We start from the raw sequence: 57671 nt of genomic DNA on the forward strand, positions 1-57671 counted from the left end.
CCCCCGCCCGTAAGGGACTTTCACCCTATGGAATGAAAACTCAGATTCCACAGGGTAAACCCTCTGGAATAATTTCAAGCAACACTACCATTTAGCACAAAAAAGTTGTATTTTAAACATTTTCCCAGAGCTTTCAGTAGTGTGTGCACATGCTCATGCTGGGCACACACAATAAATATAGGTCATTTGGCGTGCAGTAGTAAATTTGTAATGAGTACAATTAATAAAAATTATAGCGGATTGATCGGTTGGTGCTTTGAAATGCCAAACGCCCCATATTCGAGCCGTTAGCGTTCATGCTGAAAATCAATTGAGAGTTTAATAATCTCGCTGATAATAAATGCAGAAAATGATTAGCTTGCAAAAATGAGAAACAGAATTTAATATGGATATAATGAAAGTTTTCAAAATTCTTTGCATAATATGTGCTACTGGTTTGACAATGTTAACCTTTTCGTGTAGTGAGAAAATTAAAAATATCGACCAAGAGATAATGGTTAAAGTACCAGAATCTAAACTTTATGTGAGAGTGCGCGGAAATCCTGAAAACCCCATGATTGTTAATTTGCATGGTGGACCTGGCGGATATTCCGGTATCGATATAAAATTAATGGGTTCAGGACTAGAAGATAAATTTATGGTTGCATATTTAGACCAGCGCGGATGTGGTAAATCTTTGGAATGCAAAGATAAAGACTTACTTACAGTACAGCAGTATGTTCAAGATTTGGACATTGTAATTGATTCCTTGCGTAAAAAATACGATAAAGAAAAAGTCTATATCATGGGAACTTCATGGGGTGGGATGTATGGCTTTTTATACCTTTTAACAGACCAAACCAAAGTATATTCTTATGCTTGCATTGATGGAAAAGTTAATAGCAATTACCAAAATCATTCACTCATCGATCTTGAAACTGATAGAGCAAATGAAATACTTCAAACCAATATTACTATAGAACGAAAAGTGGAGTTAGAGCATATCGTAACAGAATTGGAACGGATTAAAAATAGTAATTTTGCACAATTTCATACCGATGTAAACTGGATGAAACATGAGGTTCCTGCCAAACTCGGATTTAACGCATATTTCGCAGATACTTCTAAGATTATTTCATTTAAAGATGTAGTGCAGGATACTGCCTTAATGAGATTGATGAAATATTCAGAAGAGGAATACGCAGAAGTTGGAGAAAAAGCAGAAATTGTAAATACTGCTTTCCGAAACACTCCCTCGTACAACAATATCAATATTGAATCTGATTTAAAGCAAATAAATACACCCACAATTGTTATTCAGGGCGAACAAGATTACGTCGTTGGAACAGGACACGCTGAATTAATTTACAATGCATTAACCAATTTATCCAAGGACAAAAAAGAACTACACATTATTCCCAATGTTGGACATTGCCCTGCTATTGAAAGCCCCCAACTACTGTCTGATATATTAGTTGATTTTTTTCAAAAGGAAAGTTTGAACAATTAATAAATAAAAGCACGAAACGCTAATCGAGTAGACGGCTGACGGACTAATAGTCCGTCAGTGCGCCTCTCCCACCACCGTACGTCAGCGAGCTTCGCTCCTCCCTTTCGCTTTGCTAAGGAGCATATACGGCTTTTCGATACGTATCAGTACTATCGCTCTTTACACCAATAGCACCTTTGCCATACTTTAGAACAAAGCTAGAAGATTCGATCTTCTGACTTCCTTGTCGAATTTAGGACAACGTATCGTTCGGCCCTTCAGCTTATCGGTGAGTCCTCCGCGAGTACTCGAATTACGAGTAGCCTGCTTGTTCAGACACCCGATCTATTGGATGAAATTGACTATTGAAACAATAATATTATATTTGTCTATAAGCTAACCAACTTAACCACAAATCTAAACCTAAAAAAACCTATGAGAGAACGATCCTGCTACAGTTACCACCCCGACACAACCAGCGTTATAACCAACAAGAACAAATACAGATAAAGCCAATATACCCGCAGGACTGCGGGTATACAGATGTTAGGGCAAATTTATTCAGTTCACAAATATTGATAATATTATAGAAAACATGAAGAAGAACAAAAAAATAATTTCAACATTTTGGTTACCAGATAGATTTAGTCTACTTGCTGTCTTAATTTTTGCATGTTCTGTTTTAGGGCAGGCACAAGAAAAAGTGAGAATATGGAATGATACTCCACCCTTTTTCTGCCCCTTCGAGCAATCTGACGCATTCTCATCTATTGGCTTTACAGGTGATATCTGGGCGGGAGGTAATGCAGACACTTTCTATCCTTCCTGGGGTAAAGACGGAAACCTTTATTCATGCTTCACGGACGGCTCAGTAGATGGCGTAAGCGTTAGCTCACGAGGTAACCCACAAAGCAATGTTGCCTACCTGACTATACAAGGCAACAACCCCAAGAAACTAAAATTCACTGACCATGGAATAATAACACACACCACAACACCCTATATAGGTAGGTATCCCAGCGCATGTCTGGTGTATAACGACAACTGGTATATCGGAACTTATTCTCTGGATGATCTTCCGCATACTAATTATGGAACTTTGGGAGGATTTGTTGGTTTTCACGTCTCTACGGATCTTGGAAAGACCTGGGAGCAGTGCCCACACACACCAGACAATGCCCTTTTTGGAGAAACAGGGAAACGCGGTAACTCAGTCAAAATCGGGGCACCTCACTTTGTGGACTTTGGTAAAAATATGGAACACAGCCCCGATGGCAAGGCATATCTGGTGTCTCACGGCTCATCCCTTCCAGATACGCAGCCACGCTATGCTAATAACAGCTGGATCACAGGTGATCAAATATACCTCTGTCGCGTCAGTCCGCAACCCGACAAGGTCAATAATAGTTCAGCATACGAGTTCTTTGCAGGTAAAGACACTAGTGGAATGGACATCTGGAGCAAAGACTTCAATGAGATTAAACCCATTGCAGACTGGAACAACAACATGGGATGTGTAACCATAACCTACAATGCACCCTTGAAAAAGTATTTTATGTGCGTAACGGATGGTCAGACGACTTTGTCACGCTATAATTCCTACATCCTGGAATCGGACAAAATCACTGGGCCCTGGCGCATGGTTTCTTACATGAAGGACTTTGGAGAAATGGGATACTTTCTCAACATCCCTTCAAAGTTTATCAGCAAAGATGGCAAGACCATGTGGCTTTGTTACTCAGCCAACTGGATTAATATCTGGCAGAATCGCACCATTTATCAAGATGATCCCAAGGGTAGCAGTTACTCTATGACATTGGTGGAGATTAAACTTATTGATTAGGACAAAGCAATTGAAAGCGATACAGAACATCCGTACTGTCAATAATCGAAAATTATCTAAATGGTATTTCTAAAATAGTTGCAGAATAATAACAACTTGCCCTAATCGAGTGGGAAGCCGCTAGGCTAAAAGCCTATTGGAGAACCCCTCACACCACCCAGCGTACGGGTCTCGTACTGGGCGGTTCGTTAAGTCATAGGAAACAAAACCGTACTTGGTTTAACTTGATTATAGAATTCCTGTAAAGGAATGTAACCCCGCTTTTTCAATCGATCAATTGTAATTGTAGTCCCCAGAATCGGGCTTTGAGCAATACGCCAACCACCCATTCTCGACCGGCTCCATTGATAGGCTTGTCCCTGTCCAACCCCAATCGGATCAGGTTTTTCCTTTTCCGTTCCCATCCCTGCAAGCTGGCTCCTCCTTTAATTTGTCCACCGGACAAATTCTTAACAGTCGGCCCTGTGCTTGCTTATCCGACCTCATAGCCTCATATCAACCGCTTTACTCTTCTCTCATCAATGATCCACCGGATCATTGGTTTTCTACGAAAACTACATTCATTCACTGTTCGTCAGTACCGGGGTTTGTAGTGGTATTTGCTCTTTAATCAATCGCAAATAACCTTCACTGCTTGAGTCGCCCCAAACCAGCTCGCCACTTGCTAATGCTTCAAGACGTTACTCCTGCGCATAAGGGACTTAAACCCTATGGAATAATTTCATGCATCACACTACCATTTAACACTAAAAAGTTGTATTTTAAACATTTTTCCAAAGCTTTCAGTAGTGTGTGCACATGCTCATGCTGGGCACACACGCGATATAAAATATTGGGGTTTAGGTGGTTATTTAAACATTCTACCACGCATCAAGTTCGGTGTAACTGGACAGGAAAGTAGTCCGCAATCCCCAACGATTTCATACCGCCAAACGTTGGCACCAATAAATGAAAAGACATAATCTGCATAACTAAACAAAATATCATGAAAAAAATAGGATTATTATTAATCGGATTGACATTTGCAATTCTATTAAATGGACAGACTATAAAAATACAAGGAGGAACTTCGATTTCTAAACTTGATTGGCAAAATGCTAATCAACAAGATAACAAGAAACTTATAGGACATTCTGTTTTTGCAGGATTAGATTACTTTGAGAAGCAATATTTTAATCTTTCAAGTAATATCGGATTGATTAGAAAAGGTGGTGAGTATGATATTAATTTCGGTTCTGATGAGGTAGCTTCAGATAAACCAATCTTAGATTATTTATCAATTAATACAACTATTGATTTTAAGTATTCAATAAAGGAGAAATTCGCTCCACTTATCAGCATGGGGCCTCGTGTTGACTTTTTAGTTAATAGTAGGAATTTTTATGCTCTTGAGGGGCTTGGCGAACTAAAAGATACATCGTTTGGATTAATACTTGGCGGAGGACTAAGATACGATATTTCAAATCTTCAATTTGGATTACGAGCGGATTACTATTTAGATTTCACAAAAGTTGCGGACTGGACAATTGAAAGTACTGGAAATGGTGGAGAAGTTTCAGTAAATACTTTTACAATAAATTTGACAATTGGATTTAAACTAAATTGATTACTGGTGCCAATCGAGTAGACGGCTGACGGACTAATAGTCCGTCAGTGCGCCTCTCACACCACCGTACGTACGGGTCTCGTATACGGCGGTTCGTCAAGTTATAGGAAACAACGGTGATTTTGGTCTCACCTCGTTGTACAGATCCAGCAAAGGAACGTATCCCCGCATTTTCAAACGATCAACCGTGATAGTAGTCCCAAGAATCGGACTTTGAGCAATACGCCAACCACCCATTCTCGATCGGATCCATTGATAGGCTTGTCCCTGTTCAACCCCCAAACGAATCAGGTTTTTCCTTTTCCGTTCCCTGCCCTGCAAGCTGGCTCCTCCTTAAATTTGTCCACCGGACAAATTCTTAACAGTCGGCCCTGTGCTTGCTTATCCGACCTCATAGCCTCATATCAACCGCTTTGCTCTTCTCTCATCAATGCTCCACCGGATCATTGGTTTTCTACGAAAACTACATTCATTCACTGTTCGTCAGTACCGGGATTTGTAGTGGTATTTGCTCATTAATCAATCGCAAATAACCTTCACTGCTTGAGTCGCCCCAAACCAGCTCGCCACTTGCTAATGCTTCAAGACGTTACTCCTGCGCATAAGGGACTTACACCCTATGGAAATATTTCATGCATCACTTTATTGTTTAACACTAAAAATTTGTATTTTAAACATTTTCCCAGAGCTTTCAGTAGTGTGTGCACATGCTCATGCTGGGCACACACACGCGGTCATAAAACATAGCGCAGAAAGTGGTATATTTAAGCATAATAACTTTTAATCAACGGCAGCAACGGTTTGATAATTTAGTGCTTCGAAGTGCGCTACGTTTCATACCGCCAAACCGTTGTGCTTCATTAAGAAAAGAAATCGATGATAAAATTCTTTAGAAAAATTCGGCAAAAATTACTCTCTGAAAATAAATTCAGCAAGTACTTAATTTATGCAATTGGAGAAATTTTTTTGGTTGTCATTGGAATATTAATAGCAATACAACTCAATTCTGTTAAGGATGAAAGAGAAAAGCGGATTGAAGAAATTATTCAACTTGAAAACTTATTAGCTGATTTAAGACAAGACAAAACAGAGCTCGATCGGATTATTGAAAGAAGAATATCTAAATCCAATTCTTCAAAAATCCTTGAAAGTATTCAGAATATACAGGAGGTAAATAATATTAATGACTATTATTCTCATGTGATGAATGTGGTGTATTGGGATGCGCATAATCCAAGTTTATTAACTTTTAATGAGCTTATTAATTCAGGCAAGCTATCTTCATTATCAAATCAAAAAATTAAGGATTTACTACTTCAAATTGATTATAACTACAATGAATTATTTGAAGTAAGAAAGCATTTATATGAGGATCACTGGGAGTATTTTTATAGACCATTTGCTGATATTATTGATTATGAAAATGCAATTATAGCTTGGACGGAACCAAACAAAGATATTGAGTTGTCAAAAGAATTCGTTGAGATAGCCATTAAAAGTAAACGTATTAAAAACGGATTTACTCTATCAAACTTTAATAATAACTTGTTGAGAGAGAAGCTATCCGATATATTAACTAAAGTTGACTCAACTATTGTATTAATTGAGGAGGAAATAAATAAATAAATAAATAACGAAAGCACAATCGAGTAGACGGCTGACGGACTAATAGTCCGTCAGTGCGCCTCTCACACCACCGTACGTACGGGTCTCGTATACGGCGGTTCGTCAAGTTATAGGAAACAACGGTGATTTTGGTCTCACCTCGTTGTACAGATCCAGCAAAGGAACGTATCCCCGCATTTTCAAACGATCAACCGTGATAGTAGTCCCAAGAATCGGACTTTGAGCAATACGCCAACCACCCATTCTCGATCGGCTCCATTGATAGGCTTGTCCCTGTTCAACCCCCAAACGAATCAGGTTTTTCCTTTTCCGTTCCCTGCCCTGCAAGCTGGCTCCTCCTTAAATTTGTCCACCGGACAAATTCTTAACAGTCGGTCCTGTGCTTGCTTATCCGACCTCATAGCCTCATATCAACCGCTTTGCTCTTCTCTCATCAATGATCCACCGGATCATTGGTTTTCTACGAAAACTACATTCATTCACTGTTCGTCAGTACCGGGGTTTGTAGTGGTATTTGCTCATTAATCAATCGCAAATAACCTTCACTGCTTGAGTCGCCCCAAACCAGCTTGCCACTTGCTAATGCTTCAAGACGTTACTCCTGCGCATAAGGGACTTACACCCTATGGAATGAAAACTCAGATTCCACAAGGTAAACCCTATGGAATAATTTCATGCATCACACTACCATTTAACACTAAAAAGTTGTATTTTAAACATTTTCCCAGAGCTTTCAGTAGTGTGTGCACATGCTCATGCTGGGCACACACACTTTATAAATTCCATGGCGGCCTCAGTGGTTCGCCAACGGCGGATTCCCGCATCGCAGTTCCGTGTCCTTCGGACAGGAACGCTCTCCGAAATCCGCCCCGACAACATGCACCAACCGTTAGTTGCTATTCCACAAAAGCGGCAATATACGCTGGATTTATAATAAAAAAGTGAACGTTTGTTAAATGAAAGTGTACTGATTGGAAAATGATTTAGCCTAACAAAAAAATAATAAAAATGAAACAATATTTAATATTTGTGATTACTATTTTACTAATCCCAAATACTTTATCTGCACAAAACCCTGAAAGCCAGATTTCATTTGCTCAAGAATCCAAACCACATCCGTATTATGTTGAGCAAGCTGAATTATGGTGGAAAGAAATTGAAAAAGCTAAAACAAATGAACTGAATTGGTATAATTATTTTCGTGCAAACAGAAATGCACAAGGAACAGCTGCCTGGAGTAAAGAATTTGTAAAAGAATCTTCTTACCTAAAATTAGGACCTGAGATTGTGAAATTGATTGAAGAAAATGTGCCCAATACATTTACATATAATTATGTTGTTTGGACGGAGAGAGGATTTGACCCAACAAAAGGTGCATATCTTTTAAAAGCATATGAAATGAATCCTGATTTTGAAGGTATTCATGCAACAATGGTTACATACACGGATTGTGTCTTTGATTATAAAAAACGGAAAGAAGTTAATAATAAGTGGTTTGAACGAAATGAAATGTCCCCTGGTTTGTTGTATTATGGATATAATGTATTAATGTCCTTAGAACCAAACGCCATCATATTTACTCAACACGACAATGACACATATCCACTTTGGATGTTACAAGACGTTAAAAATATCAGGACTGATGTTACAGTATTAAGCTTTGATATGCTACTTGTGAAGAGTTATAGGGATAAAGTGTTTGAAAAACACAACATTATTGAACTTAAAAATGAGTTTTATGAATCGAACCCCTCCAATTTAGAGGCTGTTTTAACTCATATATTAGGGAATTATAAAGGTAACAGACCTATTTACGTTGGTTTTACAGCAAATTCTAATTATTACCAAACACACAAAGATAAAATGTATGTTTCTGGATTGGCATTAAGGTATTCTGAACATCCAGTTAATTTGTTGGATTTTAACATAAATCTGATAGAAAATATGTTTCTTCTCGATTACTTAAACATTCAGATGTCTAATGATAAAAACCAAAAGAACGTTAACAATCAGAATAGAAACTATTTGAATTGTTTTGAAATGGCTTTCAAGCTTTACAGAAAAGACGGACAAAGTAAGAAGGCTGAAAAAATAAGGGATATAGCAGTTTCCATATCAAAGAATTCGGGTGATATGAATTTGATTAATAAAGTGAAACAGGAATATGGTAAATAAAAACTTGCACTAATAATCAAAGAGCATATTACAAATACTCAATAAATTAAAAAAATATAGAAACATGAAAAAAATCATCTGTTTTATTGCCATCTCAATATTTTTTACACTTAGTTCAATTGGACAAAATCTAGGAGATTCTCCCCAAACAAAATTAGGATTCACAACAATAATAAAGTCTGAGATTCTTGAAGATAGTCTGGAAATATTTACTCATCTTCCATGGAATTATAAGAATGACAAAGAATATCCATTGATATTATTGCTTGATCCGCATGCTGCATTTAAAGCCTTCGCTGCAAGCACCGAATTATTGGCATATAATAGAAGTATCCCAACTTGTATTGTTGTGGGAGTTCCACAATACAAATATGTCAATTATGATTCCTTAAGTATAGAAGCTAATATGAATTTGTTTGCAAAATTCCTGGACGAAGAATTATTCCCATATCTTAAATCCAAATACAATTTTAGCAGAACAATAATCTGGGGTCCAGGTGGTCCAGGTATGATTAGCAGCTATTTTATGCTTGAACATCCGGATTTATTCGATGGATATATAGCAGATATTCCTGATTTTAAATTAATAACCCATAAAACCAATTCAAAAAATGCTTTTAATAAACTAAAAGATAAGAATGTGAAATACTATCTTTTTGGGAGTAAGTCAAAAGACATTTACAATGAAGCCTTCCTGAATAATTTAAAATCCAATGCTCCAAAAGGATTAAAATGGAATTATACTATTTCAGAAGAACCGAATAAGATAATATACCGTCTTACTAATTATTTGCATGCACTTGAATTATTTTTCAATGATACAGAAGAATGATTACAGCAACTAATCGAGTAGACGGCGGTTCGTTAAGTATCAATATCATGCTCTTTTCACCATGGAGTTGCTACATTTGATTGGACGGTAGGTTAAGTATTATTTTATTTACCTACATTATGAGTCCTATGAGAAAGAAGTTTGACAAAGAATTTAATAAAAAAGCCATAGAGCTATCCTATGCGAGAGGGAATGCCAGCGAGATTGCAGATGAACTGGGAATCGACCGAGCATTACTTTATCGGTGGCGTAAGGAATTTAGTCAATATAAAGACAATAGTTTTCCAGGTTACGGGAATCCAAAGATGACGGATTTGGAGCGAGAAAATGCCCGCTTACAGAAAGAGCTTCGAGAAGCCAGAATGGAACGCGATATCCTAAAAAAGGCAATCAGCATCTTCTCCGTGAACGATGGGAAATCTACCAATTTATAAGTGATCACCGCAACCGGTTTTCTACCCGGATGATGTGTAAAGTATTCAAAATAAGCAAAAGCGGTTATTACCACTGGCTTCAGAACGGAGAGTCAAACCGTTGGAATGAAAACCAAAAGTTATTGGTCGAAATTAAACGGATTTTTCAGGATAGTGGTCAAAGCTATGGAAGCCCGCGTATGAGCGAAGAACTCCGCGCCTTAGGACACAAGGTGTCACGTTCTCGCACGGCCCGAATTATGAACGCTGCAGGACTGCAAGCCAAGCGGAAACGAAAGTTCAAAGCGACAACCGACTCCAGACACAACTATCCGATCGCTCCCAACCTGTTAAACCAGAACTTTTCGGTTTCTGCCCCTGCCAAAGTTTGGGTTTCCGATATTACCTATATCAGAACCAACAAAGACTGGATGTACTTGACTGTCATTATTGATTTGTTTGATCGTAAAGTGATTGGCTGGGCGATGAGCAAAGGCATGCGTGCGGAAGAAACAACGATTCCTGCATGGAGAATGGCCGTAAAGAATCGTTTGATTACGACTGAACTAATCTTTCATTCAGACCGTGGCATCCAGTATGCCTGCAATGCTTTCACCAATCTATTGGAACGCGAGCAGCTGGTTGCCCGCAGTATGAGCCGTAAAGGTAACTGCTGGGACAATGCTGTGGCCGAAAGCTTCTTTAAAACGATAAAAGTGGAGTTGGTCTATCAACGGAACTTTCTCGATCAGGAACAAGCCCAATTATCCTTGTTTCGGTGGATCGAAACCTGGTACAACAAACGAAGAAGGCATTCGGCTTTAGGGTACAAAACAATAAACCAATTTGAACAACTAAATAATAATCAAAGAATAGCAGCGTAACTCTTAACTAGCCGTACAGTTTTTTGTTGCATATCCACTACACAATATCGCAATAAACAACACCCAAAATACAAGTTACAATACAGGTTTGGAAAAGTTTCATATTCTCTTTATTCTCATTTCAGGTTCAAAGCTTTCATCACAACCTTAAAGTCTTCACAATTTTCCTAAGCAGATTACAGTAAACCCCACGTTAGATTTCATACAACCGCAGACAGATTCTGCTATCCATTGAATCGTATTTAACATTAAAACATGTCATTTCTATTCAACACTGAACTTGTAAATGGTTGATGTATTATACTCCTCCCCCGGATTCAGTATAATTGATGGGAATAGTGCTTGATTGGGACTGTCTGGAAAGTGTTGAGTTTCCAATGCCATTGACTCCCGATAGTCAAATGATCTTCCATATTTCCCGATATCGGAACCATCCATAAAATTACCACCATAGAACTGCAAAGCGGGCTCTTGGGTAAAAATCTCCATTTTCCGCCCGCTTTCAGGTTCAACAACCGTTGCAGCCCAGCTTATTGTCCTTGCTTCCTTCTTGTTCAAAGCAAAATTATGATCGTATCCCAAACCATTTTTAAACTGTACATTTTCATCTTGCAGATGCAGGTCGGCGCCAATGGCCTTGGGGCTTCTGAAATCAAACGGAGTCCCGTCAACGGACACATTTTCACCCAACGGAATCAAGGTTGAATCAACCGCAGTAAACTTATCGGCATTAATGGTTAACAAATGCTTGTTGATGGTTCCGTTTGCCTCTCCTGCCAGATTAAAAAAGGCATGGTTGGTCAGATTTACAGGCGTACTTTTATCGGTTGTGGCCAGGTATTCAATCTTAAGTTCGTTGTTTTTACTCAAAGTGTATGTTACCACCACATTCAGGTTACCCGGATAACCCATTTCTCCGTCCTTCGACAAATATTCCAACACAATTGAAGTGTCGTTAACAGCTTTTACATCCCAAACCACATTATGAAAACCGCCGGGCCCTCCATGCAAATGATTTGGCTCGTTATTAATCGGCAAAGTGTATTCTTTCCCATTCAAGGTAAATTTTCCATGCGCAATACGGTTTCCGACCCTTCCGATTAAAGCTCCGTGAAATACTTCGTTGGCATTTAAATAATCATCAATGCTAGAAAAGCCCAAAACAACATCAGCGGTCTCTCCATTTCTACCAGGAGCACGCAAACTTACAATACGACCACCATAGTTTGTAATTGCAGTGGTAATATCACCGTTTTTAAGGACATACAGATTGGTCTGTTTCCCGTTAATAGTGGTTTTAAAATCCACAGTTTTTAAGGTACCGCAGTTCAACACTTTTGATGCATCCTGGTTACATCCTGAAAGCGTAGCAAAAGCTACACTCAGGATAAATGTCAAATATCTCAACTTCATTGTTCTTATTTTTTGATTGTCTTTTTTTTACCACATTCACTTCTTCCTGTCTGGTAACTGTTGTTCCAACTTAAAGTTATACAGTTTCTCAATTTCCTTTTGTAATAATACACAGCGTAAAAAATGAAGATGAAAATTTTTCACATTTTGCTTTCATTTGTCTTAATTACTTAGTCTTGAGTAACCATACTTCCCCACCAATTATTCCCGGGGTCAAAATCTTCCGACAAAAATTGCAACCGCTGTTTTTCCAAGCGTGGCAGCCATTCATTCACTACCCTCTGCAGGTATTCTATTTCTTTTTGCGGATCATACTCCGGATCTTTTTCCGGGAACCTGGCGCCCACTTCATGCAGGTAGGAAAATAATTTGTCGGACAGTTCCTTTACTTTTGTCGGATTTTTATCTGCCAGATCAATATTTTCTTCCACATCATTTTCCAGATTATACAACTCTTCGTGACCGTCTTCGTAATAATGAATCAATTTCCAATCGCCCAACCGGATGATGGAAGAGGGTTCCCCTCCCTGGTTTCCATAATGCGGATAATGCCAGATGAGCGGACGCTCAGGAATCGAACCTCCTTTTAGAAGTGGAACCAAACTAACTCCGTCGTTATGTTCCGCTGGTTTTAGAGGCACGCCTGCCAGTTCAAGAATAGTGGGATAAAAATCGGTGCCAATAACCGGAGTATTGTTTTTTTGTCCGTTTCCAACACCCGGAACACGGATGAAATAAGGCTCGCGAATACCACCCTCGAACTGATAGCCTTTCCCTCCACGTAGCGGTAAATTCGATGTGGAATAAGAATCGCCGGCAGCTACCCCACCATTGTCGGAGGTAAAAATTACTACCGTATTTTCTGCCAGCCCAAGTTCATCCAGCGAATTTAAAACTTCGCCCACGGCATCGTCCATGGTTTCAACCAATCCGGCATAAACAGGGTTGTCCTGCACCTGACGAATGGGTAAGAAGTGCCCCATTTTGTATCCACTTTCGGCAACACCCAGCTGCTTTGCCTTTTGAGCGTATTTTGCCCATTTCCCCTGCGAAGTTTGAATAGGGCCATGCACTGCATAAAAAGACAGGTAAGCAAAAAATGCCGTATCCTTGTTTTCTTCTAGAAATTGAACGGTCTCTTTTGCCAGCCGCATAGACAGGTTTTCTCCTGTCGGGCCGTCTTCCAGGTTTGGATTTTTATACGGAGCAAAATAACCCCCTTTGGGACCTCCGGAATCCCAGCCTCCTATATTGATGTCAAAACCATGATCTTCGGGCCACGAACCTTTGCTTCCCAAATGCCACTTGCCTGCAAAAAAAGTTTTGTATCCAGCTTCTTTCATTGCTTCGGGCAAAGTGATATAATCCAGTGAAAGTTTATGCTCATATTCCGGCGGGAGCAACTGATTAAAACGGCCTGCTCTCCGCCATTCTTCTCTTGTTGGCGCTCCAATCCAATCGGTAATTCCGTGGCGCGCAGGAAATTTACCGGAAATGATACTTGCCCGTGATGGACTACAAACCTGGCAGTCTGCATACCCTTCGGTAAAAATCATCCCTTCACTTGCAATCCGGTCGATATTTGGCGTTTCGTAAAATTTACTACCGTTGATACTTAAATCGTGGTAACCGTAGTCGTCGGCCAAAATAAACAGGAAATTCATTTTTTGTTTTTCTTCCTTTTTCTGCTGACACCCATTCAGAAAAAAAACAGAAACTAATAAAAACGGTATTAAATATGTTTTCATGATCAATAGTTTAAAATGGATGATCTCATCTTTATTTATTTTATATTTCCATCCGGGTAAATTCTCTCATAATCTTTCTGCCAAATCGCTTCCATTTCTTTTACTTTTTCAGGCATTTTTGTTGCCAGATTATTGGTTTCGGTGCGGTCTTCTGCCATGTTAAACAATTCCCATTCCTCATTTGTCAAGGCTGAAATTTTCCAGTCTCCAATGCGCAGAGCACGCCCCCCCATGTGTTCCCAGAAAAGTGTATTGTGGGTAGTTGCTATTTCTTCTTTCAGTAATGGAAGAATCGATTTTCCTTCTACCGGAGTGGTTTTTAAGCCGTTTACTTCCGAAGGATACTTACCACCTGCCAACTCCAGACAAGTTGGCAAGATATCGATAACATGTCCCACTCCCCCGTTGATGGTGTTTTCTTTTCCTTTTAAGCCGGCAGGCCAATGAACAATGAACGGCGTACAGTTTCCGCCTTCGAAGGATTCCTTTTTCCAGTAGCGGAAAGGTGCATTAATAGCTCCTGCCCATGCTTTCCCCAAATAGCCCCAGGTTCCTTCATATCCCGGGTTATCAAAATCACCGTATTGTATTTCTTCTCCATCACGGTTATGACCGGGTCTGTCAAAACCAGGTGGGTAACCACGCTCTGGTGATGCGCCATTGTCAGAAAGAAAAAGAATGATGGTATTATCATATTCACCCGTTTTTTTCAATTTTGCAATTAGCTGTCCCACTCCCTGGTCCAGGTGATCGACCATAGCTGCGTGGGCTTCCATATGTTTGGCTTCCCAGGCTTTCTTTTCACAATCGTCCCACAATCGTCCCGATTCATTTTTTGCCAAAGGTGCAATCTCAGGACTCACAATTCCTTTTTCAACCAATCCTATGTACCGCTTCTCACGGAGTTTATCCCAACCTTCGTCATACACACCCTTGTACTTTGCAATGTCTTCGGGCAATGCATGAAGTGGCCAGTGAGGTGCAGTGTGAGCCACATATAAAAAGAATGGTTTATCATCTTTATTAAACTCATCAATCATTTCAATCGATTTGTCGGTGACGAAATCGGTCATATAAAAATCGTCGGGCACTTCTTTTATCGCTTCTTCGTTATGTACCAAACTGAATGGATCGAAGTAATCTACTACCCCCCAAATAACGCCCCAGTGTTCTTCAAATCCCCGATTGCATGGATACGATTCGAGTGGTGCAAAAATGCTGCTGTCTTTTCGATGTGAAAGCCACAACAATTGCTCTTCATGATTTTCTAATCCTTTTGTTCTTGAAAGGTGCCATTTCCCGGCCATTCCTGTGTGGTAGCCATTTTCTTTTAATACTTCGGCAATGGTTGCTGCATTTCTTGAAAGTGTTTGCCCGTTAGTGGCCAGTCCCACCTGGTGTGGATACTTACCGGTCAATAAAGATGCCCTTGTAGGACAACATCTTGACGCATTGTAAAACTGTGAAAAACGAACTCCGTTTTCAGCCAGACCATCGAGATTCGGAGTTTGAATTTCGCCTCCGTAACACCCGATATCGGAATAACCAAGATCGTCGGCCATAATGATTACTATGTTTGGACGCTTATCCTGTTTATCGCTTTTTGCCTGCTGGTTGCCGGAGCAACTAAAAAAAACGATTGCAACAATAAAAATTAAATACTTCATATTTTGCTTTTTAAATAATTTCACCTCAATTTCTGGTTATTTTAATATCCTGTAAGTTAAATTCATATTTTCAGATTTATTGCATCGCTTGCCAGCTGGGAATTACCGGACCGGATAGAAATTCCTTCTCATAATACCTTGGATTCTGCTGTTTCAACTTAAAGCTATACAGTTTCCCAATTTCCTTTTGTAGTTCTTGAGCAATATTTTCATTCATTTCAGCAACATTATCCAACTCTCCCGGATCGTCGCTGATTTTAAATAATTCAATACCACTAATTTGTTTGTTATTATCGGGAGCATTTCTTTTCCAAACCAGTTTCCACTGTTCAGTGTTTAGAGCAAATCGTTCGATTTTATCTCCATTCTGGTCAAGGTAAGTAAACCAGATCCTTTCTTCCAGTTTTTCGCCTTGCATGCCTTTCAGTATATTTATTCCATCAATTTCATTTTTGATTTCTCCTGAATAATTTCCTATTTCCATTAAGGTTGGAAATACATCGATATAGCCCATTTTTTCAGTAATGATTTTCCCTCCGGAAATATTTCCGGCAGGCCAGTGAGCCGCTGCAGCAACATCAATACCTCCCTGGTAAACAGTAAGTTTTGCCCCTTTTTTTTCACCATTATCTGCAACATCTTTTTTCCCTCCATTATCGCTAAAAAATAAAATGAATGTATTTTCCAGCTGTCCACGCTTTTCAATGGTCTCAAGTATTTTCCCAATATTTTGGTCCATACAATCAACCATGGCAGCATAAACCTGCCTGTTTCCTTTGCGGTGAGGGTATTTGGCAATATCTTCGGATTTTGCCTGGAATGGTGAATGTGGAGCAGTAAACGGCACATACAAAAAGAAAGGTTCATTTTCGGGAACAGAATTAATTAATTCGATAGATGCATCGCCAATCATATCAGTCACATAACCTTCTTTTTTTGAAGGAGATTCGTTCACATGCCAATCGCGTTCTCCATCTCTAACCTGATTAAAATAATCGACAGCTCCATTTAAACAACCTTCATAAAAAGTAAATCCCTGATTTGTAGGAAGCCACTTTTTTTGCCGGTGGCCCAAATGCCATTTCCCAATTATCCCCCGGTATTTGTAACCAGACTCTGCCAACATTTCGGCAACTGTAAATTCTTCGGGAGGCATTCCATATTTTCTTTGAGGTGGAATTACAGAACGCATCAGGCCAAACCGAATTGGATAACGCCCGGTCATAATTCCGGCGCGAGTTGGTGTACACATGGGACAGGCATAAAACTGCTCCAGTTGAACACCTTCAATTGCCAGCCGGTCGATATTTGGCGTCTTTATATCACTGCCATGAAAACCAACATCGGCATAACCTAAATCATCGGCCAAAAGAATAATGATATTGGGCCGTTTATCTTGTTTATCGCTTTTTGAAGATTGCCCTGTAGAACAAGCAAATAATGCCACCGAAACAAAAACCAAACCTAAATATCTCATCTGCTTCAAATTGTAGTCAGCCTTTATTTATTTCCTTAGTTATTCTTATCTTTTCTGCCTGTAAAGACTTTGTATCTGCTTCCATGGAAGCACGTGATTTGCTGTTGCCCATTTATCATACATTTCAGCCATCTCGTTTACCTTTTCCGGAAGTTGGGTTGCTAAGTCGTGCATCTCCGAACGGTCTGTTTCCATATCGTATAGTTCCCACCCGGTTTCTTGTTGTTTATTCCATTTCGAAACCAGTTTATATTTTCCATGACGTACAGCTTTGTTCCCCTCATGTTCCCAGAAAATAGGTTCAGTATGAATGGCTTTGTTTTCACCTTTAAAAACCGGCACCATGCTTTTCCCTGAAGTTGGAACTATTTTATTTCCCTGATATTCTGTTGGATATGTTGCATTTGCTGCATCGACAAAAGTTGCCATAATATCAGGCAGGAAACCGTATTGTGAAATCAGTTTACCTTGATTTTCTTTTGGGATAACATTGGGCCAGTGAACAATAAACGGTGTACCTATACCACCTTCGTGCACCCAATGCTTGTACTCACGATAAGGAGTGTTCGAGGCATTTGCCCAGGCACCTCCGTATGAAAGCATGTAACCTTCTTTTGTTTCGAGCTGTTCGGCTGGTCCTCCGCCCAGTTCCCCTCCTTCGGCACAAGCACCGTTATCATTTAAGAAAATAATAAGTGTGTTATCAAAAATTTGCTTTTCTTTTAAATAAGAAACCAGCTTACCAATGTTTTGGTCCATTTGGTCAATCATAGCTGAATAAATGGCACGACGTGTATCCATTTCCTTTTTCTTTTCATCGCTCAATGAATTCCAATCGCGCCATGCGTCAGGAGACAAGTCCCAATTTTCGTCGATAAGTCCCATTTCCTTCATTCGGGTATAACGTGTTTGCCTGAGTTCAGACCAGCCTTCCATGTATTTTCCCTTGTATTTTTCAACTACCTCCTGTGGGGCATGTAAAGGCCAGTGTGGCGCTGTGTAAGCCAGGTAAAGAAAAAATGGTTTGTCTTTGTTTTCCTGTTGTGATTCATTAACAAAATTGATTGCATTATCGGTGAATGCATCAGTAGTATAAAAATCCTCATCGGTAACAGAGATGGTATCGTTCATAGATATAATACCACGCGGATAAATCGGTTTAAAAAAATTACTTGCCCCGGCTGTCAATCCGTAAAATTTATCGAATCCCCGTTGCAAGGGCCATTTTGATTTATCGGAAATTCCGAGATGCCATTTCCCAGTCATCAGGGTTGAATAACCCGCTTCTTTTAAAACTTCGGCAATAGTTACACTATTTTTATTTAGAAATCCCCGATATTCGGGAATTCCCAGGTCGTGGTGGGTAAAATCGGTTGGCATATTGGTCATGTGCCCAATTCCGGTTTGATGCGGATAACAGCCTGTCATCAAACTGGCCCGGGTTGGGCAGCACCGCGCTCCGTTATAGAATTGTGTAAAACGTAAACCATTTGCTGCCAGTGCATCTAAATTAGGCGTTTCCACCTCACCACCAAAACACCCCAGGTCGGAATAACCCATATCATCGGAAAGGATAAGAATAATATTTGGCTTTATCGGTTGCTGCTTGCTGCTTGCTGCTTGCTGGTTGCTTGAGCAACTTACTATTATAAATGCAGCGATAAGAAGTAAAATATTTGTACGTTTCATTTTTCTCATTTTAAAATAATGGTAATGATTAAGACTGTTCCTTATTTCTTCAATTTTTTAGACATGTGTTCAAATGCTTCCATTTCTGTTTGCAATCCTTCGTCGCCACATTCGTTAAGTTTTGTGACCAGGAGTTTAAACTGATGGTCAACACAATAAAGAGCAATTTTATCTTCATCTTTTTGGTGTTTAATAGTGACCGGTTTATTTTTTCCCAGTTAACCTTTTGAATATTTTTATTTCGTCTTCGCTGTATGGAGTACCATCAAAGCGGAACAAATCATGGAACCAGATTTTAGGTTCCGGGAAAGCTTCTCCGGGTTGTACAACATTACCATTATCACGTTCGTGTTTTACACTCCTGTTTCCGTGTTCATCTGTCCGGCTTTTCCAATTCCAAATAGTTCCTGACTTACCGGAAACAAAGCCCCAGTTAACAGCGCCGACCTGAAGTTCTTTAAAAACAGTAAGGCAGTCATCAACGGTACTTCCCTGGTCGCGGGCTAACCATTCTGTAACAATTACAGGACGGCCATTCTTTTTAAATTCACTGACCTGTTTTCTTATTCCTTTCGGGCCGGAATAGGTATGAATGGAGTGTAAATCAGAATTAATGCGGTTAATCCTGATATTTGTTTCTCCCACACTTCCGGCAGATGTTGATGTAATGGGTTGAGAAGGATTTACTTCCCTGGCCCAAACCCAGGAATCGTAAACCAATTGTTTTGATTGATCTCCAATCTTGCTATTTACTTTGGCTGCCCCCATGTCTCCTTCTTCACCTGTACCTCTGCCGGGTTCGTTATAGAGTTCCCACATCAATACACGCTCGTCGTTTTTAAAACGTTTTATGGTTTTTTGTACGTAACCTTTTAAACTTCCGATTTCCTTCGGTGTAGCCTCTCCCCTGGCATATCTTTCTGCCAGCTCTCGTGCCGGACTGTTTACCCAGCCTGAATTATGATAGCCTTTTACTGGTAAAGGTTGTTCCCCCAGTTTAGGATTTGGGAAGTGACAATCGTCGAAAAATACAAACCAGGGCCGGATATTGTATTTTTGGCAAATATCAAGAAACTGGTCCATTCGTTTGTACAGTCCCTTTGCATCATCAGCCCAAACCAAATCGTGCAGGAAAACACGGAGGGTGTTCATGCCCATATCGGCAGCCCATGAAAGTTCAAGGTCGATTCTTTCAGGATTCCAGGTTGAAGCCTGCCACATGTCAATTTGATTGATGGCAGTTGCAGGATAATAATTACATCCCACCAGCCAGGGTTGATTTTCGTACCATTGGTTGATACGCTCAACAGACCATTGTCCGGGCACAGGAAGCGAATCGTTTATTTTGTTTTGTGCGAATAGTTGCACAAAAATCAACATAAACACTACTGTTGTAAAATTTCTTTTCATGAGTATTATTGTTATTCTTATTATGCTAATTCTTTTATATTTAATTTAGAATGAAGAAGATTTAATTCTGAAATGTTTTCCTTTTTTAGCTTTATTCAATTCTTCATACGAATCAATTTCAGCCCCCGGATCGCCCTGCTCTTTCAGCCATTTGTCAAGTTCCTTCGAAAGTTTTTTCTGAATTCCACTTACATCTTTCTGATTGCTCAGGTTCTGCATTTCGTTTGGATCGTCAACCATATTATAAAGCTCTTCTGCCGGACGTTTCTGGTAACGGGTTACCAAATCCAAAATTTCAGGATCATCCGAGGCATCGAAAACCCACGATGGCCAGTATTTATTTAGCGGCATACGCGCCATCAGGTGCCGCTCGATGTAAAGATTTTCCGGGCTAAGATTCCGAATATAGTGATACTTACCATCAGTAACCGAACGAATTGGATATGCCGGACCTTCGGGCACATTGTTATGCATGAAGTAGGCATATTCGCGGTGCGTATCTTTTTCTCCGAGTAGAACGGGCAAAAAGCTGCTTCCGTCAAATTCGGCTTTCGTATTACTTCCAAGCGCATCAAGTAAAGTTGGCAATACATCGTTGTACTGAATAAGCGCATCGCTGCGGACACCACTTTCTACTTTCCCGGGCCAGCGCAGCACAAATCCGGTGTGCACGCCATTGTTCCAGTTGGTCCATTTACAAAATGGCAACTGCGCACCTTGCTCCGATGTAAATATTACGATAGTATTCTCGGCAATATCCAACTCTTCAAGCAGTGCTAAAGTTTCTCCTACTTGTTGGTCCAGCACCTCAACTTCGGCCAGGTATTTGGCGAATTCGGTGCGTGTTTCTTTGTTATCAGCCAGGTATGGCGGAAGTTTTAACTCTTTGGGATTAAAATGCGATGGATCGCCAACCGTCCATGGAATATGTGGAACAACAAGTGCAGTAATTAGACAGAAAGGCTGCTCTTTGTTTCTGCCCATAAATTCTTTTAACCCGGCAGGATCATATTTTGCAGTCTCCGAAACACAATTGCGTTCAACACCATCAACCATTTCGAAAGGAAAAACTTCTCTTGGTTCGGCATGTACTTTACCTGCAATACCAATCCGATAGCCCAATTCCCCCAGGTGCTGAACAAAGCTTGTTGTTCCGGTTCGTGCAATGGTATGATTCCAGCACACACCGCTGTTAACAGGTTGTAGCCCTGTGTACAGTTCTGCCCTGCAAGGCACACACATCGACATGGTTACATAGGCATTATTGAAGGTCATTCCCTGCGAAGCCAGTTGATCGATTTGTGGTGTTTTAACATTTACTCCACCATACAACGGCAAATCGCTGTGGGTGCAATCATCTGCCATTATGATTAGGATGTTGGAGGGATTGGATGTTGTGTTTTGTGCCCTAAGTTCTGAATGAAAACACAAAGCCGCAAAGGTGAGACAAAAAATCAATTTTTGCATTCCAGTTGTTTGTTATTTTATGTAATATGATGCTTTCAAGAAATCATACCAATTACTTTGTTTCACTCTATTTTTCATAGAACCCTGGTTTTTGTTTTTTGAAACAAAAGGGGCTACCCAGAAAGCAGCAGCCCCAAAATCTAACCAAACTATCTATTAATAACCGGGATTTTGTTCACACAAAGGATTTGCATCAATCTCAATTTGAGGAATCGGCATACGTACATGATAATCCTTTGCATTTGTAATTCCTCTTTCGTGCGCCGAACTGATAAACTTTCCGTGACGAATTAAATCCTGACGTCTTTTTCTTTCGCTATAAAACTCCCAACCTCGTTCATTCAGAATATGATCTCTGAGTTCTTCTTTTGAAGCAAAATCAGCAACAAATATATCTCCCAGATTTGCACGATCTCTCACCATATTTATCAAATCAATCGATTCCTGGTTAGGACCATTTAATTCATTTAGAGATTCGGCTCTTGCCAACAGTATGTCCGCGTACCTAATTTGTGGAATATCGTTTCCATTGTCGTTGGTTTGTGCATTTGCATCGGGCCAATATTTGAAAGAACGTGTATTATTTGCATTTAGAAGTGAAACTGTTTCTCCTTTCTTATTTATGAATTCCGAAATTATTAGTTCTTTTCGTTGATCACCTTCTTCGAATGAATTGTAAAAAGAATCGTAAATTCTATATTGAGCGGCCCAGTTTCTCATATTGGAAGTCCAGGTAAAACCACTTTTGGGTTCAATGGAAAAATTAATTGGATAAGCACCATTAATGTAAAAATTTCCAGGTCCTTCAACTACTGCCTGATGCACCCAGATATATTCGTTGTTTCTTTCATTTTCAACCTTGAACATCTCTCTGAAATCAGGATAAAGTTCGTAATAGTTCATATCCATTAAGCTCTTGGCAGCATCGGCACATTTTTGCCACTGCTTTGAGGCCAGATAAAACTTACACAAGAATGCAGTTGCAGCACCTTTATGTGCACGGCCGTAAACTTTTTCATCTCCGGGATCTGGCAGGTCAGTAATAATTTCAGAAAATTCAGTTTCCAGAAACGTTAACATTTCCTGTTCGGTAGCTCTCGGAAGTTCCAACTCATCCATGGCACTTTTTCTTAATGGCACGGGACCAAAAAAGGTGTACATGTAATAATATTCGGTTGCCCGTATAAAACGCGCTTCAGCTCTGATTAACTTCTTCTCTGAATCGGATAATGTTGATTCTTCGATATTATCGAGTATTGTATTGGCATCTCTTACCCCTCTGAAAGGACCTCTCCACATTAAATCAGTTATCCAACCGGTTGATGCATCCCATGTAAAATTTATCATTTGAACGGCAGTACGATTTTCACCACCACCGGTTTCCCATTCAATGTCTGTACACCACTCCTCAAGGTTTAACAAACCTTTTCCACCCCAACCATTCAGTTGACTTTCGGCATAGGCAGCATGAAGTACAGCTTCGGCACCTATAATATCATTAAATAATCCATCCGGATCTAATTCGGAATAAACATCTTCTTCCAGTACATTTTCACAACTATTTATAAAAAACAGCCCGAGAAGTAAAGCTAGTGTATATAATATATTCTTTTTCATAATTAAATCTTTTTTTTAGCGTTTAGAATCCTATTTCACAACCAATCATGTAGGTTCTGGCAACCGGATATGAGTTAAAATCAATTTTCAAACTCGGATTCCCATTGGAGTTGGTCGATGGGTCGAATCCGGAATAATCTGAAATTGTAAACAGGTTCTGTCCGGTAACATATACGTTTGCGGATTTCAGTACTTTATTGTTCAGTTTAAAGTCGTAACTCAACTTAACGGTTTTTAAGCGAATGTATGACGCATCTTCAACCGTAGTAGTATTGACGGCTTTATTTCCCTGTCCGTTTGGATTTACAAATGAAGGATATTCATTGGTTGGATTATCGGCAGTCCATCTGTTCAAATAGGGTTCTGCTAATTTATTTCGTCGGAAGTTAATTGGGAAATAACTATCTACTAAATTATTATTTAGCATTTCAATTCCATGAACTCCCTCAAAAAAGAAGTTTAACGCAAAACCTTTGTATGAAAGATTATTGGATAATCCCCACATAAATGTCGGGAATGAATTTCCAATTATAACCCGATCATCATCGTTAATTTTTCCATCCGTTGCATCTGGCACACCGTCGCCATCAGTATCAACAGTTAGCTGGTCTTTGAATTTTGTATCACCAGGTTCTACAGGGTCTGTAGTAATACTAAAATCGTCGTCAAGCTGCCAAACACCTTCTACTTCATAACCATAGAAAGAATTTAACGGTTCTCCTTCTCTGATTAACGCAATACCATTTGTCCATCCGGCTCCTGCGTGTATAATCTCAGGAATAGGGCCTAAATCCAACACTTCATTTTTAATGGTAGAGAAGTTAAAATTTGTATTCCACTTGAAATCTCCAACAAAGTTTCGTGTTTCGATCATGAATTCGAATCCCCGGTTACGGATACTTCCAATATTCTGCAAAATACTTGTAAAACCTGTTGAGGATGGTATCGGCAAAGCCAGCAACATATCGGTAGTTTCTTTGGTGTAATAATCTATCGTAGCATAAATCCGGTTATCCAAAAATCCCATATCAAACCCAAAGTTTAACTGTTTGGTCGTTTCCCATTTCAATTCCGGGTTTCCAATTCGTGATGGATCGATTGTAGTAGTTTGCTGACCATTTAAAACTGCCTCTGGTCCGGTTGCAAAAGTTGTAAGCGACTGGTAGTTACCAATTCCCTGGTTACCTGTAATCCCCCAGCTTGTGCGGAATTTCAGCAGACTGAAAACATCGAGATCTTTGATAAAATCCTCGTCGTGCATTTTCCAGGCACCTGCTACTGAAGGGAAATAACTGAATTTGTTACTTTCGCCAAAACGTGATGAACCATCAGCCCTAAAGGTGGCTGTAAATAAGTACTTATTTTTAAGGTTGTAATTGACTCTGGCAATGTATGATAGTAATTTATAGGTAGCTTTATTGCTGCTTTCGCCATATAAGGTAGGGTCGGCAGCTTGCATTGCCCAGGTTTTGGTAATGTCATTCGGAAAATTCCGGGCAGTCATTGTTGTTCGATCAGTGTTAAACGACTGATAGGTAACTCCACCCATAAACGTCATACTATTATCCTGGTCAAAATCTTTTATATAAGTGGTTGTTCCTTCAAAAAGGTAGTTGGTTTTAATACCCTGAATGATGGATCCAATTCCCCCTGCTCCTGCTCCGTTTTTCGTAGTGCGATCAACATATACATCGCGCCGACTGTTCTGAACATCAAAACCACCATTTAATTTTGCAGTCCAGCCCGGCAATATTTCGTATTGTCCGAAGAAGCTTCCCAGGGTACGGTAACTGTTACCGAACCCGGCTTTACCATTTGCTAACGCCAGCGGGTTATCAGTTGTAATATATGGCGAAATTTGATAAGTTCCGTTTTCGTTGTAAACACTAATTGTCGGGTCAAAATTTAATGCTGCATACAGTGCACCTGCTTCTTCATTACCGGCATAACCAAATACGACATAATCATCTTGCGTGTATGATGTTGTAAAGTTTGCACCCAAGGTAAATTTATTTACTTTATGCTGAAGATTTAACCGTGCATCATAACGTTTAAATGCCGAATTGGTAACAATGCCTTCCTGGTCAAAATAATTTAGCGATGAATAGAACTTGGTATTTTTATTTCCCCCAGAAAAGGATAAATTATGACTTTGTACCATGGCATTTCGTGTAATCTCTTTTTGCCAATTGGTTCCACCGTTTTGAATTCCGGTAACTGCTTCTTCCGGGTTGCCACCTCCGTCAGCTAAAATATCATTCATAACCTGCATGTATTCTTCGGCACTTAGCAAGTCTACTAGATTTGCAGGAGTTTGAACACCTGCATAGCCACTATAATTTACATCAAAAGTACCGTCTTTACCACTTTTTGTAGTAACTATAATTACACCATTTGCACCACGAGCTCCATAAATTGCTGTAGCTGATGCATCTTTCAATATCTCGATAGACTCAATATCCGAAGGATTGATAGAACTTAAAGGGTTTCTGGGTGCACGAGAACTTGGAATATCAGCTCCTGTACCTGAAAGTACCTGTCCGTTATCAATCGGTAATCCGTCAACCACATACAAAGGGCTTGAACTTGCATTAATTGAACCGGCCCCACGAATTTGAATCGACATTCCGCCACCGGGTTCGGCACTGGCTTGTGTTACCTGAACACCTGGAGTTCGTCCCTGGATAAGTTCATCAACCGAAGAAACAGCACCTGTGTTCATATCATCTTCATTTAAGGAAGATACAGAACCTGTTAAGTCGCTCTTTTTAACCACACCATAACCAATGGCAACTACCTCTTCAACACCAATGGCATCAGCAAGCATTAAAATGTTAATATTGCTTTGCTCCCCAACTTTAATCTCCTGAGAAATCATTCCAACAAATGAAAACACCAGCACATTCTCTTTAGTAACATTCGATATATTGTAGCTCCCGTCAATAGTAGTAACAGTTCCTTTCGTAGTTCCTTTAATAAGCACTGTAACTCCAGGCAGTGGTTCTCCGTTCTCATCGGTTACCGTACCACTTATCCCATCTTGCTGCAGAGCAACCACATCCTCACCAATAGGACTTATAGCAATATATCTATCGATTATTTTGAACTCGTACTTCTCTTTATCAAAGAGTTCATCCATAACTTCGGAGATATTCGCCTGTTTGTAGTTTAAGTCAACCTTTTTATCCAAAAGGTAATCGTCGTACTTCAGCATAAAGTAAAATTCAGTTTCATCTTCAATGTGCTCGATGACTTCTTTTACCGTTGCATTTTTCATGGAAAGACTAATTTTTGTCGATTGCGCGTAGCTGCCGGCAAACGCATGAAAGCTCAAGACAAGAATTAGTAAAGTCGTTAGTTTCATAGTTATTAGAACTTTTTTTAGTTGCCCGTAAAAATCAGGGCAATTCACATTTTTTTTCATAAATTTGACATGTTATTGGTAAATACTAAGTTTTATTTATCATGGACTTTGCAGGTAGTGATATACCGGCAAAGTTTACAGGCTGAAAATATTTCCAGTATTTTCGGCCTGTTTAGGTTTAAGAAGTATTATTTTGTTTCATAATTTTTTGTTTAGTTAGATGTAATTTTATTTCCAGTATATTAAAGTTGGTTTGTTTGCCCGTGGCACAATTTCATATTGAAGAGAGGTTGTAAGTTTCAAAACCTCGAGTATTTGATCAATTGGTTTATTTTTCAGGATAGTTCCAAAATACCGTTCATCGCCCAAACCTTCTTTTTGAATAATAATTTCAACATTATACCAACGTTCAATTTGTTTGGCTATATCTTCCAGTTTTTCATTTCTAAATGTTACAAGCCCTTCCTTCCATGATGTATACATTTCAGTGTCCACTAGTCGGATATCAATTGTTTCATTCTTAGAGAAGTATGCTTTTTCGCCCGGCACCAGTTTTGATACCTCTTCTCCTGTATTATTAAGAATCCCAACACTTCCTTCGATAAGTGTAACTGCAAACTTTCCATCTTCAGGATACGCCTGAACGTTAAATGTGGTTCCATAAACTTTCACACCTAAATAATCTGAGTTAACAATAAAAGGATGTTCCTTATCTTTTGCTATATCAAAAAATGCTTCGCCTTCAAGATAAACCTGTCGTTTCCCATTCGTAAAATCGCCTGAGTACTTAATTTTTGTTCCGGAGTTGAGCATTACCAATGTACCATCGGGTAACTCAATATTGGTCATTTGCCCTGCCGGAGAAATAACGGAGTACATTTGCGAATAAACCGGGGGTTCAACTATTTTTGATACGATACGACCGGCTATAGCGCCACAACTAATCAGAAGTAGAAAAATAGCAGCTCGTGACAACCAGTATTGTAATTTTTTGGTTTTAGCCGGCTTTGATTCCGATGGTTTTATATCACTCCAGGTTTTGCCTTCAACGTTCTCTTCACGAGAAGTTAAAGCCCATATTTTTTTTATCTCGACATATTCATCCTTATTGGAAGTACTCTCATCCAACCAGTTAAACAGTTGTTCCTTCTCTTCGTTACTTGCTTTTCCTTGCAGGTATTTTTGTATAATAGTGTAGTCCATATTTGTCTTTGTTAACTATTGTACACACGAACACTCCGCTACCCTTTATTGAAAGCGAAAAAAATCAAAAAAAATCTCTTTGAAATAAAATTTAGGTTGAATGAGGGGGTAAAAACTTATTTACAGGAAAAGATTAGAACATCCACAGAATCACAGGAAGGATATCTTTTAATTCTTTCCGAAGGATTTTTAAGGCACGGGTAATGTTCGACTCAACGGATTTGAGAGCAATTCCCAATTCATCGGCAATCTCACGGTTTTTTTTGTATTCGAAACGACTTTTTACAAAAACCTGCCGGCATTTTTCGGGTAGTTTATCAAGCGCATTTTGAATCATTTCTTCCAGTTCCATATATTCGAGCCTGTCGAATTTAAAAGATTCCAGAATTTCCTGATCCAAGAGTTTCTCGCGATTCTCAAGTGTGCTTTTTTGGTAGTTTAGCTTGTATTTTTCGTGACGCAAATAATTCAAACAATCTGTTTTTGCGGCCGTGTATAAAAAAGCTCTGATTCCATTAATCGAATTAACCTCTTCCCTATTGGTCCATAGTTTTACAAAAGCTTGCTGAGCTATATTTTTTGCCTCTTCCCGATCGGGAATAAACTGCATACAGAAACCAACAATTCTTTCGTAATTGTTATCATAAACAAGCTTGAAAACTTGTTCATCACCCCGTTTGAACAATACGAGATTAATCGAAATATTTGAGTCAATAAAACTCATTCCCAAAGGCCCAATAGTTAGATTAACTTTGGTAAAGCTAGAAAATTAATTGCATTTCAAAATTTTTTCTTTTCAAGCTCAGCCAATCTTCCTAATAAAATTGACTACAAAAAATCTGCTATTGGTCTCGTATTCCAGCCTTTATGCCTCCGGGGAAATAGTTTTATATAATATAATGCAAAAAATTGTGAGAATGTTCGATTATGATAGTTTTTATTCTGCATCCAAAGTATTCCGCCCTTATGTTAATGGCGGGATTGTATATTTTATTCGACAGAAGCCGGCTGCAACATGTTCCTGATCCTCGACAAGCTGTGCCCATGCTCCCCCGTAGACATTCCGCCCCAGGTGTTCGGTAAATAAGCCAAGTAAATTTCTGGATATTTGATGACGTAAACTGTTATTTGTACCTGTACAAAGGTGTTTCACGTAAGCGTAAGACAAAACATCAGTATTAATAACTATACCATTTTCGTCTTTTCAACTGCTAATTTTGTAAAAATAAACAATCGGAATACGCTCTGTTATCAGCAATAACTTTCACAAGATACATCCCGTTTGTGAGGTGGTGTAAATTAATTGTGCCCGATTGAATGGTTTGTAAGGCTGTAACAGCACTGCCATTAATATCGAACAATTGAAACTGACCGTTTTCTTTTAGTATAATCCCCTAAGGAAATTGGACCAGGAGCTTAATTGAAAATTATATATAAATTAAACTCATGGAAAAAATGAAAAGATCACGACGCAAATTTAGTTCCTCCTTCAAAGCCAAGGTTGCCATTGAAGCTCTAAAAGAAAGAGAAATCCACCAGCATCTTCGACAAGTCTGGAGAACAAAAAAACAATGAAGAAATCGATTCGGACAAGTTGTATTCCAAGATTGGAAAATTGGAAATGGAGAATGATTTCCTAAAAAAAACTTAAAGAAATTGGGAAGACTTTAGATCTTATGTTGCTGGTCAATCGAGATTCGAGCCTGAGTATTCGCACACAGTGTGAGTATTTGGGCATTTCAAGAGCTTCCTACTACTATACTCCCAAAGGGGAAACCCCGGAGAATCTAAAGATAATGCAATTGATGGAGCAACACATATTGGAAGAGCCCACTGCTGATGTTTTAACGATGCAATCCATGCTGAGGGATCATGATATCCATTCCTCCTACGAACGGGTGAGACGCTTGATGCGAAAGGCCAACATTCATGCGATCTATCCCAGAAAGCACCTGACCGTTTTGGGAGAGAAGAAGTATGTTTCCCCCTACCTATTGCGCAATTTGGAGATCAACAGGACCAATCAGGTTTGGGAAATTGATATTACCTACATTCCCATGCAACACGGGTTCATGTATTTGACGGCCATAATTGACGTATACAGCCGTTACATTGTGGGCTGGGGCCTGAGCAACTCACTTGATGCAGATGCTTCACTAAGGGTTTTAAAAGAAGCTGTGGTTACCCATGGCAAACCGGAGATACTAAATAGCGATCAGGGACGCCAGTTCACCTGCAAGGAGTACATTGAGTACCTCAAAGGGGAACAGATCCAAATCAGTATGGACGGCAAAGAAAGAGCTCTGGACAACATTTACATCGAAAGGTTTTGGAGAACATTAACATACCAGTACATTTATCTTAATCCAGTAAATAACGGTCTGGAACTTTACCAAGGGATTAAGAAATGGATTGATCGATACCACAATCGGGATCATCAAGGAATCGAAAGAAACAAGCCCGCATTAATCTATCGTAATGCCGCTTAAGTTCAACTTAAAAACAAGGATTTCTGGTCTAAACATTCGAGGGTACTATACAGGAAAGTACTTCGAAATGCCCAACGCTTCATACACCAACCGTTGTACGTATGCCGAAAAAACGACACAGCAGACTATTAACAATCGATTAAAAAGAGATAAAAAAAAATGCCGATGCACAAAGGCAAGAGTGCTCCAGCCCGTCCCACAACCGTCCCTTCGCTTCCAAACACTTGTTTTCTTTGCCAACGCTTTTCGAAAACATTAGCTAATCTTCGAAATGGCAGAATCTGATTTTTGAAGATTTTTCACTATTTTGCATTAATGTTAAAAACAAAACTAAATAAACCAAATCCAACTTCTAAATTGATCTTTAGAAAGGAATTGATTGATATACTGGAAAATGGCAAAGAAAAAAAATTAACCTTAGTTTCAGCTCCTGCAGGATACGGTAAAAGCACATTAATAGGACAATGGATAGACAATTGTGATTTGCCATATGCATGGTACTCACTTGACAAATCTGATAACGATATAACTAATTTCTTACGATATACCATTGAAGGCATTAAGTCTGCATATAACAACATTGGAGAAGACGCTTTAAAATTAATGGAATCGAATAGCAACCCATCTTTCGAAACCATTGCCACACATATTATCAACGATCTGTACGAGATACAGGAGCATTTCTATATTATATTCGACGATTATCATTTGATAGAAAACCAGCAGATCAACCAGCTAATTTCGTTCCTGCTAAATAAGCTGCCCAACAATATTCACATAGTGCTAATTACTCGTTCAGATCCTCCAATTCCTTTAGCTCGGTTAAGAAGTCAACAATTGATAACAGACATCCGCTTATCCGATTTATGTTTTAATACTAATAACATCTATGATTTCTTTAAGAAGAATTTAAATATTAATTTGACTATTGAAGATGCCAAAAATCTGGAATCAAAAACAGAAGGATGGATTGCAGGACTTCAACTTACTGCTTTATCTATGCAAGGGAAAGAAGATATTACGGAATTTGTTAAACAACTCAAAGGTGATAACCGGTATATAGTGGATTATTTGATTGAAGAGGTTCTTCAACAACAAGCCCCGGAATTAAGAGAGTTTCTTTTGTGTACCTCTATATTAAACCAGTTTAATGCATCTCTTAGCAATTATATGCTTAACGTGAATAATGGGCAAGAAATAATTGAACACTTTGAAAGAAACAACATGTTCATTATTCCTTTAGACAATGAAAGGAACTGGTTTCGCTACCACCATCTGTTTGCCAGTTTGCTTCAGCATCGGCTAAAAGTACAATTAAAGGATAGAATCCCTGAACTTCATGCCAATGCCAGTCAATGGTTTGAAAATAATGATCAACTCGTTTTTGCCCTGGAGCATTCACTTGCTGCCGGAAATAAACATAAGGCATTAAATCATTTTGCCAATGTTATTGATCACCTTTGGAAAACTTCACAATATCAAACCATACTCCAGTTTGGAGGTATGTTTACACACGAGGAGTTAGTTGAAAATGTAAATCTTTGTTTAAATTACTTTTGGATTTTATTTCAGTCGGGTTACATGGAGCAGGCAGAAAGCTTAATATATAGGCTAAAAAACCACACCACCGACAAGGCCGAATTAGCGATGGTCTTTGTTTGTATTAACAATCTGAAGGTATTAACAGGCGATATTGAATCTACATTTACATATTCTGAATTAGAACTCGAGCATATTAAAGAAGATGCCGACTATTGGAATATACTTGCACTTCTGTCTCTGGGCGAAGCTCATCGCCATCGATTTGAGTTAACAAAGAGTTATCAATCGTTTGATCAGGCAGCAGCGAGAGCAGCAGCGTCCCAACTTATCTATTTTGAAATGGTAAACCGGATCAGATCTTCTTTCGTGTTATGGTCATTGGGAGACTTTTCAGGGGCTTATAAGGAAAGCAAGGACCTGCTGGATAAATTGAACGCGGGTGACGCAAATAGTAGTTTTAGTATTGATCTCCTATCTTCAATTTTGCACTGTAAGGTTGGAAATTTTCTGGTACATATCAATCAAATTGAAGAAGGGCTTCAAAAAAGTGTTCGTGGCTACGAATTATCAAAAAAATCAACGAACCAGCTTTTTCTTACAAGTTGTACCTACCTGCTCGCTGAAGCTTATTACCTGGCAGGAGAATACAACAGGGCGATCAGCCTTCTCGAAGAACTGGATGCCATTCCCTACAAGCAGGTTGCGAAATACCTGAGTGACCTGTCGGATTCATTAAGAAGCAAATTGTACCTTTTAACCAACCAGCACGATAAGCTTAAACCGTTTTTTGAAAAGGATATTAAAGCAGATAAAAACCATGCTTTCGAACGCATTATATATACTATTAGCAGGGCACGGTATCAGATTGAACTAGGAAAAATCCTTGAAGCTATAGACCTGCTAGAGGATGTTGCAGAAGAGCTACAAACTGAGAAAGCCTTCGGGTCTCTTACCGAGGTAGAGCTCCTTCAAACAAAGGCTTATTCACTACTTCAGGAACAAGATAAAGCTATCGATTATCTGCTGAATGCAGTCCTCCAAACTCAAGGTGCAGGCTTAATTCGAATGTATATAATTGAAGGTGCTGAAATAGAAACCTTACTGAAAAGAATCAAACAAATAGTAAGCACCAAAGCAAACCCTCAGTTCAAAAAAGTAGATATTGATTATATAAACAGACTATTGCGCGTGTTTGAAAAAGAAAAAAAGGTGCCTGCCTTTACTTCAAACGATTCATTGAGCTCCCGTGAGCTGGACACATTGAAACTCATTGCAGAAAACCTGACAAACCAGGAAATTGCGGAGGCGCTTTTCATATCAATAACAACGGTTAAAACACATGTGAGAAATATCTTGCTGAAGCTGGAAGCCAAAAACCGGAATGAAGCTGTTTTAATAGCAAAAGAAAAAGGGCTGTTGCGCTAAAAACAAAAAGTCCCATTACATCATAAAATTCATCCTTCTAAATCATCCTCAGGGATGATTTTTTTTTGTCCACTCCTCCCGTACTTTGCTAAAGAAATTTTAACATCAAAAATAAATTGAAATGAAAGTAGAAGAATTAAAAATGTACGGTAAGGGCCTGGATATGCCCAAAGAGGCGGTAAAACAACAAATGAAAATTGTATTTCGCTTATTGAGAAAAGAATTCGGATTATTTGGAATTATTAGTTTAGTTTTTGGCATAAGTAAACATGCCAAACGAATTAAAAAGCAGTACCCTGATGCTGTAAAAAAAGCAAGAACAACAGTTAGCACTGTCTTCGAGAAGGAATTAATTATGATGGGTGCTTTATTTTCAGCAATTGCTGATAAACAAGGAAGAAAAAGCGCCCAAGATTTTCTAATTACCATGATGAGAAAAACAGCCCCCACCTCTTTACCAGCAATTTATCAATTACCTGATTTGGTAAAATGTGAAGGAGATGTTTTCGACAATTACAAGAAAATGAATAAGGCTTTGTTTACCGCAATTCATGAGTCTGGTACATGGAAGAATGATGGATTTCACGAAACCAAAGATCTATTGGAGTTCAAAGTTACTTCATGCATAAACATTGAATTATTTGAAGCGATTGAGTGCCCTGAACTAAATGTGCTTGGTTGTGAGCACGATTTAGCTGCATATGATTTAATTAACGGTCCAACAAATAGTGAATTCCAAAGACCTTGCACATTGGCAAAAGGTGGCGATTGCTGTCACTTCCAATTCTACAGGAAAGGAACAGCACCCAATAAGGAATTTGAAAACAAATAAACAATACATATCATGAAAATCAGTAAAATATTATTGGCAGGTGCAACCGGTTATCTGGGCAGATTTGTGGCCAGCGAGTTGCAGAATCAAAATTATCTCACAACAATTTTGGTAAGAGATAAAAACAAAGTATCACCCAATTTAATCGGAATGAAAACCATTGTTGCAGAAATTACCAAGCCCGACACTTTACACGGAATCATGAACGATGTTGATGCAGTCATCAGCACGGTTGGTATTACCAGACAAAAAGATGGCCTCACTTACATGGATGTGGATTACCAGGGGAATCTCAACCTCCTTAATGAAGCAAAGAAAGCAGGGGTAAAGAAATTCATCTATGTTTCAGCTTTTAATGCGGATAAGCTCACCCATCTTAAGATGTGTTATGCCAAGGAAAGGTTTGTTCAAGAACTTAAAAAAAGTGGTTTGGATTATTGCATTATCCGCCCAAATGGCTTTTTCTCCGACATGACCGAGTTTCTGAAAATGGCAAAAAAAGGAAAAGCAGAACTGTTTGGTGATGGAAATTATCGGATGAACCCAATTCATGGTGCAGACCTTGCAGAAGTTTGTGTTAATGCAATCAATGATAAAGAAAGGACAATTGAAGTTGGTGGTCCTGAAGTCTTAACACACAATGAAATAGTTGACCTGGCTTTCAGCACTCTTAATAAAAAAGTCAAAGTAAGTTATATGCCGGAGTGGATGCGTAAAACGACACTTTGGTTTGCACGAAGTTTTTCATCGTCCAAAACATATGGGCCAATGGAATTTTTCTTTACAGTACTGTCAATGGATATGGTAGCTCCGAAATATGGCACGCATACACTCAGAGCTTATTTCGATCAACATAAAAATAATTGAACCAATGAGGTTTTTAAGGATAATTCTAACAGGGCTATTTCAGACATTCAAATGGACTTTTTATGGTCTCAAACTATGGATTCTAATTTCCTTCAATCTCATATACAATTTTAGAATAATTATAAACATACAACAAAGTGAAAGAAGAAAACATCATAACACTATCTGATGGTGCTAACATGTGTTTTGCCGAATATGGTAAACCTGATGGTATTCCGGTTTTGCTTTTTCATGGTAATCCCGGAGTGAGATTTAGCTGGGGTCAATACCCGGATTTTCCATATCTGGATAACATACGGATAATCGCGCCCGACCGGCCGGGTTTTGGAAAAACCGACTACAAAAAGAATGCACTTGAAAAATGGCCTTATGATATTTTAGAATTAATAAATCACCTCTGCATTGATAAGTTTCATCTGTTTGCTCCTTCCGGTGGTGGCCCATATGCACTTGCTTGTGCCTGGAAGATACCCGAAAAACTGCTTTCTGTTGGATTATTTGGCAATATAGGGCCATATCATGAAGATTCCATAATTGGCGTAAACAAGCCTTTAAAGCTACTTTGGAAAATTGCCAATCCCCTTTTCGGATTGATAAAATTGCAAAATAGAATCATGTCCAATATGGCCAGAAAAAACCCACTGAAACTGATAGAAAGGATTAGTAATTTAGAGTTATCGGGAAATGACAAGAAAATAACCGATAAACCTGAAATCCGAAAAATATTCTCAACTGTATTTCCGGAATCCTATCTGCAAAAGGGAATTGGATCAGCGTATGATGTAACCATACCAAAAAACTGGAATATCCCTTTACATGAAATCAGAACAAATATTACAATCTGGCAGGCAGAGGAAGATTGCTTAACGGGTAAAATGGCAGAGTATACCGCTAAACAATTACCCAACTGTGATTTAATTAAGACACCTAAAGTTGGTCATTTTTGGATTATGGAAAATGTTAAAACAGTATTGGAAAATCAAATAGTAAAAAAATGAAATAGAATGAAAAACAAAATTGATCATTCCCTTTGTAAAAGCTGTGGAATATGCACAGAAGTTTGTCCATATAAAATTATCGGACAAAATGGAAATATTCATTTTATAAAGGAAAGAGAACATCTGTGTCTGCAATGTGGACAATGTATGGCTATCTGTCCTACAAAAGCAATACATGTTAAAGGACTTTCCTATGATGATGATTTCTGTGAGCTACCACGTCGTAAAAACAATTACGAAAACTTCGCTGAAATATTGCGTAGTCGTAGATCGGTAAGGACTTTTAAAAATAAACCAGTTAGTGATGAATTAATAGACGAAATAATTGATTCTGTTTCATATGCTCCTTTTGGAGCAGCACCCGAAAAAATGGGGATTAGCGTAATTAATAATCGTGAAACGATTGAATCAGCCTTGCCTTTAATTTCAGACTTCTTAAATGGAATTAAAAAATATATTGAAAATCCGATTGCCTCGGCATTCCTCAGATTATTGACAGGTAAGGAAGAATTTCAAACCGTAAAAAATCACATCTACCCCATCGCTAAGGCTGGAAATTATAGCCTTGATAATGGGGACGGAATAACAAGAGGGGCATCAACAATAATAACTATACATGCAGCTAAAGATGCAGAAGCTCATACAAATAACGAAATTATTTACGCAACTTATATTATGCTACTGCACATGCCATTGGACTTGGAGCCACCATGGTAGAGTGCTTGATAACCCCCATTAACAGAAATAAGAAGTTAAAGCAGATTTTTCAAATTCCTGATAATAACGAAGCGATTATGTCTGCTGTCATTGGTTATCCAAAGTACCAATACAAACGAACGGTTAAACGGAATAAGCATAAGGTACGCAAAGTGAAATAAAATCATCCTTCTAAATCATCCTCAGGGATGATTTTTTGTTGATGGGTGGGCCGTAATTTTGAATAAGAAATAATTCATTAAAAAATTAACACGATGAAAACAGAAAATAAAACAAACAACAAACAAGCAGTTTTAATAACCGGCGCTTCAACAGGAATCGGATATGCAACTGCACTTTATCTTGACAAAGCAGGATATAAAGTATATGCAAGTGTGCGCAAAGAAGATGATAAACAAAAACTTATTGAAGCTGCAACATCAAACCTTACTCCTGTATTGATGGATGTATGTGATGAAGAAACTGTGAACAATGCATATCAGCAAATAAAAACAGAAACTGAAGGATATACATTTAGTTTAGTTAATAACGCAGGAGTATCCCTTAATGGGCCACTGGAATTGATTCCCTACTCAGATATAAAAATGTTATTGAATGTTAATATCTGTGGTTTAATCCTAGTAACAAAAACTTTCTTGCCCCTTATTAGAAATACAAAGGGGAGAATTGCGAACATAAGTTCCGGACATGGATTGCTTGCCATTCCCGACAAAAGTGTATATGCCGCTTCCAAATTTGCTGTTCAGGCTGTTTCCGATTCACTCCGCTTGGAACTAAAGCCATTTGGGGTAAAAGTATCGAATATTGTCGTAGGAAAAATCAACACAAATGTTCTCGATAAAATCCTTGACGACAGGAAAAAGATGATTGGCCAGGCAGAACCTGAAACTGCAAAACTGTATACAACGCAAATGGAATTCTTCGACAGGGAAGTAAAAAATCTTCCCGGAATTGAGGCCGTTGAGGTGGCAAAAGTTATTGCAGATTCTATTGGCAATTCAAAACCTAAAGCCCAGTATCTGGTAGGCCCAGGAGCAAAGAAAATGAAAATGCTGTCCCGCTTTCCAAGGGCAATGAGAGATAATATGCTGTATAAAGCCATTTATAATTAATGATAAATATAGTTGACATGGAACGATTTCAAATTGTAATAAAAGGCTGTATTGATAAAGAATGGGCAGAATGGTTCGGTGAGATAGAAATCAACTACCATGAAGACTCTACAATATTGACAGTAGAATTACCAGACCAGTCGGCACTACATGGATTATTGAATCAAATTCGCGATTTAAACCTAAAACTTATCTCAGTAAATCCTTATTAGCCAATCCAATAACTTTAGAAGTCATGAAGCGACAAATACTTAGAAGACGGATATCAGCCATTTCATTTTTCCTGTTTCCGGCCACATTTGTTTATTTTTCACCTTATGTGATTGTAGATGCCAGTGCAAAAGGAATTATATGCGGAAGCTTCTTTATGTTCATTCTGCTATTTGTTGGATCATTGTTTTTTGGCCGGGCATTTTGTTCATGGGCATGCCCTTTAGGAGGTGCACAAGAAATATTATCCCCGCTAAAAAAGAAGTTTGCGATAAAAGGAAGAATCATAAAGTGGTTTATTTGGGTTCCCTGGATTATCTCCATTGTTGTTGTTGCAGCACGCCAGGGAGGATATCAGGAAATTGATCCTATGTTCAGAACAAGCTATGGTTTCTCCCTTGGAAGTATCTACACAGCCATCGCATACATATCCGTATTATTAATATTACTCTTAGCACAGTTTTTTGTTGGCAAGAGGTCATTTTGCCGACATATATGCTGGATTGCTCCCTTTATGATTTTGGGAACAGAAATTCAAAAGCTCCTAAAAACACCTTCCCTGAAATTAGTCAAAACAGATAATGCCTGTACCAATTGTAAACTGTGTACAAAAAATTGTTTGATGGGGCTTGATGTTGAAAATATGCTTAAAGCCAATAAAATGCAAAATTCCGAATGCATCCTCTGCGGAAACTGCGCTGATGTTTGCAAGAAGGAGTGTATTAAACTGACGTTTAAAAATAAATAGTAATTATTTCATTGATAAAACTAAATAAAATGGAAAACACAAAACTAAAAAATCAACATGAAAGATTATATTATATCGACTGGCTAAGAGTATTGGCCTTTGGTCTGCTGTTTATTTTTCATTCAGCAAGATTTTTCGATGATTATGGATGGCATGTAAAGAATGATGAGCATAGTATGCTGGCAAATATTCTGGTAGGATTCACTCATGGCTGGCGCATGCATCTTATTTTCTTTATTTCCGGTGTAGGCACGTATTTCGCGTTAAAATCCCGCAATGGAGCATTTATAAAAGACCGGTTTACCAGACTCATCGTTCCTTACCTTTTTGGGGTCGTTTTATTGGTTCCGCCTCAGAAATATTACGAATTTCTTTACAATAATTGGTTTACCGGCCGTTTTTTAGAGTTCATTAAGGGATATCCTATGGGACTAATGGAACACCATCCGGGTATAAGCCTGGAATGGACAGGACATTTAGGCTTACATATCTGGTACCTGGCATTTCTTTTTGTGATGACACTAGCCTACCTGCCTTTGGTAAAAGCTATTGCTAAACCCAATTTTCTTAGAAAGTCGTTAACGTTCTTCTCCCGAAATTTTATAGGCCTGTTTGTCTTTATTCTTCCAGTAATTCTGACGGAAGCCTGGTTGAGGCCAACGCATGGGGATTATCTTAGTTGGGCTGATTTCTTCCAATACAGCATGTTCTTCCTGGTGGGGTACTTTTTTATGGTATTTGATAATTACAGAAGCCTGGTAAAAAAATATACTTACCTGTTTCTTGTATTAGGTGCTGCCTCTTCATGGTATATTTTTACCCATTCACTGGAGATAAATCAGGGAGAAACGATGATGACTTCTATAATTCATGCAGGCATTCGCATTACTTCTTCCTATTCCTGGGTGCTGTTCTTCTTTGGATTAAGTCAGCGTAAACTGAATTTCTACCATAAACACTTAAGCAGTCTTAACAATGGCATTCTTCCGTTCTATATATTGCATCAGACAGTAATCATTTTGATAGGTTTTTACATAGTATCCTTCGACTTGAGCATTTTATTTAAATTTCTGATTATCCTTTCTACTTCATTAGTTTCTACCATTCTCCTGTATCAGGCTATTAAAAGAAACAATGTATTGCGATTTGTCTTTGGAATGAAAACACCACTAAAAAAAAAGATATCATGAACAATCATCAATCCAGATCATTTTCAGGGATGATTGTTTATGCTCACTCCACCATTACTTTGATTCAGAAATAAACATAAAATTAAATACGATGAAAAATCATAAGACTGAGCGAACGGCTCGCCAGAAAGCAAAACAAAAAGTTGAATTTAAAATTCACATGATAGCATACATCGTGGTAAATTCGTTACTCGCAATTATTAACCTAACCTTTACTCCTGGATATTTATGGTTTATATGGCCTCTTTTAGGATGGGGAGTAGGAATAGTTTTACATAGAAGAGAGTTTAAATTACCCCCAAAACAAAGCTGGATGGATCGGTTAATTGAAAAAGAGATGGAGAAACATTAATCAAACACAAATGAGAAACTAGTAAAATCAGCAATTATGGCAACTAAGATCAGCGAAACATACTGGAGTCAGTTTTCCTCCGATTTTGAAGAAAAACAAAGTTTTGTGGCCGGTAAAGAAGTAATTTCTTTAACCATGGACGAATTATCAAAAGAGCAAAACCTGGGAAATGTGTTGGAACTGGGATGTGGGACCGGATTATATACCGAAACCTTACAACAGATTTCAGAAGAAATTACAGCAACAGATTTTTCTGAAGAAATGATTAAGGCAGCTAACCAAAAAAGGGGAGATCTTGATCATATTACTTTCATGCAGGCAAATGCGTTAGATTTACATTTCGAAAAAGAAAGTTTTGACACGGTATTTATGGCAAATCTTATCCACGTCATTGAAGACCCGGAAAAGGTCATTAAGGAGAGTTGCCGAGTGCTAAAGAACGGAGGGCAAATCATTATTACCTCATTTGCCATGGATCAAATGAGATTCTTCAACAGAATATCACTTGCAATGCGATATCTAAAAGCATTTGGGAAACCATCTAAAGAATCGGTAAAAGAAAAAACACCAAAAGAAAGAATTGAAAACTTATTGATTAATAATGGTTTCAAAATTTCTAAAAGCAAGGTTTTAGGGCATAAGGAAAAAGCTGTTTATATGACCGGAATTAAAAAGTCAAAACAAATATTAAGATAATGGAAACTAAATTCAGAAAAAGCCCTCCCATATGCCTGTTCATTTCAATTGGCAGATTATTGATCGGGAAATTAAGGTTGTCAAAACATTACCTTAAGGATACAGTAAAAATGGAGGATGGTCAGGAATTCAAAATTTTTAGGCATATTACTGATTATCCTGTTAAAGAAATTGAACAAGCTGTCACATTTATCGTTCGGTTCAAGTTTGCCCGATTATCACACAATGCAAACAGGTTTGCTTCAATAATCCCCATGTTGCTAATCACCGGCTTTCCGGGCTTTCAAACCAAAATGTACGCAGTAAATAAAAAAAATGGCCATTGGCAAGGGATGTATCAGTGGAAAACCCAAAAACACCTTGAAAACTATTTGGAATCATTTGTATATAAAATGATGAATAAACGAGTCATAAATGAAACGATAAAAACTTTTCAATATGAGAACAAATCTTTGGATAATTTTATTAAAAAGAGAATTAGAAACAAATAACGAACGCACAAATGGCAAGTAGTTGAGAGTATGTTTCAGTCCACTTCCACAACCATCCCTTCGCTCTCAGGCACATGCCACAAACGCTGCAAGCCAACCCACACGCCAAACTTGCGGCAAGAGCCTTCAAGCCCGTCTCGCTCCAACGCACGGATAGAGCAACAGTGCATAAATGAACAGATTAGTTATGACTAAAACAGGCCAGCGTACAATCGAGTAGACGGCTGACGGACTAATAGTCCGCCAGTGCGCCTCTCATATACTCTAATATAAAACCAAATTTTCAAGCCACTTTTTCTGAGAAGCTGTTCTTATTATTTCTTTCTCTGGGATCCAAACAGATATAGTCTTGCTTATAAGGTGTTTTATTCTTTACAACGCTGTAGATTGTCCGTAATAGCTTATTCGAAATATTATTCATTATCAAATAATAGGGCTTTCCTTTAAGCATCTTCTTTCGAAAATACAATTGATACTCTTTGTTGTGTTGGACTGCTGACTTCGCCCCCATAAAAAATAAGGATTTTAACTTCTTGTCGGCAAATGGGCTGGTTTTACTCTTAGCAACCATCTTGCCTGAAGATTGAGGGAAAGGACAAACCCCGGCATAAGAAGAAGCTTTGCGTGCCGTATCGATTTGCTCAAAATTCCCTGTTTTGATCAAAAGGTCAGTGGCGATCACTAGACCGACTCCTTTTACACTTCGGGCCAACTCATAGTTTTCCCTCATGCGATCGTCCGATTGTATAATAATCTCGATTTCCTGTTCAATCACTTTGATTTCCTCGTCTAAAACATCCAACATTGTCCAAATATGTCGATGGGCATGAATGCTTTGATGTGGTCGATGAAAATGACCTTTTTCAGTCGTCTGTAGTCCCTTCCGTTCCTTTACTAATTGTGCGCGTAAAGCATACAATTGTTGAAGTTCTGACATGCTTTCATCATCAGCTGTGACGAAGGTTAGTTTATGAGTAAATCACTCCCCATATTCGCGAATTCTCCGAGAATCAATCGGATCTGATTCGCCTTTGACCATTCCAAAACTATGCTTAATCGTATAGCCTGAAACAAGTGCAATCCGAATATTCATCAGGGTACATAGATAAATCAACATCTCTCCATAAACGCCTGTATGCTCAGCACACAAAACGCAGTCGTCGGGAAGGGTCATTAAAAATTTGGAAATTGCACCCAAACTAATATTCACTTGTTTGTTCTTTGCTTTTCCATTGAGTCCGATAAAGTTAACATCAAACTTTTCCATTGATAAATCAATTCCATATACTTGCATAAACATTTTGATTTATGCTCCGCATTGAGTGGCTAACATCGTGATAATGGGTTCTGCCCTAAATACTCTCTGGCTTTTACTCAATAAAGCTGCTGTCCTTAACATGAGAGTTAGATTTTATCTAACACCACCGCAAAGTTAGCGCAGCAGATGAAGCTTTTTTTCAAAGGTATCGATCACGATTAATTTTATCTTTGAACTCCTCTGAGTACAAACTAACGACACCACCCAGCGTACGCGAGCTCCGCTCCTCCCTTTCACCTTAAATATCCACCGGACATTTAAATCTCAGGCACATATACGGCGGTTCGTTAAGTCATCGGAAACAAAATCGTACTAGGTTTAATTTGATTGTAGCGTTCCTGTAAAAGAATGTAACCCCGCTTTTTCAATCGATCAATTGTAACTGTAGTCCCCAGAATCGGGCTTTGAGCAATACGCCAACCACCCATTCTCGACCGGCTCCATTGATAGGCTTGTCCCTGTCCAACCCCAATCGGATCAGGTTTTTCCTTTTCCGTTCCCATCCCTGCAAGCTGGCTCCTCCTTAAATTTGTCCACCGGACAAATTCTTAACAGTCGGTCCTGTGCTTGCTTATCCGACCTCATAGCCTCATATCAACCGCTTTACTCTTCTCTCATCAATGATCCACCGAATCATTGGTTTTCTACGAAAACTACATTCATTCACTGTTCGTCAGCACCGGGGTTTGTTGTGGTATTTGCTCATTAATCAATCACAAATAACCTTCACTGCATGGGTCACGGTAAACCAGCTTGACACTTGCTAACGGTTCGAGGCGTTACCCCCCGCCCGTATGGGACTTACACCCTATGGAATGAAAACTCAGATTCCACAGGGTAAACCCTCTGGAGTAATTTCATGCATCACACGACCATTTAACACTAAAAATTTGTATTTTAATCATTTTTTCAGAGCTTTCAGTAGTGTGTGCACATGCTCATGCTGGGCACACACAAACAATATAGGTCATTTGGTCGATAGGACTAAATTTGAAAATGAAGGGATTGATAGGTAGATATTTCAAAATACCAAACGCACCATAGCCAAACCGTTACCAACTATAAAAAAAAACAGACATGATGTATAAAAACCATATTTTGACCTTATTGATTACGCTAATTGCTTATTCGTTTGGCTATTCTCAAGAACAAATATTATATAAGCAAATTAATTCGACTAAATTATTTATGGAAGTACATTATCCTGAAGCTATTAGCGCTGAGAACAAATATCCAGCGATAGTTTTCTTTTTTGGAGGTGGCTGGATAGGGGGCAATATCAAACAATTTGAACCACACGCAAAATATTTCTCTAAAAGAGGAATGGTTTGTTTTCTTGTTGATTACAGAGTAAAAATTCGACAGGAAACCACACCGTTTGAGTCTTTAAAAGATGCCAAATCAGCTATACGGTTTATTAGAGAAGCAGCAGACGAATTCCATATTGATACTTCAAAGATTGTTGCATCTGGTGGTTCTGCAGGAGGACATCTGGCAGCAGCTACAGCATTAATAAATGATTACAATGAAAAAACCGATAATATGTCGGCAAGCTGTATTCCTAATGCCTTGGTGCTTTTTAATCCTGTTATTGATAATGGGGCAGGTGGCTATGGCTATGATAGAATTGGTGATGACTACAAAAGCTTTTCGCCTCTTCACAATATAAAAAGTGGAGCACCACCAACAATAATATTTTTGGGAACAAATGATAATCTAATACCAGTAGAAACTGCTAAATATTATCAAAAAATAATGGAGAAAGTTAAAAGTAGATGTGAGCTTTACTTATATGAAAATCAGGGGCACGGATTTTTTAATTATCAGAATTTCGAATATTATAAGAAAACAGTTTCTGAAGCCAACAAGTTTCTACAATCACTTGGATATTTAAATAAGGAACCAATAATAGAGATAGAACAATAACAGTTGGTAATCGAATAGCCCGCCCCGCTAGCATACACTAGCAGGGAGAGGCTTTCACACCACCCAGCGTACGCGAGCTCCGCTCCTCCCTTTCACCTTAAATGTCCACCGGACATTTAAATCTCAGGCACATATACGGCGGTTCGTTAAGTCATAGGAAATAAAACCGTACTTGGTTTAATTTGATTATAGAATTCCTGTAAAGGAATGTAACCCCGCTTTTTCAATCGATCAATTGTAATTGTAGTCCCCAGAATCGGGCTTTGAGCAATACGCCAACCACCCATTCTCGACCGGCTCCATTGATAGGCTTGTCCCTGTCCAACCCCAATCGGATCAGGTTTTTCCTTTTCCGTTCCCATCCCTGCAAGCTGGCTCCTCCTTTAATTTGTCCACCGGACAAATTCTTAACAGTCGGTCCTGTGCTTGCTTATCCGACCTCATAGCCTCATATCAACCGCTTTACTCTTCTCTCATCAATGATCCACCGAATCATTGGTTTTCTGCGAAAACTACATTCATTCACTGTTCGTCAGTACTGGGGTTTGTTGTGGTATTTGCTCATTAATCAATCACAAATAACCTTCACTGCATGGGGCACGGTAAACCAGCTTGACACTTGCTAACGGTTCGAGGCGTTACCCCCCCCGTATGGGACTTACACCCTATGGAATGAAAACTCAGATTCCACAGGGTAAACCCTCTGGAATAATTTCATGCATCACACGACCATTTAACACCGAAAATTTGTATTTTCAACATTTTCCCAGAGCTTTCAGTAGTGTGCACTGAGGGCACACAAATTGTAAATTACATTGCGGGTTCGGCAGTAAATTCAAGGTTTGTAGCCCGCATTAAGTTCGGTGTAACATGACAGGGAAACAACTCGCAATTGGCTACTATTCATAGTACCAACCGTTGGCAGCAAGCGAAGTAACAACCCAAAAGGGGTTTAATTAAGAATAAAACATGCAGACATTTATACACTACTTTTTACATTTAGGATTTCCATTTTTTATCGCATACGTATTTTTCAGAAAAGATTGGAAGAAAGTCTATTTGATATTGCTTGCTACAATGTTGGTTGATTTAGACCATTTGCTTGCCACGCCAATTTTTCAAGCAAATAGATGTAGCATAAATTTTCACTTTTTGCATACGTACTATGCTATGATAGTGTATGTGGTACTGCTCTTTTTTCGCAAACCGTTCAACATAATTGGGATAGGACTTTTATTCCATATGCTGACAGATTTTATAGACTGTATGATGATGTATTCTAGTTGCAAAGACTGCTTTTCAGACTCACCAGCAATAGAACTTCTATCCACAGTTTCAAATGCATTAGGAATTTAAAAGGAACAAATGAAAGAGCACATTTAAAGCTGAATATTAAGCACGTGAAATAGAAATGCCAGCTGCCAAGCGCGCAGCCCGCCCCACTCGCAAACACCAGCAGAGAGAGCCTCTCCCACTACCCTACGTACGCAATTTGCTCCTCTCTTTCGTTTCGTGGGTTGAACCCTCTGAAATAATTTCGCACGACAGTTTACTTCCTGCCACTTAAAATTTGCATTCCAACTATTTTTTCAAAACCTTTCAGTAGTGTGTGCACATGCTCATGCTGGGCACACACCATATCGTTCATTGCGCGCTGGCTTTTGAGTAGATGTAATTATCGGAAACTTGGTTAAGGAAATTAAATTTAGTGGCGTTAAATGAAAAACCGCAACGTCGCCATGTACGTAAACGCTATTTACGATGGTAGGCTAAACAGTAATGAAGTAATATATCGAGAGTTAATCAAACTCTCACAAGAGCAGAGATAATAAACGAAAGAAAAAACAAAGAAGAATCTGAAGCAAACGATAGGTGAAATTTCGGATCAAATCAATCAATGGAAGGCAAAAATGATTCGCTAAAAACGCTATTCGAGCTAAATACGAGGAGACACTCAAGTCTTAATTTTAATTTGTAATATAGTGGGTTATATAGATACAATTATGAGCGATAGAATTTTATGAAAAAACTACTTTTTTTCTGGAATGAATTGAAGAACACTTTCTGGTTTGTCCCTATCCTGATAATTCTTCTTTCAATCCTGCTGGCAATTGGATTTGTTTATACCGACCAAATCGCGAAGTTCTCCCGAACTGGCTTGGGACGCTTCTTTTTTGTAAATAGTATCGATTCAGCCCGTAGTATATTATCGACTATATCAGGTGCCATGATTGGTGTTGCAGGGACTGTTTTTTCGGTTACACTTGTAGCATTAACCCTGGCTTCGTCTCAATTAGGCCCCAGACTGATTAGAAACTTTATGTATGTAAGGCTTAATCAAATTGTACTGGGCTCGTATATTTCAACTTATTTGTATTGCCTTATTGTTTTAAATTCCATCCATCAAAACAGCGATTATACCTTCATACCGTCTCTTTCCATTTTGGTGGCGATTATTGCCGCAATTGCCAATATTATTCTTCTTATTGTTTTTATCCATCAAATTGCTGTAAGCATTCAGGCTGACAAAGTCATCTCAGATGTTTCCATTTCCATTTCAAAACAAGTCAAACTATTATTCCCCGATAAAATGGGTGATGACACCGATGCTGAAAAGGTTTTAAATGTTGATGCCGTTCTATCGAAATATTCGAATATAATTTCTGTGAAATGCCCCCAAAGCGGTTACCTTCAATATATCGACGGCGAATCATTGTTGAAGATGATGACAAATTCAGAGGCATTATTTGAATTAAATTACCGGCCAGGAGACTATCTGGTTGAAGGTATTGAGATTGGAAAATTGTACACCAATGAAAAAATGGAAAAAGAAGAAGTAGCAAAAATTCTGTTCCAATTTGTAATTGGGAAAACAAAAAATTCCCAACAAGACCTTGAATTCTCGATCCATCAAATGGTTGAGATTGCATCACGGGCGCTTTCACCCGGAATTAATGACCCTTATACAGCAATAACCTGTATCGATAATTTAACAGCAACAGTGTGTTACCTTGCTCAGGCAAAATTTCCTTCAAAATACCGGATTGACGATAAAAAAGAACTAAGGATAATTGCAGATACCATCGATTTCGAAGGTGTTTTAGATGCTTCGTTCAATCAGATTCGACAGTTTTCGGCAGGAAGCACAGCTGTGATAATCAGACTAATGGAAGTTTTACTGATTATTCATGAATTTGCTACAAAAGAAAATTATAAAAAGGCTATTGTAAAACATGTAAAGATGACTTTAAATGTTGGCAAACAATCTATTAAAGAAGAGAATGACCTGGAAGACTTAATTGAAAGGTCTAAAAAAATTATGATCGAATGAAGCGACACAGACTCCAGTCAATTGGAATGCCGCTAACACAGGAGTAATTACAACACCTTAGCTGGCTGGCTGAATATTCTGGTTAACCCGGAAAAAATTCGTTGGGTCGTATTTCTTTTTGATCTTTGCCAGCCGGTCATAATTGTAACGGTAGCTTGCCTTTACACGTTCCTGCCCTTCATCCATCATAAAGTTCGAATACGCGCCTCCCAGGGAGTACGGGTGCAAGGCTTCCCAGTAATCTTTACACCATTTGATAATGGTGTCGTTATTGGCCGGATTGGTCTCAATACCGACAATAACGCCGGCATATTTGGCATTTCGATAAGCCCAGGGGGTGGCGTCCTTACCCACCCGGGCGGCAACACCGCTAATTGGATACATATGCATTTGGGATAAAGGAGTTGGAATGTGAGAACCAAATTTCAGGTGCTGACTTCTCAGCTCCGGCCCCAGCTCATCAAAGAAATCGGCCCGCCAATACCATTGCATGCCGGAAGGTAGCAAACCATCAAACATGGTCTGAATGGCTGGGTACGGCATTTCCCCCAGATGCTCAAAAAGAGGATTCATGGCCAAAACAGGTTCAAACATGGCTTTCGCCTTGTTCATATCGCCAACATAGCACCACACGATGCCACAGAATTGTTTTCCATGCAAATGGTCGGGGAATGGAGGCCCGGGAATGATCATCGTTGCAACAAAACCATTGAGCTCATCAGGAGCTGAATGAATAAACTCATGATACCAAGTCATAATCTCTTCGGTCTTTTCAATAGGCCACAAGGTGGGACCTCCAAAAACCGTTTTTACCGGATGCCCCTGAAATAGAAATGAGGTGACAATTCCGAAGTTACCACCACCGCCACGAATAGCCCAGAACAGGTCTTCGTGCTGATGTGCATTCACCGTTACGAATGAGCCATCGGCCAACACCATATCGGCTTCCAGCAGGTTATCAATCGTGAGTCCGTACTTTCGCGACAGATGACCAACGCCACCCCCAAGGGTAAGGCCTCCAACGCCCGTTGTTGAGATAATTCCGGCAGGAACAGCCAATCCGAACGGATGGGTGGCATGATCGACTTCACCCCACAGGTTTCCACCTCCTACACGAACAGTATTGTCCTCAACATTAACCCGCACATACTTTATTCCGGATAGATCAATTACCAATCCATCATCGCACAAGCCCAAGCCACCTGCATTGTGACCCCCACCTCTCACAGAGACCAACAATTGGTTCTCCCGGCAAAAGTTAACCGAATATATCACATCGGCAACATCCACACATTTTACAAAAAGACCGGGATGCTTATCAATCATTCCGTTAAAAACCTTGCGTGTTTCCTCGTAAGAAGAGTCCTCAGGATGTATAACTTCACCCCTGATTCCGGCCGTAAATTCATCAATTAAGGCCGATTCTAAATCATTGACATGACGTAACATATTCTATTTCTTTTAAAATTAATTAACTGCTGTTCGATCAAACGAAATATTCACTTTCTTTTCAAGTAGATTCAGAAGTTCACCAAGCCGTCAACCAGCCTTAAATCCGTGAAGTTAAAAGCTTATTGGGCAATGATCATGTCTTTCAATGACCATAAAATAGATAGTACATCTTTTTGAGTTTCCTCATCAATCTTATGCTTCTTTAGTACATCAACAATATCATCCATCGTATGCATATATTCCGCAGGACTAATATTCATTCCCCGATGCGTTGTTGACATATCGCGGCCACTGTATTTTACTGGTCCCCCACTCCCTTCGCTAAAAAAGTGAACACTGTGATTCTTTATCTCATCCAGTTTTCCGGGTGTTTCCAGGTAAGGACGAAACCGGGCAGAAATAGCTGGGTTGTGCATATGTGCTTCAACGGCATCATCAACAATCTGTGTAATCCCTTCGGTGCCACCTAATCGTTCAAATAAACTTTTACTCATAATACTTATTCTTTTGGATTGATATTTAGATCGCCATATTGGCTTTGATTGAAGTCGAGCCTAGAAGTCACTGTCCTCAGAACAAAGTGTGCAAATAGGAAATCATGCCTGTTTATTCAAAGGTACAACTGCTTGATGGCAGCGAACTAACACATTTAACCCAAATATAAATACATTTAGGTCTTTTATTGCTCTTGTAAATGAGTTGCGTTTTAACCGACCAGTTGATGCTGGTAGTCGGATGGCGATAAGCCATATTTTTTATGAAAACACTTCGCAAAATAGGACGGGCTATTGAAGCCGGTTTCGTAAGCGATTTCGGAGATATTTCCGCTTTGCTGGTTGATCAGACTCAGCGCCTTGTTTAAGCGGTACTCCCTGATGAAATTATTGGGCGACATGCCTGTCAATGAAACCATGCGGCGGTACAATTGCGACCGGCTATAGCCCAAATGTTTTCCAAGATCATCGACATGCAGATCCTGGTTTTGCCAGGTTTCCTCGATGTAGTTCATTAACTGATCTAAAAACTTTTCATCCATCGAACTCAACACCACAAACAGATCGACATCAACCGGAACATTCAAATTTTCGCTTCGGTACAGTTTTTTAACTTCATGCGCAACCACAATTTTGGTGTTCGAAATATAAAACATCCGCTCGGCAGCCTGGATGGCCTCTTCAAAAAAGCTTTTATCTTCAGTTACCGGCACACCCACACTGATCCCGGTTTTTAACCTTGCTTTTGCGCAATGAGCGGTATCACTCCACGCTTCAAACTGGCTTTGCACTTCAATAGCGCACCAAACCGCCTGCGAAACAGACTCAAAGGAAACGACAAAGCGATTTCTCTTTTGTCGGGCAATACTACCATCAAAGCGGCTAAAAATATCTTCAAGCGAGTGCAAACAGCTTGCGGGGCCCTTTTCTTCATGACTCCACCTGCTATCATCCATGAATGTTTCATCAAATCCGGTTACCATAATCGCCCGAAATGCGGGATCGGCTATTATATTCAGCTCAAAATCCGGCAATTGCTCCGGGTCTTTAATCCGACCAAGAAACGACTCCACCACATCGGTATCAACCTCAATAATTTGATTGGGAATATCGCCATGCGCTTCATTGTGCATATCAATAATGTGTTGTTCTGAAGGCGCTTCAATCAGGCAAAAAGCCATTTTCCGGTGTTCATCAAACCAATAGGTTAGTGCCCGGCAAGCAAACTGGGTCTGAATTTCTAAATCCTGCTGATGCAGGCGAGCAACAGCTTCGGCAGTTACCTGATCCGATACATCGTGACGATCCATAAAAATAGGCATAAGACAAGTATTAAAGGTTGCATTTCTTCTTACATGTACTTTATACCGTATTTAAAAGGAATTTGTTTTAGATGGGGCCCCATACTGGATGTCGGAAAGTTGGCTGGCTCATGGATGAGAACAGGGGAGACCAAATATTTACAGGAAGTTTTGGGTGATGAATACCCCTCATCTGAAATTGTTGTCATGAGCTACTAGGACCTACCCATGAGCGAAATCACTGCTCTTGCGAGCTTTCTTCCTGGCAGCTAGAGCATATTTTACGTGCCAGGGCAGCAACAACAACAAAGCTAAGGCCCAGAACCAAGCGGTATTCAGCAAGCGGATTTTCAGGAATCAGCTTGGTTAAGGAAACCACCAGCGCCAGAAAAATAACAACCAACACTGCCATTAACAAGTTTCGAAAGGTCTTACGTCGTTTGTTATTCATCATCATTCAATTCTTTATTCAATTTCGTTTGCATATAGCCGGATGAAAACAAAGAGCGGCTGCTAACCACCGCTCTTTGTCTCTATTTTTTGGTATCAATTTTCTATTTAAAAGAAACTTGAAAACGAACTCGCTGTCCTTTAACTAGTTTTTACCAAATGGAAAGGGTTCCGAAGGAATGCGTGCATCCTCCAGAATAGCTTGCATCTCAGCCACGATTTCAGGGTGCTGATCGGCTACATTGTTCTCTTCGCCCAAATCCTTTGTTAAATCATACAGTTCGGTTGTTTGCTTTTCGGCATTGAACACCTGGTAAGTCACATATTTCCAGTTGCCTTTACGAATAGCTTGTCGTCCGCCCCTTTCATGAAACTCCCAATACAGATGATCGTGTTCCTTTTGATCACCTTTACCAAGCAAGGTTGGAAGGAAAGAAATCCCCTGAATGTCTTCCGGAGCCTCTTTCCCCGCTAATTCAGCAAAAGTAGGCATCATATCCCAAAAAGCAGAGATATGGTCTGATTGACTGCCCGCTTGAATTTTCCCTGGCCAGCTAGCTACCATCGGAACGCGAATACCGCCTTCATACAAATCGCGCTTATATCCCTTTAAAGGGCCATTGCTTTCAAAATAGTCAGGATCTGCCCCTCCTTCTTTATGCGGACCATTATCGGAAGTGAAGATCACCAGCGTATTATCAGCTAAGCCCAGCTCTTCGAGTTTTGCCACAATTTCACCTACCTGATCGTCGAGTAAAGTCACCATAGCGGCAAAAGCAGCATGCGTCTCAGGCTGAGATCCATAGCCCCCTTTCCTGAAACCGGGTCCTTCATCAACTCCCTTATAGTTCCGCTCCGGATCAAATTTCCCTCTGAATTTTGCGATGTATTCTTCAGGCGCAAACAGCTCGGCATGTGGAACGATGGAAGGATAATACATAAAAAATGGCTTCTCCTTGTTGTCTTCCAGAAAACGCATCGCATGCTCATGAATCAGATTGGGGGCATAAACGCCTGTTGCTTGTCCGGCATTTTCTTCCAAGACGACCTTCTCCTGGTTACTCCACAAATGATAAGGATAATAGTTATGTCCCAGCATTTGACAGTTATAACCAAAGAAGACATCAAATCCTTGCATATTTGGATCGCCTTCAGTGCCGGGAGCTCCCAAGCCCCACTTACCAAAAGCTCCGGTAGTATACCCGGCCTCCTGTAACATTTCGGCCAAAGTATAGGTGCTTTCAGGAATCGGAAACTGCCCTTCCGGCTTAACTTCCCGGTTGCCACGGATTGCCGTATGTCCGGTATCCAGCCCAGTCAATAGCGAAGACCGAGAGGGTGCACAGACCGTTGTTCCCGCATAGTGCTGGGTAAAAAGCATTCCCTGACTGGCCAGCCGGTCGATATTTGGAGTTTGAAACTTCTGCTGTCCGAAACAACTTAAATCGCCATAGCCCAAATCATCAGCCAGAATGTAAACGATATTTGGTTTGGCAGGTTTTTTATCCTCACGGGCCTGCTTTGCAGGCTGACATGCAGCAAGGGCTGAAAGGGTCGCCAAACCACTTAAAATGAATTGGTTCATAATTGTATTGTTTTGAGTAGTAATTTTTAATATGAAGCTATCAAAGTAACATATAAAGCCTATAAAAACAAAGGCTCAACCCGACAGATTGAACCTTTGTTTATGATTTTAAGCTGAATTTTCAACTACTTATTTTCTTCTGCAAACTGGCGTCCTGCGCGAATCGCTTTCAGGTTGACTTCAACGATTTGTTCTCCCTTGCGAGCAAAAACTTCCCGAATACCGTCTTCCAGTTTGGCAAAGTCGATGTCTATGAACGGACTGGCAGCTCCCAGCATTACCATGTTCGACACACGTGCGTTGCCGGCTTCTTTGGCTATTCCATCCGCATCGATGGCTACAAAACGTGGCAGACCGTGAACTTCTTCCATCACCTTTTCATATTTCGGATAATTGGGAATGTTGATGAAAGGAGTCGTATTGGTCACCAAGTAACCTCGTTCTGACAGGAACGGCAAATAGCGCAAGGCCTCCATCGGTTCAACCGAAAGAATCAAATCGGCTGTTCCCATCTGAATTAAATCAGAAGCAATTGGCGTATCCGAAATGCGCATATGCGAAACGACGGCTCCTCCACGCTGGCTCATCCCATGCGTTTCGGCCTGTTTGATGTGTAAGTTATTTTCAAGAGCTGCTGTCCCCAAAGCGGCGGCAATCGACAAAATTCCCTGTCCGCCTACCCCGGCTAATATAATATTTGATTTCATGTATTTCAGTTTTTAATGGTTGGCATGACGACTTTGATTTCTCTTGCGACGGCTGGCACGCTGAATACACTCGCGGCGCGGAATAATGACCGATACTCCGTCGTATTCCAGTTCTTCGCGAAACAGTTTGACCAACTCGGGATGATTCTTTTTCAACGGTACAATCACTCGGATATGTGCCGGATCAACCCCGAGACCTTCGCAAATGCTTTCAATTTTCCCGAGGGCCGATGAATCCTGTCCTCCAGTCATCGACACCGACTCATTGTCGGAAATAACTATGGTTATATTTGATTTTTCATTTACGGCATCGAGCAAGCCAGTAATGCCTGAGTGGGCAAAAGTAGAGTCTCCAATAACAGCAACAGAAGGCACCAACCCAGCGTCAGATGCGCCCTTCGCCATGGTTATGGATGCGCCCATATCCACACATGAGTTGATCGTTTCGTAAGGAGGCAAGGCTCCCAAAGTATAACAGCCAATGTCGGAAAAAACGCGCCCTTTGCCATAATCGGCCAGCACTTCGTTCATCGCTTCATAGGCATCTTGGTGACCACATCCGTGGCACAAAGCTGGCGGACGATTGGCAACCACCGGAGGAATCGGAATTCCCTGGTATATTTCTTTTCCGAGTGCTTTACCCACCAAATCCGGATTCAGCTCCCCATCGCGTGGCAAACTACCATCCAAACGCCCTTTGATCAGGGTTCCACCGCCAAAATAACCTTTCAAATGTTCTTCCACCAACGGATAACCTTCTTCCAATACCAAAATTTCATCGCACTCAGCTTCCATCTTTCTCAATTGTTTTTCAGGAAGTGGATATTGCGAAACTTTCAACACCGGATAAGGGCAATCATCATCCTGGTAATTCTCCATCAGGTAGTTGTAAGCAATTCCGCAGCAAATAATGCCAAGGCTTTTTTCTTCGCCCTCAATGTAGTGATTGTATGTTGATTCTTCTGATAGCTTAACAAAAGCATCCTGCTTTTCCAGCAACGATTTGTACCGACGACGAGCAATGCCCGGCAACAGCACAAATTGTTTGGAATCCTCAGGCATGCTTTGCTGATTTTCATCCAAAACCGGTTTCAAATCTACCCCTGCCCTTGAATGCGCCAGACGAGTCGTAATACGTAGCATTACCGGAACCCCGGTTTGCTCGGAAAGTGCAAAGCCTTCACGTGCCATATCATAAGCTTCCTGTTGGTTGGATGGCTCCAAAATCGGAATCATGGCAAACTTTCCATAATAGCGCGAATCCTGTTCGTTTTGTGATGAATGCATCGATGGGTCGTCAGCAACAGTCAACACAAAACCGCCATTAACACCAGTAATAGCTGAATTAATGAACGCGTCGGCAGCTACATTCAAGCCCACATGTTTCATGCAAGCCATGGTCCGTTTTCCGGCATAGCTCATCCCCAATGCTGTTTCGTAAGCCGTTTTTTCATTCGCCGACCATTTGCTATGTAACTTACGTTCAATGGCCAACTTATTGTCTTGGATATATTCTGTGATTTCGGTTGAAGGTGTTCCCGGATACGCATAAACCCCTGACATTCCGCCATCTATAGCTCCTTGCCCTATCGCTTCAACTCCTAATAATAAATGCTTCTGCATAATATTGATTTATTAGTTTTTTTTTCGAAGTCCAAAATTAGCAGCCCAGATCATAAAAACAATATAAATTGTCAGGTTTTCAATCAAACCGGAGCCTAAATACAGGAATATGCTGCTAAATTCTCAGAAATTTATATCTCAACTTAAAAATTGAAACTAAGCAGGGTCTTTTCAAGGGAAATTACCCGGCGGATATCGCTTTACAAACAAGAGCATATTCATTAAAGTGCCATTTCCCTGCAAATAATCTTGCGCTAAACGTGCCCCCCTCTCTCGAAAGTCGGGAGATCTTACACTGACGCTTTATCCTTCTTTAAAAAAGTGCGAATAAGTTGCAGGCCTGACAAATTCATCTGATATCGCTTAATCTCCCATGGGCTGAAAAACCGACTCAGGATAAGCAATATTGGCCAAAAATAAGCCCTCGGGTGGTGCTGAAGCGCCGGCTAGCCCCCTATCCTTGGCTTCTATAATTTGTCGGAATCCAGGAATATCGATCTTCCCCTGCCCCACTTCAATCATCGTTCCCACAATGGCTCGCACCATATTGCGCAAAAAGCGGTCGGCTTTAATGGTAAATATCAGCTGGTGTTCTTTTTCAATCCACCGCGCATAATAAATTTGGCAATTGTTGGTTTTTACATCGGTGTGTAGCTTACTAAAACTTGTGAAATCGATGTAGTCAAACAAAACCGCACAAGCGACATTCATTTGGTGCACATCGAGTGGACGGGAAAAATACCAGGATGTTTCCCGGGCAAAAGGATCTTTCCGCTGATTGATGAAATAATGATAAGTCCGTGAGGTGGCATCGAAGCGGGCATGCGCTTGCGGCCCAACTTTGCTGATTCGAAAAATCACCAGGTCAGGACCTAAAAAACTGTTCATTTTGTAGGTGAAGTCCGGATGGTCAAGCGCCGTCTTTTCCGACTCGAAATGCGCCACAAAGTAACTGGCGTGCACTCCGGTATCGGTACGGCCTGCTCCGGTTACCGCAATCGCTTCGCGACAAATGGTACTGAGTGCTTTTTCAAGCGATTCCTGCACACTTTTGGCATTGGGTTGAACCTGCCAACCATGGAAACGGGTTCCATTATAGGCTAACTCTATAAAATATCGTTGTTTCAAAACATAGCATTTTACGCAAATGTAAAAAAGATAAGTTAAAAGGCTGAATGGAAGTCTGAAATTATTAATTTTACAGCTCTTCCAGAGGGAAGTTAACTTAACAATTTTTAACAAAGTTACATCCTTTTTAGGAGATCATTAAACTATTTTCGTCAACCAAAATCGAAACAAATAATTTAAATATGGATCAAGCAGTTGATATTCGTGAATTGAATGAACGAATCCAGAAAGAAAGCTCTTTTGTGGATTTGATCAGTATGGAGATGAACAAGGTCATTGTTGGCCAAAAACATTTGGTAGAAAGTTTATTAATCGGATTACTTTCCGGTGGTCACATTCTTCTGGAAGGGGTGCCGGGATTGGCAAAAACGTTGGCCATTAATACGCTGTCGCAAACCATTAATGCCGATTTTGCCCGTATCCAGTTCACCCCCGACTTATTACCTGCCGACTTATTGGGTACAATGATTTACAGTCAGAAAAACGAAGAATTTATCATTAAGAAAGGCCCGATTTTTACCAATTTTGTATTGGCTGATGAGATCAACCGGGCACCGGCGAAAGTACAATCAGCCCTGCTCGAAGCGATGCAAGAACGCCAGATTACCATTGGCGATGCGACCTTCAAATTGCAGGAACCATTTTTGGTGATGGCCACCCAAAACCCAATTGAGCAAGAAGGAACCTACCCGCTGCCAGAAGCCCAGGTTGACCGTTTCATGCTGAAAGTGGTGATCAACTACCCTAAGAAAGAAGAGGAAAGAATGATTATTCAGCAAAACCTG

The 57671-nt window shown here is 39.7% G+C and carries 50 protein-coding genes (1 of these 50 running past the window's edge); 24 read left to right on the forward strand and 26 right to left on the reverse strand.

Annotated elements, in window-relative coordinates; all coding sequences use genetic code 11:
* The first annotated feature begins 385 nt into the window (after nucleotides 1–385).
* Together ACUNWA_RS04995 and ACUNWA_RS05000 are read left to right on the forward strand one after the other, a co-directional pair.
* Nucleotides 386–1489 (forward strand): alpha/beta fold hydrolase, encoded by a 1104-nt coding sequence (locus tag ACUNWA_RS04995; RefSeq protein ID WP_445590786.1) that lies wholly within the window; start codon nucleotides 386–388, stop codon nucleotides 1487–1489.
* A gap of 682 nt (nucleotides 1490–2171) precedes the next feature.
* Nucleotides 2172–3311 carry a DUF4185 domain-containing protein gene (locus ACUNWA_RS05000; protein WP_445590787.1) on the forward strand — a complete coding sequence of 380 codons (1140 nt, stop codon included), beginning with the start codon at nucleotides 2172–2174 and terminating at the stop codon, nucleotides 3309–3311.
* 188 nt (nucleotides 3312–3499) lie between these two features.
* Here ACUNWA_RS05000 and ACUNWA_RS05005 read toward each other — a convergent pair whose 3' ends face one another.
* Nucleotides 3500–3715, reverse strand: a complete 216-nt coding sequence (locus tag ACUNWA_RS05005) for a hypothetical protein (protein ID WP_445590788.1) — start codon at nucleotides 3713–3715, stop codon at nucleotides 3500–3502.
* A 581-nt stretch (nucleotides 3716–4296) separates the two neighbouring features.
* Between ACUNWA_RS05005 and ACUNWA_RS05010 the strand changes: the two genes are divergently transcribed.
* The 5 genes from ACUNWA_RS05010 (at nucleotide 4297) to ACUNWA_RS05030 (ending at nucleotide 10847) form a co-directional block, all read left to right on the forward strand.
* Nucleotides 4297–4917, forward strand: a complete 621-nt coding sequence (locus tag ACUNWA_RS05010; RefSeq protein WP_445590789.1) for an outer membrane beta-barrel protein — start codon at nucleotides 4297–4299, stop codon at nucleotides 4915–4917.
* Between the two features lie 876 nt (nucleotides 4918–5793).
* A complete protein-coding gene (locus tag ACUNWA_RS05015; RefSeq protein WP_445590790.1) occupies nucleotides 5794–6543 on the forward strand; it encodes a DUF6090 family protein in 750 nt (249 codons plus the stop codon).
* Between the two features lie 1008 nt (nucleotides 6544–7551).
* The gene (locus tag ACUNWA_RS05020; RefSeq protein WP_445590791.1) at nucleotides 7552–8718 is read left to right on the forward strand and encodes a hypothetical protein; all 1167 of its coding nucleotides are present in this window, start codon (nucleotides 7552–7554) and stop codon (nucleotides 8716–8718) included.
* 64 nt (nucleotides 8719–8782) lie between these two features.
* Nucleotides 8783–9550 (forward strand): alpha/beta hydrolase-fold protein, encoded by a 768-nt coding sequence (locus tag ACUNWA_RS05025; RefSeq protein WP_445590792.1) that lies wholly within the window; start codon nucleotides 8783–8785, stop codon nucleotides 9548–9550.
* Between the two features lie 119 nt (nucleotides 9551–9669).
* A protein-coding gene (locus ACUNWA_RS05030; protein WP_445590793.1) for an IS3 family transposase occupies nucleotides 9670–10847 on the forward strand; the annotation gives its coding sequence in 2 pieces (ribosomal slippage) (nucleotides 9670–9928 and nucleotides 9928–10847; 1179 coding nt in all).
* Between the two features lie 264 nt (nucleotides 10848–11111).
* Here the strand turns inward: ACUNWA_RS05030 and ACUNWA_RS05035 are convergent.
* The 12 genes from ACUNWA_RS05035 to ACUNWA_RS05090 all read right to left on the reverse strand — a co-directional run bounded on the left by ACUNWA_RS05035 (nucleotide 11112) and on the right by ACUNWA_RS05090 (nucleotide 29293).
* Nucleotides 11112–12260, reverse strand: a complete 1149-nt coding sequence (locus tag ACUNWA_RS05035) for an aldose epimerase family protein (RefSeq protein WP_445590794.1) — start codon at nucleotides 12258–12260, stop codon at nucleotides 11112–11114.
* Between the two features lie 170 nt (nucleotides 12261–12430).
* Nucleotides 12431–14008, reverse strand: coding sequence for a sulfatase (locus ACUNWA_RS05040; protein ID WP_445590795.1), 1578 nt, complete (start codon nucleotides 14006–14008; stop codon nucleotides 12431–12433).
* 35 nt (nucleotides 14009–14043) lie between these two features.
* The gene (locus ACUNWA_RS05045) at nucleotides 14044–15675 is read right to left on the reverse strand and encodes an arylsulfatase (protein ID WP_445590796.1); all 1632 of its coding nucleotides are present in this window, start codon (nucleotides 15673–15675) and stop codon (nucleotides 14044–14046) included.
* A 76-nt stretch (nucleotides 15676–15751) separates the two neighbouring features.
* Nucleotides 15752–17152, reverse strand: a complete 1401-nt coding sequence (locus tag ACUNWA_RS05050; protein ID WP_445590797.1) for a sulfatase-like hydrolase/transferase — start codon at nucleotides 17150–17152, stop codon at nucleotides 15752–15754.
* Nucleotides 17153–17197: 45 nt separating this feature from the next.
* Nucleotides 17198–18841, reverse strand: a complete 1644-nt coding sequence (locus tag ACUNWA_RS05055; RefSeq protein ID WP_445590798.1) for an arylsulfatase — start codon at nucleotides 18839–18841, stop codon at nucleotides 17198–17200.
* Between the two features lie 204 nt (nucleotides 18842–19045).
* The gene (locus ACUNWA_RS05060) at nucleotides 19046–20251 is read right to left on the reverse strand and encodes a cellulase family glycosylhydrolase (protein ID WP_445590799.1); all 1206 of its coding nucleotides are present in this window, start codon (nucleotides 20249–20251) and stop codon (nucleotides 19046–19048) included.
* A gap of 45 nt (nucleotides 20252–20296) precedes the next feature.
* Nucleotides 20297–21718: a sulfatase family protein gene (locus tag ACUNWA_RS05065; RefSeq protein ID WP_445590800.1), complete on the reverse strand. Its 1422-nt coding sequence runs from the start codon at nucleotides 21716–21718 to the stop codon at nucleotides 20297–20299.
* A gap of 156 nt (nucleotides 21719–21874) precedes the next feature.
* Entirely contained in the window at nucleotides 21875–23335 is a 1461-nt protein-coding gene (locus ACUNWA_RS05070) for a RagB/SusD family nutrient uptake outer membrane protein (RefSeq protein ID WP_445590801.1), read from the reverse strand.
* A gap of 22 nt (nucleotides 23336–23357) precedes the next feature.
* Entirely contained in the window at nucleotides 23358–26699 is a 3342-nt protein-coding gene (locus ACUNWA_RS05075) for a SusC/RagA family TonB-linked outer membrane protein (RefSeq protein ID WP_445590802.1), read from the reverse strand.
* A gap of 228 nt (nucleotides 26700–26927) precedes the next feature.
* The gene (locus ACUNWA_RS05080) at nucleotides 26928–27902 is read right to left on the reverse strand and encodes a FecR family protein (RefSeq protein ID WP_445590803.1); all 975 of its coding nucleotides are present in this window, start codon (nucleotides 27900–27902) and stop codon (nucleotides 26928–26930) included.
* 133 nt (nucleotides 27903–28035) lie between these two features.
* Nucleotides 28036–28626: an RNA polymerase sigma-70 factor gene (locus ACUNWA_RS05085; RefSeq protein WP_445590804.1), complete on the reverse strand. Its 591-nt coding sequence runs from the start codon at nucleotides 28624–28626 to the stop codon at nucleotides 28036–28038.
* Nucleotides 28627–29113: 487 nt separating this feature from the next.
* A complete protein-coding gene (locus ACUNWA_RS05090) occupies nucleotides 29114–29293 on the reverse strand; it encodes a T9SS type A sorting domain-containing protein (RefSeq protein WP_445590962.1) in 180 nt (59 codons plus the stop codon).
* Nucleotides 29294–29578: 285 nt separating this feature from the next.
* Between ACUNWA_RS05090 and ACUNWA_RS05095 the strand changes: the two genes are divergently transcribed.
* From ACUNWA_RS05095 to ACUNWA_RS05155, 13 genes are all read left to right on the forward strand, one after another.
* Entirely contained in the window at nucleotides 29579–30391 is an 813-nt protein-coding gene (locus ACUNWA_RS05095) for an IS3 family transposase (RefSeq protein WP_445590805.1), read from the forward strand.
* A gap of 315 nt (nucleotides 30392–30706) precedes the next feature.
* Nucleotides 30707–33358 carry a LuxR C-terminal-related transcriptional regulator gene (locus ACUNWA_RS05100; RefSeq protein ID WP_445590806.1) on the forward strand — a complete coding sequence of 884 codons (2652 nt, stop codon included), beginning with the start codon at nucleotides 30707–30709 and terminating at the stop codon, nucleotides 33356–33358.
* 121 nt (nucleotides 33359–33479) lie between these two features.
* Complete coding sequence (locus ACUNWA_RS05105; protein WP_445590807.1) at nucleotides 33480–34190, forward strand: L-2-amino-thiazoline-4-carboxylic acid hydrolase; 711 nt, start codon at nucleotides 33480–33482, stop codon at nucleotides 34188–34190.
* 12 nt (nucleotides 34191–34202) lie between these two features.
* Entirely contained in the window at nucleotides 34203–35057 is an 855-nt protein-coding gene (locus tag ACUNWA_RS05110; protein WP_445590808.1) for an SDR family oxidoreductase, read from the forward strand.
* A 137-nt stretch (nucleotides 35058–35194) separates the two neighbouring features.
* Complete coding sequence (locus ACUNWA_RS05115; RefSeq protein ID WP_445590809.1) at nucleotides 35195–36055, forward strand: alpha/beta hydrolase; 861 nt, start codon at nucleotides 35195–35197, stop codon at nucleotides 36053–36055.
* A 6-nt stretch (nucleotides 36056–36061) separates the two neighbouring features.
* Nucleotides 36062–36772, forward strand: coding sequence for a 4Fe-4S binding protein (locus tag ACUNWA_RS05120; protein ID WP_445590810.1), 711 nt, complete (start codon nucleotides 36062–36064; stop codon nucleotides 36770–36772).
* Between the two features lie 254 nt (nucleotides 36773–37026).
* Nucleotides 37027–37884, forward strand: a complete 858-nt coding sequence (locus ACUNWA_RS05125; RefSeq protein ID WP_445590811.1) for an SDR family NAD(P)-dependent oxidoreductase — start codon at nucleotides 37027–37029, stop codon at nucleotides 37882–37884.
* 17 nt (nucleotides 37885–37901) lie between these two features.
* A complete protein-coding gene (locus ACUNWA_RS05130) occupies nucleotides 37902–38096 on the forward strand; it encodes a hypothetical protein (RefSeq protein ID WP_445590812.1) in 195 nt (64 codons plus the stop codon).
* 107 nt (nucleotides 38097–38203) lie between these two features.
* On the forward strand, nucleotides 38204–38842 hold the full coding sequence (locus tag ACUNWA_RS05135) for a 4Fe-4S binding protein (protein ID WP_445590813.1): 639 nt from the start codon (nucleotides 38204–38206) through the stop codon (nucleotides 38840–38842).
* 29 nt (nucleotides 38843–38871) lie between these two features.
* Nucleotides 38872–40032, forward strand: coding sequence for an acyltransferase family protein (locus ACUNWA_RS05140; RefSeq protein ID WP_445590814.1), 1161 nt, complete (start codon nucleotides 38872–38874; stop codon nucleotides 40030–40032).
* Nucleotides 40033–40123: 91 nt separating this feature from the next.
* Nucleotides 40124–40384 (forward strand): 2TM domain-containing protein, encoded by a 261-nt coding sequence (locus tag ACUNWA_RS05145; protein ID WP_445590815.1) that lies wholly within the window; start codon nucleotides 40124–40126, stop codon nucleotides 40382–40384.
* Between the two features lie 36 nt (nucleotides 40385–40420).
* The gene (locus ACUNWA_RS05150; RefSeq protein ID WP_445590816.1) at nucleotides 40421–41080 is read left to right on the forward strand and encodes a class I SAM-dependent methyltransferase; all 660 of its coding nucleotides are present in this window, start codon (nucleotides 40421–40423) and stop codon (nucleotides 41078–41080) included.
* Entirely contained in the window at nucleotides 41080–41571 is a 492-nt protein-coding gene (locus ACUNWA_RS05155) for a hypothetical protein (RefSeq protein ID WP_445590817.1), read from the forward strand. Before ACUNWA_RS05150 ends, ACUNWA_RS05155 begins: the two co-directional genes overlap by 1 nt.
* Before the next feature lie 35 nt (nucleotides 41572–41606).
* On the opposite strand, the gene ACUNWA_RS05160 is transcribed toward ACUNWA_RS05155, so the two are convergent.
* The 4 genes from ACUNWA_RS05160 to ACUNWA_RS05175 all read right to left on the reverse strand — a co-directional run bounded on the left by ACUNWA_RS05160 (nucleotide 41607) and on the right by ACUNWA_RS05175 (nucleotide 43392).
* The gene (locus ACUNWA_RS05160; protein WP_445590818.1) at nucleotides 41607–41741 is read right to left on the reverse strand and encodes a hypothetical protein; all 135 of its coding nucleotides are present in this window, start codon (nucleotides 41739–41741) and stop codon (nucleotides 41607–41609) included.
* A gap of 113 nt (nucleotides 41742–41854) precedes the next feature.
* On the reverse strand, nucleotides 41855–42508 hold the full coding sequence (locus tag ACUNWA_RS05165; RefSeq protein ID WP_445590819.1) for a transposase: 654 nt from the start codon (nucleotides 42506–42508) through the stop codon (nucleotides 41855–41857).
* A gap of 42 nt (nucleotides 42509–42550) precedes the next feature.
* Nucleotides 42551–42865, reverse strand: a complete 315-nt coding sequence (locus ACUNWA_RS05170) for a hypothetical protein (RefSeq protein WP_445590820.1) — start codon at nucleotides 42863–42865, stop codon at nucleotides 42551–42553.
* A gap of 311 nt (nucleotides 42866–43176) precedes the next feature.
* Nucleotides 43177–43392 carry a hypothetical protein gene (locus ACUNWA_RS05175; RefSeq protein WP_445590821.1) on the reverse strand — a complete coding sequence of 72 codons (216 nt, stop codon included), beginning with the start codon at nucleotides 43390–43392 and terminating at the stop codon, nucleotides 43177–43179.
* A 574-nt stretch (nucleotides 43393–43966) separates the two neighbouring features.
* Between ACUNWA_RS05175 and ACUNWA_RS05180 the strand changes: the two genes are divergently transcribed.
* Nucleotides 43967–44815, forward strand: a complete 849-nt coding sequence (locus ACUNWA_RS05180) for an alpha/beta hydrolase (protein WP_445590822.1) — start codon at nucleotides 43967–43969, stop codon at nucleotides 44813–44815.
* 146 nt (nucleotides 44816–44961) lie between these two features.
* Here the strand turns inward: ACUNWA_RS05180 and ACUNWA_RS05185 are convergent, their stop codons facing one another.
* Nucleotides 44962–45177: a hypothetical protein gene (locus ACUNWA_RS05185; protein WP_445590823.1), complete on the reverse strand. Its 216-nt coding sequence runs from the start codon at nucleotides 45175–45177 to the stop codon at nucleotides 44962–44964.
* 607 nt (nucleotides 45178–45784) lie between these two features.
* Between ACUNWA_RS05185 and ACUNWA_RS05190 the strand changes: the two genes are divergently transcribed.
* Both ACUNWA_RS05190 and ACUNWA_RS05195 read left to right on the forward strand, forming a co-directional pair.
* Complete coding sequence (locus ACUNWA_RS05190) at nucleotides 45785–46171, forward strand: DUF6122 family protein (protein ID WP_445590824.1); 387 nt, start codon at nucleotides 45785–45787, stop codon at nucleotides 46169–46171.
* Nucleotides 46172–46835: 664 nt separating this feature from the next.
* Nucleotides 46836–48146, forward strand: a complete 1311-nt coding sequence (locus ACUNWA_RS05195; protein WP_445590825.1) for a DUF2254 domain-containing protein — start codon at nucleotides 46836–46838, stop codon at nucleotides 48144–48146.
* Between the two features lie 57 nt (nucleotides 48147–48203).
* Here ACUNWA_RS05195 and ACUNWA_RS05200 read toward each other — a convergent pair whose 3' ends face one another.
* The 8 genes from ACUNWA_RS05200 to truA all read right to left on the reverse strand — a co-directional run bounded on the left by ACUNWA_RS05200 (nucleotide 48204) and on the right by truA (nucleotide 56886).
* Nucleotides 48204–49595, reverse strand: coding sequence for an FAD-binding oxidoreductase (locus ACUNWA_RS05200; protein ID WP_445590826.1), 1392 nt, complete (start codon nucleotides 49593–49595; stop codon nucleotides 48204–48206).
* Between the two features lie 122 nt (nucleotides 49596–49717).
* Nucleotides 49718–50092, reverse strand: coding sequence for a group I truncated hemoglobin (locus ACUNWA_RS05205; protein ID WP_445590827.1), 375 nt, complete (start codon nucleotides 50090–50092; stop codon nucleotides 49718–49720).
* A 212-nt stretch (nucleotides 50093–50304) separates the two neighbouring features.
* Nucleotides 50305–51414, reverse strand: coding sequence for a nickel-binding protein (locus tag ACUNWA_RS05210; protein ID WP_445590828.1), 1110 nt, complete (start codon nucleotides 51412–51414; stop codon nucleotides 50305–50307).
* Nucleotides 51415–51631: 217 nt separating this feature from the next.
* Complete coding sequence (locus ACUNWA_RS05215; RefSeq protein WP_445590829.1) at nucleotides 51632–51850, reverse strand: hypothetical protein; 219 nt, start codon at nucleotides 51848–51850, stop codon at nucleotides 51632–51634.
* A 138-nt stretch (nucleotides 51851–51988) separates the two neighbouring features.
* The gene (locus ACUNWA_RS05220) at nucleotides 51989–53428 is read right to left on the reverse strand and encodes an arylsulfatase (protein ID WP_445590830.1); all 1440 of its coding nucleotides are present in this window, start codon (nucleotides 53426–53428) and stop codon (nucleotides 51989–51991) included.
* Nucleotides 53429–53553: 125 nt separating this feature from the next.
* Nucleotides 53554–54135 (reverse strand): indolepyruvate oxidoreductase subunit beta, encoded by a 582-nt coding sequence (locus ACUNWA_RS05225; protein WP_445590831.1) that lies wholly within the window; start codon nucleotides 54133–54135, stop codon nucleotides 53554–53556.
* 12 nt (nucleotides 54136–54147) lie between these two features.
* The gene (locus tag ACUNWA_RS05230; RefSeq protein WP_445590832.1) at nucleotides 54148–55758 is read right to left on the reverse strand and encodes a thiamine pyrophosphate-dependent enzyme; all 1611 of its coding nucleotides are present in this window, start codon (nucleotides 55756–55758) and stop codon (nucleotides 54148–54150) included.
* A gap of 363 nt (nucleotides 55759–56121) precedes the next feature.
* Nucleotides 56122–56886: a tRNA pseudouridine(38-40) synthase TruA gene (truA, locus tag ACUNWA_RS05235; protein ID WP_445590833.1), complete on the reverse strand. Its 765-nt coding sequence runs from the start codon at nucleotides 56884–56886 to the stop codon at nucleotides 56122–56124.
* A gap of 182 nt (nucleotides 56887–57068) precedes the next feature.
* Here truA and ACUNWA_RS05240 point away from each other — a divergent pair, with 182 nt between their 5' ends.
* A protein-coding gene (locus tag ACUNWA_RS05240; protein WP_445590834.1) for an AAA family ATPase crosses the window boundary here: on the forward strand, nucleotides 57069–57671 show its 5' portion. Its footprint extends 393 nt past the window's final position; only the first 603 of its 996 coding nucleotides appear in the window; the start codon lies at nucleotides 57069–57071; the stop codon falls past the right edge of the window.

The organism is Sunxiuqinia sp. sy24, assembly GCF_052677165.1.

What these genes read in the sequence shown, in the direction of transcription:
- ACUNWA_RS05005 (WP_445590788.1), bottom strand. Translation starts at nt 3,715, where the DNA reads ATGGGAACGGAAAAGGAAAAACCTGATCCGATTGGGGTTGGACAGGGA.
- ACUNWA_RS05230 (WP_445590832.1), bottom strand. Translation starts at nt 55,758, where the DNA reads ATGCAGAAGCATTTATTATTAGGAGTTGAAGCGATAGGGCAAGGAGCT.
- ACUNWA_RS05210 (WP_445590828.1), bottom strand. Translation starts at nt 51,414, where the DNA reads ATGCCTATTTTTATGGATCGTCACGATGTATCGGATCAGGTAACTGCC.
- ACUNWA_RS05035 (WP_445590794.1), bottom strand. Translation starts at nt 12,260, where the DNA reads ATGAAGTTGAGATATTTGACATTTATCCTGAGTGTAGCTTTTGCTACG.
- ACUNWA_RS05215 (WP_445590829.1), bottom strand. Translation starts at nt 51,850, where the DNA reads ATGATGATGAATAACAAACGACGTAAGACCTTTCGAAACTTGTTAATG.
- ACUNWA_RS05200 (WP_445590826.1), bottom strand. Translation starts at nt 49,595, where the DNA reads ATGTTACGTCATGTCAATGATTTAGAATCGGCCTTAATTGATGAATTT.
- ACUNWA_RS05100 (WP_445590806.1), top strand. Translation starts at nt 30,707, where the DNA reads ATGTTAAAAACAAAACTAAATAAACCAAATCCAACTTCTAAATTGATC.
- ACUNWA_RS05160 (WP_445590818.1), bottom strand. Translation starts at nt 41,741, where the DNA reads ATGCACTGTTGCTCTATCCGTGCGTTGGAGCGAGACGGGCTTGAAGGC.
- ACUNWA_RS05140 (WP_445590814.1), top strand. Translation starts at nt 38,872, where the DNA reads ATGGAAAACACAAAACTAAAAAATCAACATGAAAGATTATATTATATC.
- ACUNWA_RS05185 (WP_445590823.1), bottom strand. Translation starts at nt 45,177, where the DNA reads ATGGGAACGGAAAAGGAAAAACCTGATCCGATTGGGGTTGGACAGGGA.
- ACUNWA_RS04995 (WP_445590786.1), top strand. Translation starts at nt 386, where the DNA reads ATGGATATAATGAAAGTTTTCAAAATTCTTTGCATAATATGTGCTACT.
- ACUNWA_RS05055 (WP_445590798.1), bottom strand. Translation starts at nt 18,841, where the DNA reads ATGAAACGTACAAATATTTTACTTCTTATCGCTGCATTTATAATAGTA.
- ACUNWA_RS05195 (WP_445590825.1), top strand. Translation starts at nt 46,836, where the DNA reads ATGAAAAAACTACTTTTTTTCTGGAATGAATTGAAGAACACTTTCTGG.
- ACUNWA_RS05105 (WP_445590807.1), top strand. Translation starts at nt 33,480, where the DNA reads ATGAAAGTAGAAGAATTAAAAATGTACGGTAAGGGCCTGGATATGCCC.
- ACUNWA_RS05175 (WP_445590821.1), bottom strand. Translation starts at nt 43,392, where the DNA reads ATGGGAACGGAAAAGGAAAAACCTGATCCGATTGGGGTTGGACAGGGA.
- ACUNWA_RS05040 (WP_445590795.1), bottom strand. Translation starts at nt 14,008, where the DNA reads ATGAAAACATATTTAATACCGTTTTTATTAGTTTCTGTTTTTTTTCTG.
- ACUNWA_RS05155 (WP_445590817.1), top strand. Translation starts at nt 41,080, where the DNA reads ATGGAAACTAAATTCAGAAAAAGCCCTCCCATATGCCTGTTCATTTCA.
- ACUNWA_RS05125 (WP_445590811.1), top strand. Translation starts at nt 37,027, where the DNA reads ATGAAAACAGAAAATAAAACAAACAACAAACAAGCAGTTTTAATAACC.
- ACUNWA_RS05180 (WP_445590822.1), top strand. Translation starts at nt 43,967, where the DNA reads ATGATGTATAAAAACCATATTTTGACCTTATTGATTACGCTAATTGCT.
- ACUNWA_RS05025 (WP_445590792.1), top strand. Translation starts at nt 8,783, where the DNA reads ATGAAAAAAATCATCTGTTTTATTGCCATCTCAATATTTTTTACACTT.
- ACUNWA_RS05110 (WP_445590808.1), top strand. Translation starts at nt 34,203, where the DNA reads ATGAAAATCAGTAAAATATTATTGGCAGGTGCAACCGGTTATCTGGGC.
- ACUNWA_RS05120 (WP_445590810.1), top strand. Translation starts at nt 36,062, where the DNA reads ATGAAAAACAAAATTGATCATTCCCTTTGTAAAAGCTGTGGAATATGC.
- ACUNWA_RS05070 (WP_445590801.1), bottom strand. Translation starts at nt 23,335, where the DNA reads ATGAAAAAGAATATATTATATACACTAGCTTTACTTCTCGGGCTGTTT.
- ACUNWA_RS05165 (WP_445590819.1), bottom strand. Translation starts at nt 42,508, where the DNA reads ATGTCAGAACTTCAACAATTGTATGCTTTACGCGCACAATTAGTAAAG.
- ACUNWA_RS05020 (WP_445590791.1), top strand. Translation starts at nt 7,552, where the DNA reads ATGAAACAATATTTAATATTTGTGATTACTATTTTACTAATCCCAAAT.
- ACUNWA_RS05075 (WP_445590802.1), bottom strand. Translation starts at nt 26,699, where the DNA reads ATGAAACTAACGACTTTACTAATTCTTGTCTTGAGCTTTCATGCGTTT.
- ACUNWA_RS05010 (WP_445590789.1), top strand. Translation starts at nt 4,297, where the DNA reads ATGAAAAAAATAGGATTATTATTAATCGGATTGACATTTGCAATTCTA.
- ACUNWA_RS05045 (WP_445590796.1), bottom strand. Translation starts at nt 15,675, where the DNA reads ATGAAGTATTTAATTTTTATTGTTGCAATCGTTTTTTTTAGTTGCTCC.
- ACUNWA_RS05065 (WP_445590800.1), bottom strand. Translation starts at nt 21,718, where the DNA reads ATGCAAAAATTGATTTTTTGTCTCACCTTTGCGGCTTTGTGTTTTCAT.
- ACUNWA_RS05095 (WP_445590805.1), top strand. Translation starts at nt 29,579, where the DNA reads ATGTTGCTGGTCAATCGAGATTCGAGCCTGAGTATTCGCACACAGTGT.
- ACUNWA_RS05225 (WP_445590831.1), bottom strand. Translation starts at nt 54,135, where the DNA reads ATGAAATCAAATATTATATTAGCCGGGGTAGGCGGACAGGGAATTTTG.
- ACUNWA_RS05170 (WP_445590820.1), bottom strand. Translation starts at nt 42,865, where the DNA reads ATGCAAGTATATGGAATTGATTTATCAATGGAAAAGTTTGATGTTAAC.
- ACUNWA_RS05085 (WP_445590804.1), bottom strand. Translation starts at nt 28,626, where the DNA reads ATGAGTTTTATTGACTCAAATATTTCGATTAATCTCGTATTGTTCAAA.
- ACUNWA_RS05190 (WP_445590824.1), top strand. Translation starts at nt 45,785, where the DNA reads ATGCAGACATTTATACACTACTTTTTACATTTAGGATTTCCATTTTTT.
- ACUNWA_RS05080 (WP_445590803.1), bottom strand. Translation starts at nt 27,902, where the DNA reads ATGGACTACACTATTATACAAAAATACCTGCAAGGAAAAGCAAGTAAC.
- ACUNWA_RS05145 (WP_445590815.1), top strand. Translation starts at nt 40,124, where the DNA reads ATGAAAAATCATAAGACTGAGCGAACGGCTCGCCAGAAAGCAAAACAA.
- ACUNWA_RS05205 (WP_445590827.1), bottom strand. Translation starts at nt 50,092, where the DNA reads ATGAGTAAAAGTTTATTTGAACGATTAGGTGGCACCGAAGGGATTACA.
- ACUNWA_RS05150 (WP_445590816.1), top strand. Translation starts at nt 40,421, where the DNA reads ATGGCAACTAAGATCAGCGAAACATACTGGAGTCAGTTTTCCTCCGAT.
- ACUNWA_RS05015 (WP_445590790.1), top strand. Translation starts at nt 5,794, where the DNA reads ATGATAAAATTCTTTAGAAAAATTCGGCAAAAATTACTCTCTGAAAAT.
- ACUNWA_RS05220 (WP_445590830.1), bottom strand. Translation starts at nt 53,428, where the DNA reads ATGAACCAATTCATTTTAAGTGGTTTGGCGACCCTTTCAGCCCTTGCT.
- ACUNWA_RS05060 (WP_445590799.1), bottom strand. Translation starts at nt 20,251, where the DNA reads ATGAAAAGAAATTTTACAACAGTAGTGTTTATGTTGATTTTTGTGCAA.
- ACUNWA_RS05130 (WP_445590812.1), top strand. Translation starts at nt 37,902, where the DNA reads ATGGAACGATTTCAAATTGTAATAAAAGGCTGTATTGATAAAGAATGG.
- ACUNWA_RS05050 (WP_445590797.1), bottom strand. Translation starts at nt 17,152, where the DNA reads ATGAGATATTTAGGTTTGGTTTTTGTTTCGGTGGCATTATTTGCTTGT.